The organism is Allomuricauda sp. MMSF_3307, from assembly GCF_030733585.1.
Lineage (GTDB): Bacteria > Bacteroidota > Bacteroidia > Flavobacteriales > Flavobacteriaceae > Flagellimonas.
Genome location: NZ_JASHIQ010000002.1, coordinates 115,344 through 171,737 on the forward strand (window position 1 = coordinate 115,344; position 56,394 = coordinate 171,737).

General features: G+C 43.7%; 61 protein-coding genes (2 of these 61 running past the window's edge). 25 read left to right on the plus strand and 36 right to left on the minus strand.

Annotation, left to right across the window (positions count from 1 at the left end):
- Nucleotides 1–266, plus strand: the 3' end of a protein-coding gene (locus RBB12_RS04885; protein WP_306013371.1) for a fibronectin type III domain-containing protein. The gene continues 2,029 nt to the left of window position 1, outside the view; the window shows 266 of its 2,295 coding nt (coding positions 2,030–2,295); its start codon lies beyond the left edge, outside the window; the stop codon is at nt 264–266.
- Between the two features lie 12 nt (nt 267–278).
- On the opposite strand, the gene RBB12_RS04890 is transcribed toward RBB12_RS04885, so the two are convergent.
- Both RBB12_RS04890 and lysA read right to left on the minus strand, forming a co-directional pair.
- Entirely contained in the window at nt 279–794 is a 516-nt protein-coding gene (locus tag RBB12_RS04890; RefSeq protein WP_306013370.1) for a thioredoxin family protein, read from the minus strand.
- Nucleotides 795–892: 98 nt separating this feature from the next.
- Entirely contained in the window at nt 893–2,131 is a 1,239-nt protein-coding gene (gene lysA, locus RBB12_RS04895; protein ID WP_306013369.1) for a diaminopimelate decarboxylase, read from the minus strand.
- A 171-nt stretch (nt 2,132–2,302) separates the two neighbouring features.
- Between lysA and RBB12_RS04900 the strand changes: the two genes are divergently transcribed.
- The 5 genes from RBB12_RS04900 (at nt 2,303) to RBB12_RS04920 (ending at nt 5,994) form a co-directional block, all read left to right on the plus strand.
- Nucleotides 2,303–2,941, plus strand: coding sequence for an LON peptidase substrate-binding domain-containing protein (locus RBB12_RS04900; protein WP_293289638.1), 639 nt, complete (start codon nt 2,303–2,305; stop codon nt 2,939–2,941).
- A gap of 117 nt (nt 2,942–3,058) precedes the next feature.
- Nucleotides 3,059–4,252 carry an ADP-forming succinate--CoA ligase subunit beta gene (gene sucC, locus RBB12_RS04905; protein WP_127141370.1) on the plus strand — a complete coding sequence of 398 codons (1,194 nt, stop codon included), beginning with the start codon at nt 3,059–3,061 and terminating at the stop codon, nt 4,250–4,252.
- Between the two features lie 347 nt (nt 4,253–4,599).
- Complete coding sequence (locus tag RBB12_RS04910) at nt 4,600–4,935, plus strand: hypothetical protein (protein ID WP_179384228.1); 336 nt, start codon at nt 4,600–4,602, stop codon at nt 4,933–4,935.
- A 116-nt stretch (nt 4,936–5,051) separates the two neighbouring features.
- Entirely contained in the window at nt 5,052–5,453 is a 402-nt protein-coding gene (locus RBB12_RS04915) for a TerB family tellurite resistance protein (RefSeq protein ID WP_293289640.1), read from the plus strand.
- Between the two features lie 115 nt (nt 5,454–5,568).
- The gene (locus tag RBB12_RS04920; protein WP_127141373.1) at nt 5,569–5,994 is read left to right on the plus strand and encodes an Hsp20/alpha crystallin family protein; all 426 of its coding nucleotides are present in this window, start codon (nt 5,569–5,571) and stop codon (nt 5,992–5,994) included.
- Nucleotides 5,995–6,084: 90 nt separating this feature from the next.
- On the opposite strand, the gene uvrB is transcribed toward RBB12_RS04920, so the two are convergent.
- Genes uvrB through RBB12_RS04940 form a run of 4 tightly spaced genes read right to left on the minus strand, consistent with a single transcriptional unit; the run spans nt 6,085 to nt 11,624 of the window.
- Nucleotides 6,085–8,073 carry an excinuclease ABC subunit UvrB gene (gene uvrB / locus RBB12_RS04925; protein WP_179384225.1) on the minus strand — a complete coding sequence of 663 codons (1,989 nt, stop codon included), beginning with the start codon at nt 8,071–8,073 and terminating at the stop codon, nt 6,085–6,087.
- A gap of 49 nt (nt 8,074–8,122) precedes the next feature.
- Nucleotides 8,123–9,853 (minus strand): T9SS type B sorting domain-containing protein, encoded by a 1,731-nt coding sequence (locus tag RBB12_RS04930; protein ID WP_306013368.1) that lies wholly within the window; start codon nt 9,851–9,853, stop codon nt 8,123–8,125.
- Nucleotides 9,854–9,882: 29 nt separating this feature from the next.
- Nucleotides 9,883–10,716 carry an ABC transporter permease gene (locus RBB12_RS04935; protein ID WP_179384223.1) on the minus strand — a complete coding sequence of 278 codons (834 nt, stop codon included), beginning with the start codon at nt 10,714–10,716 and terminating at the stop codon, nt 9,883–9,885.
- Between the two features lie 11 nt (nt 10,717–10,727).
- A complete protein-coding gene (locus RBB12_RS04940) occupies nt 10,728–11,624 on the minus strand; it encodes an ABC transporter ATP-binding protein (RefSeq protein WP_306013367.1) in 897 nt (298 codons plus the stop codon).
- 78 nt (nt 11,625–11,702) lie between these two features.
- Here RBB12_RS04940 and RBB12_RS04945 point away from each other — a divergent pair, with 78 nt between their 5' ends.
- Entirely contained in the window at nt 11,703–12,779 is a 1,077-nt protein-coding gene (locus tag RBB12_RS04945; RefSeq protein WP_306013366.1) for a hypothetical protein, read from the plus strand.
- On the opposite strand, the gene RBB12_RS04950 is transcribed toward RBB12_RS04945, so the two are convergent.
- From RBB12_RS04950 to RBB12_RS04975, 6 genes are read right to left on the minus strand one after another with little or no spacing between them, the layout of a single operon-like run.
- On the minus strand, nt 12,776–13,834 hold the full coding sequence (locus RBB12_RS04950; RefSeq protein WP_306013365.1) for a nucleoid-associated protein: 1,059 nt from the start codon (nt 13,832–13,834) through the stop codon (nt 12,776–12,778). The genes RBB12_RS04945 and RBB12_RS04950 overlap by 4 nt on opposite strands.
- Nucleotides 13,835–13,875: 41 nt before the next feature.
- Nucleotides 13,876–14,379 (minus strand): IS1096 element passenger TnpR family protein, encoded by a 504-nt coding sequence (locus tag RBB12_RS04955; protein WP_306013364.1) that lies wholly within the window; start codon nt 14,377–14,379, stop codon nt 13,876–13,878.
- Between the two features lie 43 nt (nt 14,380–14,422).
- A complete protein-coding gene (locus RBB12_RS04960) occupies nt 14,423–15,436 on the minus strand; it encodes a COX15/CtaA family protein (RefSeq protein ID WP_306013363.1) in 1,014 nt (337 codons plus the stop codon).
- Complete coding sequence (locus RBB12_RS04965; RefSeq protein WP_293289650.1) at nt 15,433–16,863, minus strand: CCA tRNA nucleotidyltransferase; 1,431 nt, start codon at nt 16,861–16,863, stop codon at nt 15,433–15,435. Before RBB12_RS04965 ends, RBB12_RS04960 begins: the two co-directional genes overlap by 4 nt.
- A gap of 2 nt (nt 16,864–16,865) precedes the next feature.
- The gene (locus tag RBB12_RS04970) at nt 16,866–17,426 is read right to left on the minus strand and encodes an L-threonylcarbamoyladenylate synthase (protein ID WP_306013362.1); all 561 of its coding nucleotides are present in this window, start codon (nt 17,424–17,426) and stop codon (nt 16,866–16,868) included.
- Nucleotides 17,419–18,246 carry a zinc-binding alcohol dehydrogenase gene (locus RBB12_RS04975; RefSeq protein WP_306013361.1) on the minus strand — a complete coding sequence of 276 codons (828 nt, stop codon included), beginning with the start codon at nt 18,244–18,246 and terminating at the stop codon, nt 17,419–17,421. Before RBB12_RS04975 ends, RBB12_RS04970 begins: the two co-directional genes overlap by 8 nt.
- A gap of 66 nt (nt 18,247–18,312) precedes the next feature.
- On the opposite strand from RBB12_RS04975, the gene RBB12_RS04980 reads away from it, so the two are divergent.
- Entirely contained in the window at nt 18,313–19,146 is an 834-nt protein-coding gene (locus tag RBB12_RS04980) for a glycosyltransferase family 2 protein (protein WP_293284510.1), read from the plus strand.
- Here RBB12_RS04980 and RBB12_RS04985 read toward each other — a convergent pair.
- Nucleotides 19,128–19,931, minus strand: coding sequence for a glycosyltransferase family 2 protein (locus tag RBB12_RS04985; protein WP_306013360.1), 804 nt, complete (start codon nt 19,929–19,931; stop codon nt 19,128–19,130). The two genes, RBB12_RS04980 and RBB12_RS04985, sit on opposite strands and share 19 nt — an antisense overlap.
- Nucleotides 19,932–20,140: 209 nt before the next feature.
- On the opposite strand from RBB12_RS04985, the gene RBB12_RS04990 reads away from it, so the two are divergent.
- Nucleotides 20,141–20,818, plus strand: coding sequence for a class I SAM-dependent methyltransferase (locus RBB12_RS04990; RefSeq protein WP_306013359.1), 678 nt, complete (start codon nt 20,141–20,143; stop codon nt 20,816–20,818).
- Here RBB12_RS04990 and RBB12_RS04995 read toward each other — a convergent pair.
- Both RBB12_RS04995 and RBB12_RS05000 read right to left on the minus strand, forming a co-directional pair.
- Nucleotides 20,777–21,850 carry a glycosyltransferase family 9 protein gene (locus RBB12_RS04995; protein WP_306013358.1) on the minus strand — a complete coding sequence of 358 codons (1,074 nt, stop codon included), beginning with the start codon at nt 21,848–21,850 and terminating at the stop codon, nt 20,777–20,779. The genes RBB12_RS04990 and RBB12_RS04995 overlap by 42 nt on opposite strands.
- Nucleotides 21,851–21,991: 141 nt before the next feature.
- Nucleotides 21,992–22,807, minus strand: a complete 816-nt coding sequence (locus tag RBB12_RS05000) for a 2,3,4,5-tetrahydropyridine-2,6-dicarboxylate N-succinyltransferase (protein ID WP_306013357.1) — start codon at nt 22,805–22,807, stop codon at nt 21,992–21,994.
- 100 nt (nt 22,808–22,907) lie between these two features.
- Between RBB12_RS05000 and ruvX the strand changes: the two genes are divergently transcribed.
- From ruvX to RBB12_RS05015, 3 genes are read left to right on the plus strand one after another with little or no spacing between them, the layout of a single operon-like run.
- Nucleotides 22,908–23,318, plus strand: coding sequence for a Holliday junction resolvase RuvX (gene ruvX, locus RBB12_RS05005; protein ID WP_306013356.1), 411 nt, complete (start codon nt 22,908–22,910; stop codon nt 23,316–23,318).
- Nucleotides 23,319–23,321: 3 nt separating this feature from the next.
- Entirely contained in the window at nt 23,322–23,912 is a 591-nt protein-coding gene (gene def, locus RBB12_RS05010) for a peptide deformylase (RefSeq protein WP_293290667.1), read from the plus strand.
- Between the two features lie 55 nt (nt 23,913–23,967).
- Nucleotides 23,968–24,411, plus strand: coding sequence for a DUF5606 domain-containing protein (locus RBB12_RS05015; protein WP_179384207.1), 444 nt, complete (start codon nt 23,968–23,970; stop codon nt 24,409–24,411).
- A gap of 3 nt (nt 24,412–24,414) precedes the next feature.
- On the opposite strand, the gene RBB12_RS05020 is transcribed toward RBB12_RS05015, so the two are convergent.
- Nucleotides 24,415–25,992: a beta-N-acetylhexosaminidase gene (locus RBB12_RS05020; protein ID WP_306013355.1), complete on the minus strand. Its 1,578-nt coding sequence runs from the start codon at nt 25,990–25,992 to the stop codon at nt 24,415–24,417.
- 12 nt (nt 25,993–26,004) lie between these two features.
- Nucleotides 26,005–26,649, minus strand: a complete 645-nt coding sequence (locus tag RBB12_RS05025) for a GDSL-type esterase/lipase family protein (RefSeq protein ID WP_306013354.1) — start codon at nt 26,647–26,649, stop codon at nt 26,005–26,007.
- Between the two features lie 155 nt (nt 26,650–26,804).
- Here RBB12_RS05025 and mazG point away from each other — a divergent pair, with 155 nt between their 5' ends.
- The 5 genes from mazG to RBB12_RS05050 all read left to right on the plus strand — a co-directional run bounded on the left by mazG (nt 26,805) and on the right by RBB12_RS05050 (nt 31,613).
- Nucleotides 26,805–27,578, plus strand: a complete 774-nt coding sequence (gene mazG, locus RBB12_RS05030) for a nucleoside triphosphate pyrophosphohydrolase (RefSeq protein WP_306013353.1) — start codon at nt 26,805–26,807, stop codon at nt 27,576–27,578.
- An 80-nt stretch (nt 27,579–27,658) separates the two neighbouring features.
- Nucleotides 27,659–29,026, plus strand: a complete 1,368-nt coding sequence (locus RBB12_RS05035; RefSeq protein WP_179384203.1) for an MATE family efflux transporter — start codon at nt 27,659–27,661, stop codon at nt 29,024–29,026.
- A 135-nt stretch (nt 29,027–29,161) separates the two neighbouring features.
- Nucleotides 29,162–29,389 carry a hypothetical protein gene (locus tag RBB12_RS05040; protein WP_306013352.1) on the plus strand — a complete coding sequence of 76 codons (228 nt, stop codon included), beginning with the start codon at nt 29,162–29,164 and terminating at the stop codon, nt 29,387–29,389.
- Complete coding sequence (locus RBB12_RS05045) at nt 29,389–29,958, plus strand: phosphatase PAP2 family protein (RefSeq protein ID WP_306013351.1); 570 nt, start codon at nt 29,389–29,391, stop codon at nt 29,956–29,958. Before RBB12_RS05040 ends, RBB12_RS05045 begins: the two co-directional genes overlap by 1 nt.
- On the plus strand, nt 29,955–31,613 hold the full coding sequence (locus RBB12_RS05050; RefSeq protein WP_306013350.1) for a glycosyltransferase family 39 protein: 1,659 nt from the start codon (nt 29,955–29,957) through the stop codon (nt 31,611–31,613). Before RBB12_RS05045 ends, RBB12_RS05050 begins: the two co-directional genes overlap by 4 nt.
- Here the strand turns inward: RBB12_RS05050 and RBB12_RS05055 are convergent.
- From RBB12_RS05055 to meaB, 3 genes are read right to left on the minus strand one after another with little or no spacing between them, the layout of a single operon-like run.
- Entirely contained in the window at nt 31,610–32,482 is an 873-nt protein-coding gene (locus tag RBB12_RS05055; RefSeq protein WP_306013349.1) for a lysylphosphatidylglycerol synthase transmembrane domain-containing protein, read from the minus strand. The two genes, RBB12_RS05050 and RBB12_RS05055, sit on opposite strands and share 4 nt — an antisense overlap.
- On the minus strand, nt 32,463–33,425 hold the full coding sequence (locus RBB12_RS05060; protein ID WP_306013348.1) for a glycosyltransferase family 2 protein: 963 nt from the start codon (nt 33,423–33,425) through the stop codon (nt 32,463–32,465). The genes RBB12_RS05055 and RBB12_RS05060 overlap by 20 nt, the downstream gene beginning before the upstream one ends.
- Before the next feature lie 35 nt (nt 33,426–33,460).
- Nucleotides 33,461–34,504, minus strand: coding sequence for a methylmalonyl Co-A mutase-associated GTPase MeaB (gene meaB / locus RBB12_RS05065; RefSeq protein WP_306013347.1), 1,044 nt, complete (start codon nt 34,502–34,504; stop codon nt 33,461–33,463).
- A 206-nt stretch (nt 34,505–34,710) separates the two neighbouring features.
- On the opposite strand from meaB, the gene RBB12_RS05070 reads away from it, so the two are divergent.
- The 4 genes from RBB12_RS05070 (at nt 34,711) to RBB12_RS05085 (ending at nt 37,834) form a co-directional block, all read left to right on the plus strand.
- Nucleotides 34,711–35,136: an Ohr family peroxiredoxin gene (locus RBB12_RS05070; RefSeq protein WP_306013346.1), complete on the plus strand. Its 426-nt coding sequence runs from the start codon at nt 34,711–34,713 to the stop codon at nt 35,134–35,136.
- Nucleotides 35,137–35,276: 140 nt separating this feature from the next.
- Nucleotides 35,277–35,825 (plus strand): RNA polymerase sigma factor, encoded by a 549-nt coding sequence (locus tag RBB12_RS05075; protein ID WP_293288032.1) that lies wholly within the window; start codon nt 35,277–35,279, stop codon nt 35,823–35,825.
- Entirely contained in the window at nt 35,815–36,414 is a 600-nt protein-coding gene (locus tag RBB12_RS05080) for a hypothetical protein (RefSeq protein ID WP_306013345.1), read from the plus strand. Before RBB12_RS05075 ends, RBB12_RS05080 begins: the two co-directional genes overlap by 11 nt.
- Nucleotides 36,386–37,834 (plus strand): hypothetical protein, encoded by a 1,449-nt coding sequence (locus RBB12_RS05085; protein ID WP_306013344.1) that lies wholly within the window; start codon nt 36,386–36,388, stop codon nt 37,832–37,834. The genes RBB12_RS05080 and RBB12_RS05085 overlap by 29 nt, the downstream gene beginning before the upstream one ends.
- A 78-nt stretch (nt 37,835–37,912) precedes the next feature.
- Here RBB12_RS05085 and msrA read toward each other — a convergent pair whose 3' ends face one another.
- Complete coding sequence (gene msrA / locus RBB12_RS05090) at nt 37,913–38,608, minus strand: peptide-methionine (S)-S-oxide reductase MsrA (protein WP_179384192.1); 696 nt, start codon at nt 38,606–38,608, stop codon at nt 37,913–37,915.
- 400 nt (nt 38,609–39,008) lie between these two features.
- On the opposite strand from msrA, the gene RBB12_RS05095 reads away from it, so the two are divergent.
- On the plus strand, nt 39,009–39,245 hold the full coding sequence (locus RBB12_RS05095) for a hypothetical protein (RefSeq protein ID WP_293284548.1): 237 nt from the start codon (nt 39,009–39,011) through the stop codon (nt 39,243–39,245).
- 162 nt (nt 39,246–39,407) lie between these two features.
- Here the strand turns inward: RBB12_RS05095 and RBB12_RS05100 are convergent, their stop codons facing one another.
- The 8 genes from RBB12_RS05100 to RBB12_RS05135 all read right to left on the minus strand — a co-directional run bounded on the left by RBB12_RS05100 (nt 39,408) and on the right by RBB12_RS05135 (nt 49,130).
- Nucleotides 39,408–40,628 (minus strand): sensor histidine kinase, encoded by a 1,221-nt coding sequence (locus RBB12_RS05100; protein ID WP_293284550.1) that lies wholly within the window; start codon nt 40,626–40,628, stop codon nt 39,408–39,410.
- Nucleotides 40,629–40,786: 158 nt separating this feature from the next.
- Entirely contained in the window at nt 40,787–44,149 is a 3,363-nt protein-coding gene (gene secA, locus RBB12_RS05105; protein WP_306013343.1) for a preprotein translocase subunit SecA, read from the minus strand.
- Nucleotides 44,150–44,284: 135 nt separating this feature from the next.
- Entirely contained in the window at nt 44,285–44,509 is a 225-nt protein-coding gene (locus RBB12_RS05110; RefSeq protein WP_013551418.1) for a DUF2795 domain-containing protein, read from the minus strand.
- Nucleotides 44,510–44,634: 125 nt separating this feature from the next.
- Entirely contained in the window at nt 44,635–45,192 is a 558-nt protein-coding gene (locus RBB12_RS05115; RefSeq protein WP_306013342.1) for a cob(I)yrinic acid a,c-diamide adenosyltransferase, read from the minus strand.
- An 88-nt stretch (nt 45,193–45,280) separates the two neighbouring features.
- Nucleotides 45,281–45,442 (minus strand): hypothetical protein, encoded by a 162-nt coding sequence (locus RBB12_RS05120; RefSeq protein WP_306013341.1) that lies wholly within the window; start codon nt 45,440–45,442, stop codon nt 45,281–45,283.
- Between the two features lie 17 nt (nt 45,443–45,459).
- Complete coding sequence (locus tag RBB12_RS05125) at nt 45,460–45,924, minus strand: hypothetical protein (RefSeq protein WP_306013340.1); 465 nt, start codon at nt 45,922–45,924, stop codon at nt 45,460–45,462.
- A gap of 38 nt (nt 45,925–45,962) precedes the next feature.
- Nucleotides 45,963–47,834: an ABC-F family ATP-binding cassette domain-containing protein gene (locus RBB12_RS05130; protein WP_293288008.1), complete on the minus strand. Its 1,872-nt coding sequence runs from the start codon at nt 47,832–47,834 to the stop codon at nt 45,963–45,965.
- A 21-nt stretch (nt 47,835–47,855) separates the two neighbouring features.
- Nucleotides 47,856–49,130: a DUF4105 domain-containing protein gene (locus RBB12_RS05135; RefSeq protein WP_306013339.1), complete on the minus strand. Its 1,275-nt coding sequence runs from the start codon at nt 49,128–49,130 to the stop codon at nt 47,856–47,858.
- Here RBB12_RS05135 and RBB12_RS05140 point away from each other — a divergent pair.
- Both RBB12_RS05140 and RBB12_RS05145 read left to right on the plus strand, forming a co-directional pair.
- A complete protein-coding gene (locus RBB12_RS05140; protein ID WP_306013338.1) occupies nt 49,129–49,860 on the plus strand; it encodes a phosphatidylcholine/phosphatidylserine synthase in 732 nt (243 codons plus the stop codon). The two genes, RBB12_RS05135 and RBB12_RS05140, sit on opposite strands and share 2 nt — an antisense overlap.
- Complete coding sequence (locus tag RBB12_RS05145; RefSeq protein ID WP_306013337.1) at nt 49,838–50,293, plus strand: PH domain-containing protein; 456 nt, start codon at nt 49,838–49,840, stop codon at nt 50,291–50,293. Before RBB12_RS05140 ends, RBB12_RS05145 begins: the two co-directional genes overlap by 23 nt.
- Before the next feature lie 7 nt (nt 50,294–50,300).
- On the opposite strand, the gene lptB is transcribed toward RBB12_RS05145, so the two are convergent.
- The 4 genes from lptB to RBB12_RS05165 are packed head-to-tail and all read right to left on the minus strand — an operon-like array spanning nt 50,301 to nt 53,246.
- Complete coding sequence (lptB, locus tag RBB12_RS05150; RefSeq protein WP_179384181.1) at nt 50,301–51,041, minus strand: LPS export ABC transporter ATP-binding protein; 741 nt, start codon at nt 51,039–51,041, stop codon at nt 50,301–50,303.
- A gap of 57 nt (nt 51,042–51,098) precedes the next feature.
- Nucleotides 51,099–51,449 carry a carboxymuconolactone decarboxylase family protein gene (locus RBB12_RS05155; RefSeq protein WP_179384180.1) on the minus strand — a complete coding sequence of 117 codons (351 nt, stop codon included), beginning with the start codon at nt 51,447–51,449 and terminating at the stop codon, nt 51,099–51,101.
- The gene (tatC, locus tag RBB12_RS05160) at nt 51,439–52,281 is read right to left on the minus strand and encodes a twin-arginine translocase subunit TatC (protein WP_306013336.1); all 843 of its coding nucleotides are present in this window, start codon (nt 52,279–52,281) and stop codon (nt 51,439–51,441) included. Before tatC ends, RBB12_RS05155 begins: the two co-directional genes overlap by 11 nt.
- A complete protein-coding gene (locus tag RBB12_RS05165) occupies nt 52,281–53,246 on the minus strand; it encodes an SIS domain-containing protein (protein WP_306013335.1) in 966 nt (321 codons plus the stop codon). Before RBB12_RS05165 ends, tatC begins: the two co-directional genes overlap by 1 nt.
- Before the next feature lie 197 nt (nt 53,247–53,443).
- Here RBB12_RS05165 and recQ point away from each other — a divergent pair, with 197 nt between their 5' ends.
- Complete coding sequence (recQ, locus tag RBB12_RS05170; RefSeq protein WP_306013334.1) at nt 53,444–55,645, plus strand: DNA helicase RecQ; 2,202 nt, start codon at nt 53,444–53,446, stop codon at nt 55,643–55,645.
- On the opposite strand, the gene RBB12_RS05175 is transcribed toward recQ, so the two are convergent.
- The 3 genes in view from RBB12_RS05175 to RBB12_RS05185 are tightly spaced (at most 11 nt apart) and all read right to left on the minus strand, a layout consistent with a single transcriptional unit that may run on beyond the window.
- On the minus strand, nt 55,642–55,953 hold the full coding sequence (locus RBB12_RS05175; RefSeq protein WP_306013333.1) for a CCC motif membrane protein: 312 nt from the start codon (nt 55,951–55,953) through the stop codon (nt 55,642–55,644). The genes recQ and RBB12_RS05175 overlap by 4 nt on opposite strands.
- 7 nt (nt 55,954–55,960) lie before the next feature.
- The gene (locus RBB12_RS05180) at nt 55,961–56,284 is read right to left on the minus strand and encodes a CCC motif membrane protein (protein ID WP_179384175.1); all 324 of its coding nucleotides are present in this window, start codon (nt 56,282–56,284) and stop codon (nt 55,961–55,963) included.
- 11 nt (nt 56,285–56,295) lie between these two features.
- Nucleotides 56,296–56,394: the 3' end of a DUF2752 domain-containing protein gene (locus RBB12_RS05185; protein WP_313882858.1), read on the minus strand. It continues 213 nt past the right edge of the window; only the last 99 of its 312 coding nucleotides appear in the window; the start codon falls outside the window, past its right edge — the gene reads right to left on this strand; its stop codon occupies nt 56,296–56,298.

Below are 56,394 nucleotides of genomic sequence, written 5' to 3' on the forward strand. Positions count from 1 at the left end.
CTTCATTGTTGGATGGTTTGGCAGGTCTTATTACCGTTGGAGGAAACATCAATATAAAAGAAAACACCAGCTTGCTAAGTGTTGGTTTTTCAAATCTAACAAGTGTATTTGGGGATATTCAAATATCCAATAACGTAAGTCTTACTGATTATTGCGAACTCCAAGCCTTTTTGATTAATGATGGACTTGGAGGTACATTTAGCGCTGTTGGTAATGCATATAATCCCACAGCACAAAATATTATAAACGGAAACTGTACTAACTAATTTGGGAAGGCATTATTTCCCAGCATAGCTTTGCCAATCCTTATCCTTGTAGATATTGTCGCCAAAATACTTGGCAATCTGCATAAAGGGCTCTACTTTTTGATATCCGGGTACGGGAGACAACATATTGAAATCTTCATCCAAAAAAACAACGGTGGGGTAGCTCATCTTGCCTTGCAATAAAGCTGCGGCCAGCTCGTGGTATCCCCTTCTTCCCGAGGGTACAAACTTGAAGGTCTTTCCTTGGTATTGGATGGGGTCTTTGCCCTCTGCATCCATTTTTACCATATAAAAGTTGTCCTGCATGTATTGGGAAACCTGTGGGTTTTGAAACGTATCCTTGTCCATTTTTTTACACCATCCACACCAGTCGGTGTACACATCCACAAAGATTTTTTTGGGTTGGGCATCCGTCTGGGAAAGTTGCACGGCTTCTTCCCAAGATATCCAATTAATGTCTTGGGCCTGTACGTTAAAGCCGATAAGTGCTACAAAAAGTAAACTGATTCGGGTAAAAATTGAGCGCATAGTCTTTGATTTTGACAATAAAGTCGTCCTGTTGATACAAAACTAACGAAAATTGTGCCAAAAAAGTATGGGCTTTAACAGTCCCTAAAGCTTTGCGCTTACTTTACCGCTTGGGTCTTGGGCGATTCAAACAAGTCCTTCACATCCACTTGATTGGCCAAGATGTCGTCGAAGGTTTCCCGTTTTCTGATGAGGTGTCCCTTGCCTTTGTGCCAAAGGACCTCTGCGGGGCGATATCTCGAATTGTAATTGCTAGCCATGGTAAAGCAATAGGCGCCGGCATTTCTGAAGCAGAGAATATCGCCTTCCGTAATTTCATTGATCCTGCGGTTGCTACCGAAGGTATCGGTTTCACAAATATATCCTACCACCGAATAATAACGCTCCCTACCGTTTGGATTGGAGATATTGCTAATTTCGTGGGTAGATCCATAGAGCATGGGGCGTATCAAATGGTTGAAACCTGAATCCACACTGGCAAAAACCGTGGATGTGGTTTGCTTCACCACATTCACTTTGGCCAAAAAGAAGCCGGCTTCGCTCACCAAGAACTTACCGGGCTCAAAAGCAAGGGTGAGCTCCCGCCCGTATTCCTTACAAAACTCGTTGAATCTCTTGGTCAGTTTTTTGCCCAACTCGTCCACGTTGGTCTGTATGTCCCCTTCTTTGTAAGGCACTTTAAAACCGCTACCAAAATCGATGAACTCCAAGTCCTTGAAGTTTTTGGCCGTTTCAAAGAGAATTTCCGAAGCGTACAGGAATACATCAATATCCAAAATATCACTGCCGGTATGCATGTGTATTCCGTTAATGTTCATGTCGGTGAGTTCCACAATGCGCAACAAATGCGGTATTTGGTGAACGCTTATCCCAAATTTGGAATCGATATGTCCAACAGAAATATTGGAATTTCCGCCCGCCATCACATGAGGGTTGATTCGGATACAGACCGGGATATCGGGATGCTTGCTGCCAAATTGCTCTAAAATGGATAGGTTGTCGATGTTGACTTGTACCCCAAGCGCAGCAGCTTCTTCAATTTCTTCCAAAGACACCCCATTGGGAGTGAAAATGATGGACTCTGGTTTAAAGCCTGCCAAAAGCCCCAATTTTACTTCTTGTATGGATACGGTGTCCAAACCACTGCCCAAGCTGTTCAATAATCTGAGAATGCTGATATTGCTCAACGCTTTGGCGGCATAGTTCAACTTTAAATGGGGTACCCCTTTAAATGCGCGGGTCAGTTTTTTGTATTGGGACGTAATCTTATCAGCATCATACACATACAATGGCGCACCAAATTCTTCGGTAAGTTGAAGTAAGTCCTTAGCATTCATAATGAAACAGATTATTTGAAACAAAACTAGGTGTTACGGGTCTTACTTACAAGAAATTTAATTTAATCTATCAAAATATAACAAATTGTTTGTTTTGAAACAATAGTCGATATGGCTACTATTGTGGCTTTGATTTTTGATATGTATTTTTAAGAAATCTCAACATTGAACATGAAGCTTCCATTATTTCCATTACAGTCGGTGTTTTATCCGGGCGAGACCGTGCCCCTTCACATATTCGAGGATCGGTACAAGCAATTGATCCATGATTGTAGGAGGGAGGCACTCACCTTTGGTATTCCCGTGTATATAAATAATTCCATCTCGTATGGTACGGAAGTTCAATTGGTGGAAGTGGTTAATACCTATGAGTCTGGAGAAATGGATGTGGTCTGCGTGGCGCGACAGATTTTTAAGGTATTGAGTTTTGAACAACAATTGGAAGGGAAACTCTATGCTGGTGGTGAAGTGGCCTTTTTGGAAACGGAGAACGATGCCGACGTGGATTTAAGGGCGGAAGTGCTTCAAAAAGTAGAGGAACTTTATGATATTATGGATGTTCCTTTTACCAAGACCTCGCCCAAGCAATTCAACAGTTACTCCCTAGCGCACAAAATGGGGCTTTCGTTTGAGCAGGAGTACGAATTATTGTTAATGACCAAGGAAACCGATCGTTTGAACTTTATCAAAGCGCATTTGGAAGCCACGACCCATGTACTGAACAAAGTCAACCGTACCAAGGAAGTGATCGAAATGAACGGGCACTTCAAAAACTTTGATCCGTTGGACTTCAAAGATTTTAAGTTGTAGCGGTTTCATTGGAAAAACACTCCGTTATTCTGTTTTAAAAGGTAATTATTCATTTAACAACTTCAATTTGTCAGCGGTGTTTTCTATTTTTGTCAGCAAACAAAAGTAAACTCACAGATGAATCTTCACGAATATCAAGGAAAAGAGATTTTAGCCAGTTTTGGCGTTAGGATCCAACGAGGAATAGTTGCGCACAACGCCAAAGAAGCGGTAGACGCCGCAAAACAACTTACAGAGGAAACCGGTACCGGATGGCACGTTATAAAGGCCCAAGTACATGCAGGTGGCCGTGGTAAGGGCGGTGGTGTAAAACTGGCCAAGAACTTGAAGGAAGTGGAAGAATTGGCGGGCAGCATTATCGGGATGAACTTGGTGACCCCCCAAACATCTGCTGAAGGTAAAAAAGTGCACCAAGTGTTGGTGGCTGAAGACGTGTATTATCCCGGCGATAGCGAAACCAGCGAGTTCTATATGTCCGTTCTGCTGAATAGGGGAACAGGAAGAAACATGATCATGTACTCTACCGAAGGAGGTATGGACATTGAAGAAGTGGCCGAAAAAACCCCACATTTGATTTTTACAGAAGAGGTAGACCCAGGATTGGGATTGTTGCCTTTCCAAGCTCGTAGGATTGCCTTTAACCTTGGTTTGTCCGGAACAGCTTTTAAGGAAATGACCAAATTCGTGATGTCCCTTTATAAAGCATACGTAGAAAGTGATGCCAGTCTTTTTGAAATCAACCCTGTGTTGAAGACATCGGACGATAAAATTATGGCTGTTGACGCCAAAGTAACCATAGATGATAACGCACTTTACCGAAGAAAATCCTACGCCGAAATGCGCGACCTTCGTGAGGAGAACCCCATCGAGGTGGAAGCCCGTGAAGTTGGCCTAAACTATGTGGATTTGGATGGTAACGTGGGCTGTATGGTAAACGGTGCCGGTTTGGCCATGGCGACCATGGATTTGATCAAAATGGCGGGTGGAGAACCAGCCAACTTCTTGGATGTGGGTGGAACTGCCGATGCCAAAAGGGTGGAGGAAGCTTTCCGTATCATCCTAAAGGATCCCAACGTAAAGGCCATTCTTATCAATATCTTTGGTGGAATCGTGCGTTGCGACCGTGTGGCACAAGGAGTTGTGGATGCCTATAAAAATATGGGCGATGCCATTCAAGTGCCCATTATTGTAAGATTGCAAGGAACCAACGCTGAGTTGGCCAAGGAAATTATCGATAACTCTGGTTTGGCGGTGCATTCTGCGGTGCAGTTCAAAGAGGCTGCCGATAAAGTAGAAGAAGTATTGAGCTAGTCTCACCTATCATATTTTTCAGAAGGGCAATACCCAAGGGTGTTGCCCTTTTTTTATGAAATTGGTTGGTTTGAATCCATTTTTAGTTGGAAACGGAATATCCATCCCTTAGTCCGTTCGTTTTGAGAGCTTTCCCAAAACACCCAAGAAATTACCAAATGTATACCGGCCCCAATCCACGTATTAGGCCAAGGTTAGGAACATTAAACATTTGTTAAATCCCCAGATACTGTAACATTTTAGATTTTTAATCGTCTTATTTTTGAGATGTCTTTAAAAAGAGCTCTTGAATAGGGTTCTTTTTTAACAAATCATTAATCATCAATAAAAATCAAAAAACAGAAATCATGAGAAAATTTAAGACGATTACAGTGGCGTTGGCTTTGTTCGTAACCATGGGTGCGTTCGCATCAGAAGGTAAAAAGGAAACCAAGGAAAAAAGTCTTTCCGGGCAGATTTACGAAATGTTGAAGGACAACCAATTCAATGTGGACTACAAAGAATTGAGCGCCGAAGTTCGTTTCATTGTTACCGAAAATGGCGAATTGATTGTACTATCCGTAAAAACGGAAGACGAAGTATTGGATGGCTTTGTAAAAAACCGTTTAAACTACAAAAAGGTACAATTGGAGAATGTTGCGCCAGGTAGAGTGTACGAACTTCCAGTAAGAATTACCGCTTAAAAAACGGAAATTGTTTGAGTTAGCTAGTAAAAGCCCTGAATTTCAGGGCTTTTTTGTGTACTAAAATGAAGGTTTTGGAGTTATGTAAGTGGAGCAACAAACCAAAACCTCACCATATGGGAACTTATGAGGAAAAATTAAGCATACTTTCGGAGATGATCGCCTTTGCTAGGGTAGATCATTCCCTAAAGCAATCCGAGTATGACTTTTTGCTTCAAGTTGCCAAGAGTCTAGGTGTGGATGAGGATACCTTCAAAGGGCTCTTAAAGGAAAGACCGCCCAAGGTCCGCTTAAAAACCCAGGCCGATCGAATAGTGCAGTTTCACCGATTGATGCTTCTTATGAACATCGACGATGAGCAGCATAAAAAGGAAATCGACAGACTTTACAATATCGGACTCCGAATGGGCCTGCCTCCTGCGGCCATCAGTCAGGTTTTGGAGGTGATGCACCGCTACCCCGACAAGATTGTCCCGCCCAATGTGCTGATCAATATCTTCAGGGCGCATTACAATTAATGTCACAATGACACCTTATTTCTTTTGAAAAATGTCAAAAAGTCAGTTATTCTGAATTGGTATATGATTTGACTTATACTGTGTGATTACAAAGTTTAACTAAAATTGAATCGCCATGAGTATAGTAAAAAGAAATAACCTGTTTTTTCCATCATTGATGAACGATTTTATGGGACCCGATTGGTTCGGAGGAACCGAAAAATGGAACGCTACCATGCCAGCTGTCAATATTAAGGACAATACCGAAGGGTTTGAATTGGAATTGGCAGTCCCAGGCATGAAAAAGGATGATTTCACCGTGGAAATCGATAACGATGTATTGACTATTTCCAGTGAAATCAAGACTGAAAATGAAGATAAAAATGAGAATTACACACGCAAAGAGTTCTCATATAGTTCATTTAAAAGAGCCTTTACACTTCCTGAAACCGTGGATGGTTCCAAAATCGACGCCAAATACGAGGATGGAATTTTGAAATTGACCTTGCCGAAAAAACAAGAGGCATTGCCAAAACCAAAAAGATTGATTGAAATCGCATAAGACAACAGAACACCAACTATAGGTGTTTCATGATGGTTGGATTAGTTGGTTAGTTTGGGACGCGCTCCTGCTTTGCAGGGGCGCGTTTTTTTATTCCTTCTCCTGTAGCATTTTGATCTCGTCCCGAAGTTTGGCCGCCTCCATGAAATTGAGCTCCTTGGCCGCCTTTTCCATAGCCTTTCGCTTTTCCCTGATCAGTTTCTCCTTTTGGTCCTCAGTAATATATTTTAAATCAGGTTCGGCAGCTCGTAGTTCTTCCTTTTGAAAATGATAGGTAGAGACGGAGTTTTTGGCCAGGGCACTATCGAGGTTTTTCTTCAAGGCTGTGGGGGTAATGTTGTTTTCCTTGTTGTAAGCCATCTGTTTTTCCCTACGATAATTGGTCTCGTCGATGGTCTTTTGCATGCTTTCGGTAATGGTATCGGCGTACATGATGGCCTTGCCGTTCAAATTACGTGCAGCACGGCCCACCGTTTGCGTCAAGGAGCGGTTGCTTCGCAAAAAACCTTCCTTGTCCGCATCCAATATGGCTACAAGCGATACTTCTGGCAGATCTAGTCCCTCCCTCAGCAAGTTCACCCCAATGAGTACATCAAATAACCCCTTTCTTAAATCTTGCATAATTTCTACGCGTTCCAAGGTATCCACATCACTGTGGATGTAGCGGCAGCGAACATCGATACGGGAAAGATACTTGGTAAGCTCCTCGGCCATTCGTTTGGTCAAGGTGGTTACCAAGGTACGTTCATCCAGTTCTACCCGTTGTTGGATTTCCTCCACCAAATCATCAATCTGGTTTTCGCTGGGGCGGACTTCTATCACGGGGTCCAACAAACCTGTAGGGCGGATAATTTGTTCCACATAAACCCCTTCGCTCAATTCCAGTTCGTAATCGGCGGGCGTGGCGCTAACATAGAGCACTTGATTCTGAAGGGCCTCAAATTCTTCAAACTTTAGAGGACGGTTGTCCATGGCAGCAGGTAATCGGAAACCATATTCCACCAAGTTCTCCTTTCGGGAACGGTCGCCGCCGTACATGGCGTGCACTTGGGGTATGGTCACATGGCTTTCATCCACCACCATCAAGTAATCATCAGGGAAATAATCCAGTAGACAGAACGGTCTGGTACCTGGTTTTCTTCCATCCAAATATCTGGAGTAGTTTTCGATTCCAGAGCAGTAGCCCAACTCACGGATCATTTCCAAATCAAAATTGGTTCGCTCCTCCAAACGTTTCGCCTCCAATGGTCGTCCAATTTCCTTAAAGTAATCCACCTGCTTCACCAAATCATCCTGAATTTCGCGAATTGCATTTTGGAGCACATCGGGAGAGGTAACGAACATGTTTGCTGGGTAGATATTCAGGGTATCGTATATCTCAATGACTTTGTTGTTGAAAGGGTCCAGTGCCTCGATTTCCTCAATTTCATCACCAAAAAAATGGATGCGGAACGCGTGGTCGGCGTATCCGGGGAAAACGTCCACCACATCACCTTTTACCCTAAAATTACCGTTCCTGAAATCGGCAGTGGTGCGAGCGTAAAGACTTTGCACCAATTGTTTTAGGAATTTGGTCCTGGAGATCACCTGGTCTCGGTGGATGGTGATGACGTTCTTCTGGAATTCGATAGGGTTACCAATACCGTAAAGACATGAAACGGAGGCGACCACCAATACATCCCGCCTTCCTGACAAGAGGGAAGAAGTGGTGCTCAATCGCAGTTTTTCAATGTCCTCATTGATGGAAAGGTCCTTTTCTATGTATAGTCCACTAGTGGGAATATAGGCCTCCGGCTGATAATAATCGTAATAGGATACAAAGTATTCCACTGCATTCTTTGGAAAAAACTGCTTGAACTCGGAATACAATTGTGCGGCCAAGGTCTTGTTGTGCGCAAGAACCAAGGTAGGTTTTTGCACCGATTCCACCACATTGGCCACGGTAAAGGTTTTTCCGGAACCCGTTACCCCTAGCAGCGTTTGGTGTCGTGTATTTCCCTCAATGCCTTCGACCAATTGGCGTATGGCTTCGGGTTGATCGCCCGTAGGCTTAAATTCGGATACTACCTGGAATTTCATGGGTTAAAAATACTAAAGGCTTGTCCCAAAATGAAGCAAAAAGGAGATATTATCGTTTTAGGGTGAAATGCCCCTTGTATTCGCGATTGGTATCATCAACCGCCAAAAACCAATAGTCGCCCGATGGTAACCGATTCCCACGAACCGTGCCGTCCCATCCCTGCGAATCTTGGGAAATTTGCTTTAAAAAGGTACCAAACCGATCAAAAATCCGAATGCTCTGAAAAGTGACAGGGTCAGAACCTCTAGGCTGGATGAATTGCCAATAATCGTTGATGGTGTCCCCATTCGGCGTAAAAAACTTTGGAAAACCTTCCACGGTCAAATCTTGGGTAAACAATCTTTCGGCAATGCCGCAGCCATTTTTATCCCGTACATAAATAGTGTGATTTCCCAAAGCAACATTGGTAAAAATGTTGCTATCGGAATAAGGCCCATTGCTATTGTCAATGGCATACTCATAATCACCGTTTCCAGAGACGATAACGGTCAATTGCAGGGATTGGCCCGTTCTTCGGGCTAGAATATTATCGATGGTTGGTCGTTGGGACGAGAGCACCTCAAACACTTGGGAGGAGGGGCACTCAATAAAATTCCCGTTCTGGACCACGGTGTTGTAAGCTTCGTAGCGATAGGTGCCGTTTTCGGTAATGGTTACCTCACTGGTAGAAGATATGACATTCTCGTTGCCAAATTGGTCAATTTGGTACCAACGATAACCCTCTGCTACGTCATCGGAAGCGATAACCAGCGGACCTTCATTTTCGCAGGACGAAAAAGTCTCCGGAAAATCAATGACCGGGTTTATGGTAATATATTCACCAGACTGAAAATCCAAATAGGGCCCACAGCCCAAAAGTGTAGAGAAACTGGTTTGGACACAGCCTTCGGCCTGCCCGGCATCGTTAAAGGGAACAATGGTGATAAAAAAGGTTTTGTTAGGCTCAAAATTCACCACAGGGGTGGAATTGGTATTAAAAATGGCACCATCCAAAATATCGGTTGCTGTAGGTGTAGTGCCAATGGTCACAATGTAACCAGTGGCGTCCGGGACGGCACTCCATTCCAATAAAGGGGAAAGCGGTACGTTGGTCTCCCCGTTCTGTGGGTAGATGATTGTGCTACAATCTGGTATGTCCGATGCCTCTCTGGTGGTGAATTGCTGGAACGTACAGCCAACGGCATTGCCCAATGGGTTGTACGGAGTAACCGTGGCATAAAAAGTGGTCTGTTCCTGCAATTCCATGGTGGGATTGTACGAAAGTGTATTGCCCACGTCCAGATTATTGAGCAGTTCCGTTCCCCCTGGCGTAGTGCCCAGGCTTAGGAAATATCCCGTAGCACCATACGCATATTGCCATGAAATATTGGTGTTGGGGTTAATGTCCACGGCCATATCCGGTGGATTGATCACCTGTGTGCAATTGGGTATCGCCGTCAAAGGCTCTGTGGTAAAAGTAGTACTGGGACAGGTAATATTGGGCTGGTTGAAAAAGAACAATGTGATGGTCACATAAATGGTCGTATTTGCTGGTAGGCCCAGTGGAGGGGTGTAGGAGGAGCCTCCCGCAAATTGAGAGCTCAAAATATCATCACCACCTGGTGTCGTGCCCAAGGTGATGTTATAAGAAGGCACTCCATCCACAGATTCCCAGTCAATGGTAGCATCCAAAGGGACATTGGTGGCGCCATTGGCCGGGAATACCATATTGGGGCACTCCTGTGCATAGGTGGATAGGCCCGTTAAAAGGGCCAAAAAAATGTATAATCTGCTCAACATTTACATGATTATGTGCATCTCACAAGATACTACAAATCACGTTTCTTCAATAATGCGTAGGATAAATAGATAAAAATGGCTGTCCAAACGATGACGATCAGAAACTCATACCAATACACATGATAATCGAATTTCATGTCCTCCCCAATCTGTTGACCGATGTTTTGTACTGCAGAGAGTCTTGTAAACGGTTCTTTGATCATGTTGCCCATCGATTCCAATGGAAAAAAGCGTTTGACCGATTTGGCAGCTTCCCAGCTCATCACCTTCCAGCCCAATAGACCAAACACGACTTGTTCCAAAATGGTCCAAAGAATGAGAAACCCTAAGGCAAAGGCCGAACGTTTGACCAAAATCCCCAAAAAGAGACAGAAGGAAAAAAAGGCAACCAGTTTAAAAAAGAATGCAGGCAAAAATTCCATATCGGAGAAGATGATGGAAACCTCGTTGTAATCGGAATATATCAAGCCAAGAATCATCGAAACCACAAACACAAATACCGTGGAAATCAATGCAAAGGAAATTACGGTAAGTACCTTGGAGAGAATAAATTCCTTTTTGGACAAACCATCGATCAGGTTTTGTTTGATGGTCTTGTTACTGTATTCGTTTGACATCATGGATACAATGACAATCGCCAAAAACAGTTTGAACAGTGCTGTAACAAAAGTGTTGAAGTGCCAGATATACGGAAAATTAAAAATTCCTTGATCGGCCAAGTGAAACTGCACCGGGCCAATATCAAACTTTATGGCAGCAATAAGGGCGATGGAGGTAAGGAGCACAAAATAAGAGATGATCAGCACCTTGCTGGCCCTATTGTTCCAAAGTTTTATAAATTCTATTTGTAGGAGACGTAACATTCGTTTTTTGATTATTGGTTCTTGGTCAGGGTTAAAAATTGCTCTTCCAGGCTTTCTTTTCTTTTAACGAGGTGTGACAGCACAATGCCTTTATCGAATAGCATTTTGTTCAAACTTTGTGCATCCATTTCCTCTTTCAGATAAGCCGTAAGCGTTCCGTTGAAGTTTTCGATTTTTCCAAAACTGGCACTTTTTTCAAGAAGTGACTGCAATTGATCCAAATCGTCGCAACGCAGCTCAAAAAAGCCATGGCTTGCCAGCATGCTGTCCACAGGACCAGAATATAGGTTTTCCCCTTTTCGAAGAATGATAACGTGCGAACATACTTTTTCGACCTCGTCCAGCAGGTGCGAAGCCAATAAAATAGTGGTGCCCTGACTGGCAATTTTTTTAATGATTTCCCGAATCTGATGAATTCCTTGCGGGTCCAAACCGTTGGTGGGCTCGTCCAAGATCAGGATTTCAGGGTCGTTGAGCAGGGCAGAGGCGATGGCCATACGCTGCTTCATCCCCAACGAATACGTCTTGAACTTACTGTTTCTACGGTCCCACAAACCTACCAACTCCAATTTTTCTTGGATCTTGGTTTCGGGTACATCCTTGATTTTACAGACCAACCGCAAATTCTGGATGGCATCCATGTAAGGGTAAAAATTGGGACGCTCGATAATGGCGCCTACTTTTTTAAGGGCGTCGTGGGTGGAGGTGGTGCCATCAAACCAACTGAATTCCCCTGAAGTTCGGTTGACTACATTGAGAATAATGCCCAGCGTGGTAGATTTTCCACTGCCATTGGGCCCCAAAATGCCATAAACATTCCCTTTTTCAATAGAAAAGGAAAGGTCCTTCACGGCGGTGAGATACCCAAATTTTTTGGTGAGATGGTTTACGGTAAGTATTGTTTCCAAAAGATGCTATCGTTTTTTGAATGGTTTATACTAACTTGACGATGATTAGTGAAAATTGTTACAAAATAATCGAATACAATGTCCGAAGAAAAGTTGATGTCGAAGAAAAAACCGGCTTATCCCATAAACGAGGAGCTGGATGAATACTTGGAATATTACAATCGAAAGATTGAGATTCCCATCCATTATGATGACCTGCTCCGGTTCTCGGGAAGTGTTTCCGTATATGATGCCAACGATGAGGATACCCTTTGGGTACGGGTTTTTTACCCCGAGTTCGATCGCGATGAAATCGACTTGGCGCTGAAAAGGGTCTATTCCAATTTTGTATCGGATGGTAGTGATAAGATTTTCCAATATCTAAATGTGGATTATGTGGATTATTGCACGTTTGGAAACTCAAAACCTTTCCGAATCAAAGTGCGTAATATTTTGAACGACAACTACACCCTTTTCTATGTGAAGAAGACCGATGCCTCCCGTGTTTATGGTTTGGAACTGGAGCACATGCTATCTCCGTACAACTTGAACTTCGTCATTTATGAAAATACGCTTATCGAGGAACACATCGTAGGCATCCCTGGGGATGTTTTTTTCAAGAAGAACCTACCGGAATGTTCCGAGTTTGATAAGGCGCAAATTGCCAAGGAATTTGTGAAGTTCAATGAGCGTTGCATGATTCGCCTGTTGGGCGATATGCGCTCGTATAACTACGTAATTGTTCCCACCCACGATTTTGATAGCGTAAACTACAAGATCAGGGCCATCGATTTTGACCAGCAATGCTACGAGGGAAAAATAAAGGTGTACCGCCCCCAATTTTTTAAGGAAAACAAGGTGATGGTCGATTTGGTGCAGAGCAAATTAACGGTCGATTCGGTGAACCAATATATCGTGGAGGAACGCTCCATTATCGCCAAACGGATATTGAGTTGGGGCCGAAGGCTCAAAAGGCTATTGGAAGTCTGCAAAGAGGACAACATTGCTCCATCCGAAAACACAGAATTGCTCAAAAGTCAATTGTTGGACCTTACGGGGGATATAAATTTTAGGGATAGCAAAACTATGGGAGAAGTACTTATCCATGCACTTGACTTCGTGAAGCGAAATTACGAAGACGTGAGTATGAAACAGATTATCGACAAAAAGTTCTAGCTTTTCTGTTCCTTGTTGAAGTACACTAAATAGTAGTACATCTGGCGCTCCTCGTCCCATCCCTTTTCCACAAACTTTTCAGCGGATTCTGGGTTGATAAAGTCCAGCTTGATCTGGATGTTGGTATCCAGATTGATGACATTCTTGATTTTTTTACGGGCATCGCTCACCGCCTTGTTGGCAATATCAAAATTGGAAACGTCCTCAATGCTATATTTGGGACCTTTTTCCACTTTGTAGTGCTTAAACTCGGGAATAAGGTCCGGGTTTTCCATCACCTCGTTCAAAAATGAGGTTTCCTCAAAATTGTCGTTTTTCGCGAAGTGGTTCACCGCACGGTTCATGAACATCACCTCCTGTTGTTTGTCCTCCGCCGGAAGCACCACATCCTTGGCAAAGTTTTGACAGAACTTTAGGTAGTTTTTGGTGTAAAAGTTCTCATCGGTCAACGGTGCTACGCCTAAAAAGTTTTCCAACCAATATTTGGCGTCGTAGCGATTGCTATCCACCGAAAGTACTTTGTACCCTTCTTCCTTTTGCACATTAAAAACAATGCAGCCCTTATCCAGTTTGTTGATATTGATGCCTTGACGAATCAAGATTTCCAAGTTATGTTCCTTTTCCTCAAACTGCAGGAAATCGTGTTTCAATTCACTTTTAAAGATTCCGACAGCATCCGTTTTTTGGTTATCGATTACCATATCCGAAAAATGCACCACGTACACCTCCCCACTTTTAATATGGGGGTGGTTCGATTGTTCAAAAAGGTGGGTGGTAATCTTTTTGGAAAGCCTATGATTATCCGAAGGGCTCTCAAAAATGCCCGTTACCGCAGCGCAAACCTCATTGAATTCCAAATCCACTTCGTGACTGAACTTGTAGTAGTTCTCCTCCTTTTCCCGAAAAGGCTTAAAAAAGTATTCCTTGAGCAATCCGGCCATTTCATCGTTCAGTGAAAAGGGTTCGGCAGATAGGAATGCGGATTCGTTTTTGCTTTTATTGCCCACGCGGTGCAGCGATATGCTCTCGATTTGGGCCGAATATAGGTTTAGCATTTTTTGGGTAGGGTGTTAAAGGTTAAAACGTAGTTTGGGGTTTAGTTCCAGTTTTCGTCAAAGTCCATATCATCGTAGCGGTCCAAGAGGTCGTCAAAGTCACCTTCGTCCTCACTGGGCTTGGCTTCAAACTGCTTTTCTGGTGGGGCATCTGGCAGTTCGCCAAAAGAGAACAGCAGGTTGGGATATACCCGTCCATCTTCCTTTTCCACGATGTCCGCAAGTTCCACAAAAAAGGTCCACATGCTAAAAAAGTCGTACACGTAGATCATTTTGGGGTTGTCCTCCGTTAAAACGTCATCAAGGGATGTTTCGTTCATCAATCGGATATCGGAACCGCTCTCGCTCATATCGAACAGGGCAATTTCCTCCTCTTGGTTCCATTCTTCGTCACAGGTGTAAAAGGAGGCCATTTCACTTCCCTCAAAACCAAAAGCTTGGGTTATGGCATTGTGGAAATCCTCCAGATTACTCTGGTCCTCAATTTCAATATCCCGAAAGATATCTTCCTCAGCATCAAGTATTATCCTGATTTTATAAATCATCCATTAAATTTTAAAGTGGGTTCAAAGGTACAATAATTAGACCTTATTTGCTGAACCGGTGCAAGGTAAAAGTCATGGCCGCCAATAGGAAAAATGCCCCGATTTGATGCACTACCCCCAACCAAATGGGAACGGCATAAATCAAGGTGAGCACACCTAGTAAAAACTGCACAAACACCATGACCAAAAGTGCTTTTAGTCCATTTTCCTGAATAGGTGTGGTCGCTATTTTCCGTGTCCTGAACCATATCAAAAGAATGAAGCCCACCACAACATAGGCCAAATAACGGTGTACAAATTGTACCCCACTTCTTCCTTCGATAAAATTCTTGATGACAGGTTGTTGTTCAATGTAAACGGTTTCATGCATCAGTTTTCCTTCGTTCATCATGGGCCAATGGTTATGGATAAAACCTGCATCCAATCCCGCAACAAAGGCTCCCCAGATAATCTGTAACAGTAGCACCACCAATCCTGCTCTGATGAGGTTTCGAATGCCTTTGTGGATTTCCTTTTTTTGGGGATAGATAAGGTCCAAGGCCACCCATAAACTATAGGCGAAGGTGAGGAAGGCCGTGGTGAGGTGGGCCGCCAACCTGTAGTGCGATACATCCGGGCGGTCCACAAGACCACTCTTTACCATGTACCAACCCAAAAAACCTTGGAATCCGCCCATGAAGAGCAAAATCAAACATTTTTTGATGGTCGACTTGTCCAGTTTTTTGGTGAACAAAAAGTAAAGGAAGGGCAGAATGAACACAATGCCGATAAATCTACCGATGACCCGATGCAGCCATTCCCAAAAATAGATATCCTTAAATTCCTCAATACCAAAATGATAATTAAGCTTTTGGTACTCCGGATATTGCTTGTACAGCTCAAAGGCTTCCTCCCATTCCTGCTCGTTCATGGGTGGGATGGTACCCTGGATAAGCTTATAATCGGAGATGGAGAGACCAGAGTGGGTGAGGCGCGTGATACCGCCCACCAAAACCATGACAAAGATGAGAAAACATCCTGTCAGCAACCAATACACAACAGCTTTGTTCGTTTTCATTCGGAGTGGACTTTAAGGTTCATTTTCTTGCCTTTTTCCAACATAAAGTCGTAGGCAGCTTCATATTCGTTGGGAATTTCACCTTCCAATATGGCCTCTTTTATGGCCTCTTTAATGATCCCAATTTCTTTTGAGGGTTTCAGGTTGAAGGTTTTCATGATTTCCTCTCCCGAAACCGGTGGCTGGAAGTTTCGGATATGGTCCCTTTCCTCAACTTCCACTATTTTTTGTCGAACTATCTTAAAATTGTTCTTGTACTTTCTTTGTTTCTTCGGGTTTTTGGTCGTAATGTCGGCTTCGCATAAGGTCATTAGGTCCTCCACATGTTCTCCTGCATCGAACACCAAGCGTCGAACCGCGGAATCGGTTACGTGGTCTTCGGATAGGATGATGGGTCTGGAACTCATCAACACCATTTTTTGAACGAATTTCATCTTTTCGTTCAAGGGCATCCGTAACCTTTTGAAGAGTTTGTACACCATTTTTGCCCCCACAAATTCGTGGGCATGGAAGGTCCATCCGATTTTTTTGTGGAACTTTTTGGTAGGTGCCTTACCAATATCGTGCAGCAGGGCGGCCCAGCGCAACCAAAGGTTGTCTGTGGTTTCCGCAATATTGTCCACCACTTCAAGGGTATGCCAGAAATTGTCTTTATGGCGTTGCCCTTCCTTTTCCTCGATGCCTTGCAGTGCTGTTAGCTCTGGTAAAATGAGCGGCAACAATTCGGTTTGGTGCATCAGCTTAAAGCCAAGGGAGGGCTGGGAGCTCATCAAAACCTTATGGAGTTCGTCTACAATGCGCTCCTTGGATACAATTTTAATACGCTCCTTGTTTTCGGCAATGGCCTGTAAGGAGGGCAGTTCAATCGTAAAATGGAGTTGGGTCGCAAAGCGAATGGCGCGCATCATCCGCAAAGGGTCATCGGAATAGGTAATGCCGGGCTCCAATGGTGTGCGAATCAGTTGTCTGTCCAAATCGGCCAAACCATCGAAGGGATCTAAAAGCTCTCCAAAATTGGATGAGTTCAGCGCCAAGGCCATGGCATTGATGGTAAAGTCCCTACGATTTTGGTCATCTTCCAAGGTGCCATCTTCCACAATGGGTTTTCGGCTATCCCGATTATAGCTTTCCTTGCGAGCGCCCACGAATTCCAGTTCAAGGTCTTTGTATTTGATCATGGCGGTCCCAAAATTTTTGAAAACCGATATCTCGGGCTTGCCCTGTAGTTTGGAGGCTACTTTGTTTGCCAGCTCGATACCACTTCCGATGGCCACGATGTCGATGTCCTTTGGGGTGCCACGTTTTAAAAAGTAATCACGGACAAATCCCCCGATAACATAGGCATCCATGCCCAGCTCGTCCGAAGCTTCGCCAATGAGTTTAAAAATAGGGTGTTGTATTGCCTTTGTATGGAATTCCTTCGCCATTGTTATTCCCGTATCACCTTCACCTGTCCGTCGTTGCTCAACTTAATGATAGAGGAGGGGGAAGGGTTGAAATTTTCATTTTGCAAATTTACCACATAGTCCACTCCTTTTAAAATTTCTGCTTGAATATCGTTGAATTGTTTTGGGTGGGGTTGGCCTGAAATATTGGCCGAAGTGGAGACGATGGGTTTCCTGAATTTATTGATTAGGTATTGGCAAAATTTATCGGAAGCGACCCGTATGCCCAAAGTGTTGTCTTCGGCCACCAGGTTCTTCGCAACGCCCAAAGGTTGGTCAAAAATAATGGTGGTGGGCTTGGTGGCGAAGTCCATAATATCATAAGCTACATCGGGAACTTCCTTTACATGGCGCTCCAGCATCGCTTGGTTGGCCACTAAGCAAATTAATGGTTTGGAGCTTTCCCGTTTTTTGAGCGCATATACTTTTTGCACCGCTTCGGGGTTGGTAGCGTCGCAGCCAATGCCCCAAACGGTATCGGTGGGGTAGACAATGAGTCCGCCCTCTTGCAGGACCTTAACACAGTTGTTGATTTCTTCAATCAATGTTTTCGAATTTTAGTTGAAAATGGTCGGTCAATGCCTGCCATTGTGTTCTGTTTTTGTCCATACCAATATTGCCTTTCTTCAGTGAAACTTTCTGCGACCCCCAAATCGGGATAGGTTCCTTTCCGCTGTTCTGGGCCTGAATGGATTTGGTGCCTTTTAAGAGTCCCATCGCCTTAAACCAAAGATCATCAGCTTTTGGGGTGAGTTGTAGGAACAATTCTTGGTTAAAAACTGTTTTATGCATGGAATCGGGCGGGTATAAGGTGCCTCCGGCACCAATGGGGAGTGTCAATAATGGGTTTTGGCATCCCGATTCGTTCGGTTTCCATGCCTTGTAAGAAAGGAGTTCCCCATCGCTACCGTAAGTAATGCAACGCGTTTGGTTGGCTATAATATGATCGGGATGGTTTTCGTGGGCCTGATAGAGTTTGGACAACCAGTTTTTTCGGTACATCATATCGTCATCACAGGTGACGATTATTTTATTGGGATACAGTTTTAGGGGTTCTACCAATTTTCTGTGTGAGCTGAAATAGTCTGCATATTTGATGGAAAAAAGGTCGCCTACCAAAACGTTAAGTGATTTGGGTATGCTGTCCTTCAAATCTTCATGAAGCCAAAGGACGATTTTCTCTGGTAGCACATCCTGATTGAGTATGCTGCGGATGGTAAGATGTACGATGTTCAACCTAGAAGGAATCGAAGCCAAGGAAACGATGACCGGGACCTGCTTTTTGTTCGCGACGAGCTTTCGCTGCGATTGCCAGGATAACTTGGCTTGATGAAAAAGTGAAACTGGAATTTCCTTGACCTTCATTCTGGAAGTTTAGAATCACAAAATTAAGGATATGAGATAACATTTAATATTTCTATTTTTGTCCAGATGAGCCCAGAGGAAACAGAATCACCAAAAATATCGGTCATTATCAGCACTTATAACGCCGAGGAGTGGCTAAAGAAAGTGTTGTGGGGCTTCAATTGCCAAATCTTTAAGGATTTTGAGGTGGTGGTTGCCGATGATGGCTCAGGTCCCAAGACCAAACAATTGTTGGAGGAGCTGTCCGAAAAGGTCTTTTACAAAATTGTGCATGTGTGGCAGGAGGACGATGGTTTTCAAAAATCACGTATACTGAACAAGGCGGTGGAAGCCTGCAGCGCGGACTATATTATTATGACAGATGGTGACTGTATTCCCCGTGAAGATTTTGTCGAGGTGCATTACATCAATAAAGAACCGGGTTACTTTATTTCTGGGGGGTATTATATGTTGCCCATGAACATTTCCAAAATGATCACTTTGGAAGATATTGAAGAACAGAATTGCTTCGATATTAATTGGCTAAAGGCAAAAGGAATACCCAAAACCTTTAAAAACAATAAGCTCACCGCTAGTGGTATGATTTCCAAACTGCTGAATACGATTACTCCGACCAATGCCAGTTGGAACGGCCATAATTCATCGGGCTGGAAAAAGGATATTTTGAATGTGAACGGTTTTGATGAGCGAATGCAGTATGGTGGGCAAGATCGTGAATTGGGCGAGCGTCTGTTCAATTTTGGGATTAAATCCAAACAGCTACGTTATAGCGCGGTTTGTGTGCACTTAGACCACAAAAGGGGTTATAAAACACCGGAATCCATTGCTAAAAATCAGGCTATCCGAAAAGAGACAAGGTCTCAAAAATTGGTGTGGACACACTACGGCATCACCAAGTAGTAGGCTAGTTCATTCTTCTTTTCCAAGCGTTTCAGCTCCCTGAACCGTTCCAGAACACCAAGGGCGTTCAAGTAACAGATGGTCCATCCTTTTTTGCCATCAAGGATTCCTAATCGGAGAATGTAGTGGTTGAAGAATTTCCAGATGGGTTTCACCGTCATCAAAATGTAATTGAAGTGCCGTTCCTTATAAAAATCCTCTTTGGCCTTTAAACGACCATATTTGAGCATTTTGCCCTTGTAATCCTCGTAGTTTTTGTAGCAAAAGTGAATCAACTTTTCCTGTAGGATACCGGATTCGCCATCCACTACCAATGTTTCGTGTACAATCTTTCGGTCCGTGAAATGGGCTTTGCTCTTGCGAAAGAGCCTATAGTTTTTATCGGTTTGCCAGCCGCTAAAGTTAAGGGGTTCATCCTGGAACATAAACTTTCGGTAAAACCAATAGGCTTCTTTGGCGTCGGGCTGGTTGATGGTATGCAAAATTTCTTTTTCAAGACTTTCGGTAACTACTTCGTCTGCATCCAAAAACAAAACCCAATCATTTGAGGCCTGTTTTAAGGTGAATGATTTTTGCGCGGTGAAATTATCAAAAGGATTTTGGATTACGGTCACTTTTGGGTGGTCCAAAAGGTACTCGTAGGTACCATCGGTGCTATAAGAATCTACTACGATGATTTCATCAGCAAAGGAAACGGAGTCGATACACTTTTCAATGTAACCCATTTCGTTGTAGGTTATGATCAGTGCTGATAATTTTTGCTTTGGGGTGCACAATCCAGCCATATTTATTGGTGTAGTGTTTTGGTATTTTACAAAGCTATAACAAAAAAACAGGTTAAAAATTGTTTATGCGTGACTTTTTCTTACAAACAATCAACTGGACAATTTCCCTACCCGTTTTATGTTAAAATCCTCTTTTTGATATTCTAGGTTTACTATGAAGACGAGAAAATGTATCTTGGGTTGCTTTAAAATTTGTGAAATTCTTTTAGATGGATATACTTCTTTACGTAGTTGCTTTGGGTGTTGTTGCCTTTTTTACGGGTAAATTTATCAAGCATAAATCGTTGTACCCCTTTATGCCCTTTAAATACGATTTCCGAAAAAGGCGGAATACTTTCCTGAAGACCATGGAGTTGATGGAGCAAATCAACGCTAAAGTGATTATTGAGACCGGCACCTCGCGTGAGGGTTTAAAAGGAGCCAAGAGCAATGGTGCGGCCACCATCGTATTTGGAAAATGGGCAAAGGAGCACGGTGCAGTGCTTCATTCGGTGGACATCAATTCGGAATCCATTGCCAACTCTAGGGCAGAAGTGGAGCGACAGGGCCTGCAGGATACGGTGACCCTTCACCATTCCGATTCGTTGGATTTTCTAAAGGATTTTGCTCAACCAGTCGATATGCTCTATTTGGACAGTTACGATTATAGTTCACATGACGTTGAAATTCAGAGGAAAAGCCAAGAACACCATTTGGAGGAATTTAAACGAATAGCAGATCAGTTGCACGAAAACACCATTGTTTTGATCGATGATTGTGACTTGCCCAATGGAGGGAAGGGCAAATTAGTGATAGCCTACATGTTGGAGCATGGCTGGAAAATTGTCATGGAATCCTATCAAGTGCTATTGGTCCGAAACAACTTCGCTTTGGATAAAGCTGTCTAATTGCTCCAAAAACAACTCAGGTTTAAATTGTTGATACAATGCTTCGGCATTGGCTTTCCGTTCCTTTTTGGGCATTTCCAAAACCTCTGGGGCAAAATCCGCTAAGTGTACCGCTTGGTTTTTCTGATTTTGGTTAAAAGTAAGCCAAGCAGTCTTGGAAATCCATGGGGAAAATATGGAAAAATTGGGAATACCAATGGCTTTGGCCATGTTGGTGCTACCACCCTCATTTCCGATATATGCGTCACATTGGTCCAAAAGTGCGATAAACGATCGCAAGGAAGGACAAAATACTTCTTCCTTGATGTTATTTCGCGTTTTGGGAGAACAATGATCCAGAAATTCGTCCAAACTTGCACTTTGGTGCGGCAAATAGTTGAGCAAAAAGGTCACCCGATACCGCTCCGAAATAAAATCCAAAGTCTTTGCCAAATACGCTAGCGGATAGGTTTTACTGGGTTGACTGCCCAACAAGCCTACCATAATTAAGGGTTTGGAAGTGTCAATTTGATGATTGGCCAGTAGTTCTTTGGCCTGCTCCTTTTCAGCTACTGACAGATATATTTTTGGTGCCAGATTGGGCTGTTTCAATTCTGGAATCAGTGGAGCAAGCAAAATAAGCCTGTTTTCAATCGCATGCCCCAAAGTAGTGTTCGGGTTGTTGGTGTAGGAAAACAAATGGGTGTAAATAAACTTGGAGTACCATTTTTTATAGGAAATCTTAATATCGGCATTAGAATAATAACTGATTAGATTGCTTTCCAGTTTGCAGTATACATCTATGGTGGCGTTGTACTTTTCCCTTTTCAACGATTTTAAAAATTTGAAGAATGCTAGCTTGCTTTCCCTATATTCGTTTTTAAAGAAAATGATTTTATCAATAAAAGGATTCTCCTCCACCACCGCCAAAGTAGATTCGTTGATGACGTAGTGGACTTCGCAATCCGGGAAATGGATTTTTAGGTGTTCACACAGAATTGTGCTCGCCAGCACATCCCCGACCATTTTTTGCTGAATAATCAAAAACCGCATTTGAGCTGTGTTTTGCAAATAGCTTTCTTTTAAGGGAGGTTGACTTCATGCTTTTCCAAATGTATAAAATAGAAAAGGACAGACAAGGTAAACAAAATTGTTCAACATTGACTGTCCCAATAAACTATAAAGCTTTGAATTCTATACCGCTACATCGTGCTCGCGCAGGGCATTGTTCAAGGAGGTCTTCTTATCGGTGCTTTCCTTGCGCTTGCCTATGATCAGGGCACAGGGCACTTGATATTCTCCTGCAGGAAATTTTTTGGTATAGCTTCCAGGAATCACAACTGATCTTGCAGGAACCCGACCTTTAAGTTCAACGGGTTCATCTCCAGTAACATCGATAATCTTGGTAGATGCCGTTAGTACCACATTGGCTCCCAAAACAGCCTCTTTCTCTACGCGAACACCTTCTACCACAATACAGCGGGAACCGATAAAGGCATTATCCTCAATGATCACTGGGGCGGCTTGCAAAGGTTCCAAAACCCCACCAATGCCAACACCACCACTCAAGTGAACGTTTTTGCCAATTTGTGCACAACTTCCCACCGTGGCCCAAGTATCCACCATGGTTCCTTCATCTACATAGGCACCAATATTTACGTAACTCGGCATCAAAATAGTGCCTTTGGAAATATAGGCTCCGTGCCTGGCCACTGCATGGGGAACCACACGGACCCCTTTTTCCTTGTAACCCTTTTTCAAAGGTATTTTATCATGATATTCAAAGATGCCAGCCTCCAAAACTTCCATTTTTTGGATGGGGAAGTACAGCACCACCGCCTTTTTCACCCATTCGTTGATCTGCCATCCATCAGTGGTTGGCTCGGCACAGCGAAGCTCGCCAAGGTCGATCAGGTTGATGACTTCTCGTATGGCCTCTTGCGTCTTTTCCTCTTCCAATAAGGCCCTATTGTCCCACGCTTGCTCGATAAGCGTTCTTAATTCTGTCATTTTTCTTAAAGTTTTGACAAAGATACGCCCCATGGCAGAATTATGGTTCCCATTTTTAAGTGCATAACATTTTTAGGGTTATTTTTGCCAAAAAATTGTTTTGGCTAGAATTTTGGCTTTGGATTTTGGAAAGGTACGGACAGGAATTGCGGTTACTGATGAACTTCAGTTGATCGCTTCTGGGTTAACGACCGTTGAGACCAAAGACCTGCTGGACTTTTTGGAGGAATACACCCAACAGGAATCCGTTGAACGATTTGTGGTGGGTTTGCCCAAACAAATGGACAATACGGCCTCGGAGTCCGAAGTGCTCATCCAAAACTTTTTGAAGAAGCTGACGGCCAAGTTTCCTTCAATCCCCGTGGAACGCCAAGATGAGCGATTTACCTCCAAAATGGCATTTCAATCCATGTTGGACAGCGGAATGAAAAAGAAGAAACGAAAGGATAAGGCCCTTGTGGACGAAATTAGTGCCACGCTCATATTGCAGGCCTACTTAAACAGATTTTGATTTATGATTTTACCAATAGTAGCTTACGGAGACCCCGTTTTGCGAAAAAAAGCAAAGGATATTGCGGAAGATTATCCCAAACTTGACGAATTGATCACCAATATGTGGGAGACCATGTACAACGCTCATGGTGTTGGATTGGCCGCTCCCCAAGTAGGGCTCCCCATTCGGGTTTTTCTGGTGGACACCACGCCTTTTGCAGATGATGAAGACCTGACCGAAGCTGAACAAAAACAGTTGGACGGATTCAAAAAAGTGTTCATCAATGCCAAGATTGAGGACGAAAATGGTAAGGAATGGGACTTTAACGAAGGTTGTTTGAGCATTCCCGACATTCGGGAAGATGTAAAGCGCAAGCCCGAAATCACCATTAGTTATTTGGATGAGGATTTTAAATCCCACACCGAAACCTTTGATGGGCTATTGGCCCGTGTGATTCAGCACGAATACGACCATATCGAGGGGATTTTGTTCACCGATAAGCTATCTTCCCTTAAAAAACGATTGTTGAAAAGCCGTTTGGAAAAGATTTCCAAAGGAAAGATCAGCGTGGACTACCGGATGCGGTTTCCCAATATCAAAAAAGGACGTTAAAAAAATCGCGGTTTGCGATAAAAACATATTTTTGCGCCCATAAATTACTATTTGAATGGCATTAGACAAGATTTTATCTATTGGAGGTAAACCAGGACTTTACAAATTATTGACCCAAACCCGAGGTGGCTTTGTTGGCGAATCCCTATTGGATGGCAAGCGTGTGACCGTTGGTTTAAGAAGCAATGTGAGCGTGCTGTCCGAAATAGCCATTTATACCTTGGAGGAAGAGATTCCCTTAAAGGAAGTGTTCCAAAAAATCAAGGAGAAAGAAGATGGGAAAAAGACCTCCATCAGCCACAAGGCGGACAAAATCGAGTTGGAGGAATATTTCTTCGAGGTACTTCCCAATTATGATGAGGACCGTGTGTATGCTAGTGACATCAAAAAAATCATACAGTGGTACAACATCCTTCTCGACAACAACATTACTGAATTTGTTGAAGCGGAAAAGGATGCTGAAGAACCTACTGTGTCTGCCTCCGAAGAGGAAGAATAAACACTATTCTTTGTTCCAGTCCACCAACTCTGTTGGATAATAATTGATATCCATGGCTTCCAAATAGGGAACCTGTGCAGCAAGGCGTTCTTTGTAGTTCTCCCAATTAAGATGTTCGCTGGGTGACCATCCCAATTCGGCGTAGCCGATCACTCTGGGAAAGGCCAAATACTCCAATTCGGCACTGTTGCTAATGGTTTCGGACCATAACGGGGCTTCAATCCCCAAAATGCGCTCTAAGGGAAGTCCTTCCACATAGCTTTCTGGATCCCATTGGTAACCCACATCAACAGGGATGTAGCCCGCCCATTTTAAACCGTATTCGGAAATGGAATCATATTTCATGTCCAAATAGGTCTTTTTAGCTGGCGAAATAATGATTTTGGAGCCGTTTTCAGCAGCTTTAAGTGCATTCTCAGGCTCGTTCCAAAATTGGGCAATGGAACTGGCGTCAATATCGGCTTGGGCGATTTCATCCCATCCAATCATTCTTTTGTTGTGTTTTTGAACAATCTTTTCCACTTTTTCCACAAAAAGGATATAATCACTTTTTTTGGTCACATGGCTTTCATCACCTCCAATATGAAAGTAGGGCCCAGGGCTCATGGCAGCTATTTCGCCGATTACATCATCCAAGAAGCTGTACACCGTATCTTTTTGGGCATCAAACGAACTGTAACCCACCTTCATGTCGGTTCGTACTCGTGGAGTCTCGGCACCGGCATAGTGTAAAAAGGGATAGCTCAAGGAAGCAGCATTGGTGTGCCCGGGCATATCGATTTCGGGAACGATGGTCATATGTCTATCCGCAGCATAGGCAACAATGTCCTTGTATTCTTCTTGGGTGTAAAAGCCACCTTCGCCTCCACCTACTTCGCTGGCACCACCTACCTCAGTGAGTTTGGGCCATGATTTGATTTCAATACGCCAGCCTTGATCATCTGATAGGTGCAGGTGTAGCGTATTAATCTTGTAGTAAGCGAGGGCATCAATATATTTTTTGACCTCTTCCACGGTGAAAAAGTGTCGCGCTACGTCCAGCATGGAACCGCGATACACAAATTTTGGGGCATCCATGATTTTTCCTGAGGGAATTACCCACATCGGACCGTCCGTAAGGGTATCGTTGCTTTTTTCGGGAATGAGCTGTCGAAGTGTTTGTACCCCTCTAAAAGCACCCGCAGCGGTCTTGGCATTCAATAGAATGGAATCCTTTTTAATGTAAAGTTGATAAGCCTCTGGATTGTCCAATTCCACACTATCCGATTGGTTAATGTAGATCAAACGTTCCAAGGTGGCTTCGGATGGCGTGTTTACCCCAAGGGCAAGTCCTGTTTTAGACTTGATTTGATCGGATAAAAACTGGCCTACTTTTTCAAATTCGGGGTCCGTGGTGGTCGTGTAAATCGCAGTACCTGCATCCAAGCCAAACGCACTTCCCGTGGAAATGGTTTTAATGGGCTTTGGAATCAGCGGAGCACTGGCTAGGTCTGTTTTAGGAAAGTTGATTTCCTTTTTTTCGGTTTGGCAAGCTGCTATGCAGAGTACTGCAACGAACAGCAAAATAGATCTGTAAATCACGTTTGTTTAGTTTTAGTCCATGTAATTTTTGATGACATCGTACCAGATGTCATATCCTTTTTCGTTCATGTGCAGGCCATCCTCCACAAAAATGTCTTGCTTTACCTTTCTGTTGTCCAACATAGGGTACCAAACATCCACAAAAACGATTCCTTCAGTTTTGGATGCCAATCGGTCCAGTTTTCTGTTCAATCTTCGATACCTGCCACGGTATTTCCAGCGGGAAATGCTGGGTTTGGCGGAAATCAGCACAATTTCCATGTTTGGGTTCCTTTCTTGTAAGGTATTTAGGATGGCTTCGGCCTTTTTCAGGATTTTTCGAGGTCTTTTTTTGGCGAAAATATCATTGTCCCCTTCATAAATAAAGACCTTTACAGGTTTGTAATTCAATATCAGTTCATCCAAATAAAGCTCCAAATCCGAGAATTGGGAACCTCCAAAGCCTGTATTGAGCACTTGGTGCTGGGGAAACCGTTGTTGGACATCGTTCCAAAAACGGATACTGGAACTACCGGTAAAAACAATGGTTGGGCGAGAGGCATCCCAAAGGGAATCATTTTTTTGCTGTATGGATTTTACCTCGTCCTTGAACGGATTATCGGTTTGCCCAAAAACCAAAAAGGGGGCCAAGAGCAACGCAATAAAAAGATGTTTCATGTTACCGGGGTTTGCCTTAAAACGACGTTGAAGATAATGATATTTTTTGGTAACTCTGGTTTGTTGAAAAGTTGGTAGGGCTCTTTTCATAAGTAAGTCTTTTGAAAGGAATCTCAACCCTTGAGACTTCGTACTTTTGAACAAAATTCAAAGCCATGAACACGAGATCGGAACAGTTGGCCGCTTTTGACCGTCTTTTGACCATTATGGACGAGTTGCGGGAGCAGTGCCCTTGGGACAGGAAACAGACCATGCAAAGCCTGCGTCACCTGACCATTGAGGAGACCTACGAATTGGGCGATGCCATTCTCGATAATGATTTGGAAGAGGTAAAGAAGGAACTGGGCGATATTTTACTGCACATCGTTTTTTATGCAAAAATCGGTTCGGAAACGCAGGATTTTGATATTGCCGACGTAGCCAATGGCATCTGTGAGAAACTCATCAACCGCCATCCGCATATTTATGGTGATGTTAAAGTAGAAAATGAAGAGGAGGTCAAGCAAAACTGGGAGAACATCAAGCTAAAAGAGGGGAAGAAAAGTGTGTTGGAAGGTGTTCCCAATGGGTTGCCATCCTTGGTCAAGGCCAACCGAATCCAAGACAAGGTGGCAGGAGTGGGATTTGATTGGGAAAAACCAGAACAGGTCTTTGAAAAACTGCAAGAGGAATTGGCCGAGCTTCAGGAAGAGGTGCGGACACAAGATGCCGACAAAATGGAATCCGAATTTGGCGATGTGCTTTTTTCCATGGTGAATTATGCCCGTTTTTTAAAAATCAACCCGGAAAATGCTTTGGAACGGACCAATAAAAAGTTCATCAAGCGCTTTCAATATCTGGAACAGAAAGCCAAGGAAAATGGAAAATCCATGAAGGATATGACCTTGGCAGAAATGGATGTGTACTGGGAAGAAGCGAAGAAACTTTAATTTGTGGTGCCTCCCATGTAAGAAGTCACCCAAATTGCCGTCAATCTAGCTATATTTGCCATCCTTTTTAAGTAATCGCCGTGTTTCAAAACTACACCAAGGAATTTGCCTATAATCTAAAACTGTCGTATCCCGTGATTTTGGGAATGTTGGGGCACACTTTTGTGGCCTTTGCAGACAATATCATGGTAGGGCAATTGGGAACGGCCGAACTGGCTGCCGTTTCTTTGGGAAACAGTTTTGTTTTTATTGCGATGTCACTCGGAATCGGTTTTTCCACAGCCATCACCCCTTTGGTGGCCGAAGCGGATGGCGCCAAGGACCAAGCTGCCGGGAAAAGTGCCCTAAAACATGGTTTGGTGCTCTGTACCTTATTGGGATTGTCCCTTTTTGGGCTCATTTTGCTGGCCAAACCGTTGATGCATCACATGAAGCAACCTCCAGAAGTGGTGGAATTGGCCTTGCCCTATTTGGATTTGGTCGCTTTTTCGCTGGTGCCCCTGATTATTTTTCAAGCATTTAAGCAGTTTTCGGAGGGACTTTCCCAGACCAAATACCCCATGTATGCGACCATATTGGCCAATGTGGTGAACATCACCTTAAATTATTTGTTTATTTTTGGTTCCTTCGGATTCCCCAAACTAGGTATTGTGGGTGCTGCGATAGGCACCTTGGCTTCGCGTGTGATTATGGTGGCCTTTATTTGGTATCTGTTGAAGCGAAAGAAGAAATTTGAATCCTATGTGACCCATTTCAATTTTAAGGAAATTGAGAATCGGGTGATGAAAAAAATCATAAGTCTTGGTTTTCCCTCGGCCCTGCAAATGTTTTTTGAGGTGGCCATCTTTACTGCGGCCATCTGGTTGAGTGGGGTGTTGGGTAAAAATGCCCAAGCGGCCAACCAAATTGCCTTGAACCTGAGCAGTATGACCTTTATGGTGGGCATGGGCCTCAGCGTGGCGGCCATGGTTCGTGTGGGCAATCAAAAAGGACTGCGTAACCACAAGGAATTAAAGCGTATTGCGGAATCCATTTTTTTCCTGACCCTGATTTTGGAAGTGGCCTTTGCGGCTATTTTCTTGTTGGGAAGGCATTGGTTCCCTACCATTTATTTGGACGTGGACGATATTGTCAACCAAGCCGATAACGCAGAAGTGATCATTGTCGCAGCCGAGCTACTTTTGGTAGCGGCCTTTTTTCAGATTTCCGATGGCCTACAGGTCGTGGTTTTGGGTGCATTACGGGGTTTGCAAGATGTGAAGATACCTACTTTCATCACCTTTGTGGCCTACTGGTTGATTGGTTTCCCTATCAGTTACTATTTGGGCTTGCATACCCGTTTTGAAAGTACGGGCATTTGGATTGGATTGTTGTCGGGGCTAACCGCATCGGCCGTAATGTTGTATCTTCGATTTAACTTCTTGACCAAGAAATTGATTGAAGAATAGTTTCGGCACCCTGAGCTTGTCTCAGGGTCTCATCATACATTGAAAAATCTATATGAGATGTTGAAACAAGTTCAACATGACGCATTGAAAAATATAAAATATTAGATTTCATATTGGGAATCAAAATACGAGCACATGGAACTACCTAAATTTTTATTGGCCGACAATACAGATCATCCCGAGGCCATTTTTATCGTTCATACCGAATACCCACGTTTTATCATCAATTTGGAAAATGATGAGGTGGAATGGATGGAAGAGTTCTCCAAGGAGGACGAGGCCGATTTGATGGAAGAAGCGGAAAGCTTGATCGAGGCCGCTACCGCGTTTTATGATCGGGAAGTCTCCAGATACGATTCTTGATGCTGGAGCAACTACTGCAATACGATAAGGAACTGTTTTTGTTTCTCAACGGATTGGGAACCGAAACTTGGGACGGCTTTTGGATGTTCATGACCACCACCCGAAATTCCGCGCCACTTTATTTGTTACTGCTCTATTTGTCATATCGAAACTTTGGCTGGAAAGGAACCGGAATTGTTCTGCTTTCCATTGCCCTGCTGATTACCTGTACGGACCAACTATCCAACTTTTTTAAATATGGCGTAGGTCGATTGCGGCCTTGCCACGACCCAGAAGTAAGTCCAGTCATGCGCTTGGTGAAAAGCTATTGTGGCGGGCAATTTGGATATTTTTCCGCCCATGCAGCCAATTCGTTTGGTCCCGCTATTTACTTTACGGTGATGTTCAGGAACAAGGTAAAGTACATTTCTTGGGTGTTGTTGCTTTGGGCCGGTGTGGTGGCCTATAGCCGAATTTACATCGGCGTACACTATCCGTTGGATGTGCTTACCGGCGCTTTGGTAGGTTCCCTGTTCGGGTGGTTATGGGCCAAGTTGGCTATATTTGCTTTCCAAAAAACAGGGGTATGATATCCACCACGCGATACTGGTTTTACTTGGCACTGATTGTATTGGTGTACATCATTGGGATGTTCGTCACCTTAATGGAAAACGATTCGGCCCAATTTGCCGTAATGGCGATGCGCATGGTGCAGGAAAATGATTTTTTAAGCCTGTTCAAGGGGCCCGAAGAGTATCTGGATAAGCCCCACATGCATTATTGGTTGGCCGCACTTTCGTACAAATTGTTCGGTATCCACGATTGGGCATACCGTATTCCCGGTATTTTGTCGACCTTATTGGGGGCCTACAGCTGCTACGGCCTGGGAAAATTATTGTATAACAAGGAGGTGGGACGATTGGCCTCTTTGATTTTTATGACGGCCCAAACCATCGTATTGGCCAATATCGATGTACGTACCGATGCTGTTTTGACTGGATTTGCCATTTTCTCCATTTGGCAACTGGTTACCTATGTAGAGAAAAATACCCTAAAAAGCATCGCTCTAGGTGCCTTTGGGGCAGGCATTGCCTTTTCCACCAAAGGGCAGATAGCCTTGGTGGTCATCGGGATATCGCTGCTCTGTCATTTGGCCTATACCCGAAAGTGGCAATCATTGCTACATTGGAAGGTTGTTGTGGCGATTTTGGTATTCGCGTTGACCATTTCGCCCATGCTGTACGCCTATTACCATCAATTTGATTTGCACCCCGAGAAAGTGATTCGCGGAAAGGACAACCGCAGTGGTATTTTTTTTATTTTTTGGGAGCAGAGCTTCGAACGGATGAGCGGAGAGGGGATAGGGAAGAACAGTAGCGACTTTTTCTTTTTCTTCCATACGTTTTTGTGGGTGTTCCTCCCGTGGACCGTACTCGCCTTATTGGGGTATTGGATGAAGGTCAAGGCCTTTTGGAAGGTCAAGTTCGCCTACCGTCCGAATTTGGAATTTTTGACCGTGGGCGGAATTTCGATTTTGTTCCTCCTCATCAGTTTTGCCCAGTTCAAACTGCCCCACTACATGAACATCCTCATGCCACTGTACGCAATCTTGTCGGCAGGATTTTTATATATGCTGCATCAAAAGGAACAAAAGAAAATGGCAAAGGTGATTCTGGGCATCCAATATTTTATATTGGGGTTGGTGGTCATCTTTATGGTATTAATCAGTTTTTTAGTGTTCCAATTGGAACATTGGTACGGTTATGCGCTGTTGCTTCTGGCCATTGGTACGGTTGGTTACATCATCCTACAAAAAGATACTCCATATCCAAAAATTGCTACGGTTGCTTTATGGAGCTCGGTACTGTTGAATGGATTTATGAATGCCCATTTTTACCCCAAACTGCTCGAATACCAAGGTGGCTCCAATATGGCTGCCATAGTTGAAGAGAAACAGATTCCAGTGGACAGGATCTACAAGATTTCGGAACGCTATTCATGGTCGTTGGATTTTTATAACAAAAAACCGGTTAAAATCACCTCGCTGGACGACATTGCCAATAAAAGTGATGTTTGGGTCTATGCCACGGATGATGAATTGCAGAAGCTGAAGCAAAAAGGTGTGGCTTGGGATGATCAGATTACGGTGGATCAATTCCGAATTACCCGATTGCAGATCAAATTTTTGAATCCGAACACGAGGGAAGAAAAATTGAACCAAATGCATTTGGTGCACTTGGACTAAGCTACTGATTCCAGTTTTGGCTTTTTAAAATGATAGATGACTCCAAAAAGAGAAATCAGGGCGGTAATCGAAAAGAAAGCAAAACTGACCCCAATGGACGTGCTTTCATCCAACCCCAACCATTTGGCACCATATAAAAAAGTGACTTCCCGACTTCCAATACCTCCAATGGTCAAAGGAATGACCGATACAATGGAAGAAATCAGAAATACAAACAAGTACTCGACGGTGTCCAAACTAACGGACAAGGCCTTCAGAATAAACAAAACACTGATGAGCTGAGCCATTTGTACCATGGCCGAAAACCCCAAGGATTTCCAAAAAACGGGTAGAACCGATGTGAAAAAGGTCTTATTCACGAACCAGAACACCACAATGCTCAGGGGAATCGCAGCTATAAATAGGCCGTAAAACTTTTGAAAAAAAGCGTTTTTGGATAGTATGGCCAGCAAGCAGGCATACACAAAAAGCAGGAGCATACCGCTCAACCGATCTAAGAGTATGCTCGACACCACTTTTTTGGTTCCCGGTTGATATTCTCTTTGGACGACGTAGCCTTTGTACGCATCACCGCCAATTCCACCTGGCAAAAACAGGTTATAGAACATCCCCAACAGGGATAATTTTAGATTGCTCCATTGCGTAAGGGGCGCTCCAATTTGATGAAAATATAAGTTGGTCCGAATGGCCGAAATTACCTTCGACAACACAAAAAACAGCACGGCCAAGGATAAGTAGAGTGGGTCGCTTTTTTTTAGTGTTTGGAGTACATCTTTCAGCTCTATTTTGGTGAAAATAAAGTAGATCAGCACTGCACTTATTGCAATTTTTAGGGCAGTGATTCCTTTTTTACGCAGCTTTTCCGTCACCTATGCTGATTTTTTTGATGCGATACGGACGTTTTTGCTGGGATTCGTAGTAGGTACGGATCAAGAGTTCCATTACAATGCCGATGGTAAACAATTGGATTCCCCCCACAATAAACATCATCCCGAAAATTAGCAATGGCCGGGTACCGATATCCTGTCCAAAGCCGAGTTTGACAATCAATAGGTACACATTGATCAAAATTCCAAGGATTACCAGCAACACTCCAAAAATTCCGAACAAGTGAATGGGCCGTTGGAAATATTTTCGAATAAAGAGCAACAGCATCATATCGGCCACTACCTTAAAAACACGCTCCAACCCATATTTGGAAACTCCTGCGTGCCTGGCATGGTGCCTTACGGGGACTTGTTTGATCTGTGCGCCTTCCAAATGGGCCAAAAGCGTAATAAAACGGTGCATTTCCCCATAAAGGTTTAGGCTTTTGGCAATATCCTTGGTAAATACCTTGAGGGCGCAACCATTGTCCTTAATGTCCAATTTGGTTACCCTGCGCACCAAAAAGTTGGCGATTTTGGAGGGTATTTTTTTAACAAGCGAGTCTTTCCGTTTTTGACGTATTCCGGTGACCAGATCATATTCTTCACCAATTGCATATTCCAGCATGCCCGGAATATCGGAGGGATCGTTTTGCAAATCACCGTCCATAGTGATGATGTATTCACCTTCGGCATAGTCAATTCCGGCAGCGAGGGCCAAACTTTGGCCATAATTTTTTTTGAGTTCGATCAAGTGGACTCTCTTATCGTCCATTTCCTTGACCTTGATGCGCGTTTTGTCCGTGGAAAAGTCATCCACATATACAATTTGGTAGTTGTACCCTTCCAGACTTTCGTTGATCTTCTGGGTCAAAAGAACCACATTGTCCTCCTCGTTGTACAAAGGAACCACTATGGATAACAGGGAATCGGTAACGGTGCTCATTCGGTATAAAATCTGTGCAAATTTATCGCTTTTATTTAAAGTTCCTTGGTAATCTTGTCCAACAGGAGTTTTGCGGCATAAAAGGGGGAGATTTTGTGTGATTCGATATCCGTCAATAGTTTGGCCTGTTCCTTTTTAAAGGTTTCTTTTTGATGGAAAAATTGCTTTATATATTCATCCACGGTCTGAAGGAACCAATTCTTGTTCTGTTGCTGCCTGTTCTTTTCAAAAAAACCGTTTTCCTTGGTGTGCGACACAAAACGTTGTACCATTTCCCAAATTTCTATGATTCCGGTGTTCTCTACCGCAGAGCATTTCTTCACTTTAGGTATCCAACCATTGGCTTTGGGAGGATACAGGTGCAAGGCCCTTGAAAATTCAGTTACGGCCAATTGCGCGTGCTCCTTGTTGCTGCCATCCGCTTTGTTGATGGCAATGGCGTCGGCCATCTCCATAATGCCCCTTTTGATGCCCTGCAGTTCGTCTCCCGCTCCCGATAATTTCAGCAGCAGAAAAAAATCGACCATGCTATGGACGGCAATTTCGCTTTGGCCCACACCGACCGTTTCCACTAAAATCACATTATACCCTGCAGCCTCGCAAAGCATGATGCTTTCTCGGGTTTTTTGTGCCACCCCGCCCAAAGAGCTACCGGAAGGGGACGGACGGATAAAGGCATTCGGGTCCTTTGCCAAGGTCTCCATTCGGGTTTTGTCGCCCAAAATGCTTCCCTTGCTCAACGAGCTGGTCGGGTCCACGGCCAAAACGGCCACTTTGTTGCCTTGTTCGGTCAAGGTTTTGCCCAAGGTTTCGATGAACGAACTTTTGCCGACTCCGGGAACGCCTGTGATACCCAAACGAATGCTTTGACTGGGCTTGGACAGACATTTTTCGATAACCGCGTTGGCTTTTTCTGTATGTTCCGGTTTGGTGCTCTCCAAAAGCGTGATGGCCTTGGCCAGCATGGCTTTGTTTCCATCAAATATTCCTTGAGCCAACGCATCTGCCGAAAGTTCCTGTTTTCGGAGTGCCTTGATCTTGGAAATGGTGTTTTCGGGTGTTTTGTTATCGTCTGCCAAAGGGATTCATCGGTTTATACGAATTTATAAAGATTTTACGGGTTTGATTCTATGGGGCGACAAATCCATACTTTTTCCATATTTCCATTTCACAAAAATTTAATATCCATTTCTCCACACTTCCGCTTACAAATTGGTACCTTATTCGGTCAGCAATCGGTCGTATTGAACGAACCGATTTTTATGAACCTATAAACAGTTAAAAGATGAAGACTATTTTTGAGGCTCAGGCCACCAATACGGGCGGAAGGTCAGGACATGTAAAGAGTGAGGACGGTGTTTTGGATTTTCCGATAAGTATGCCCAATTCCAAAGGAAAACCGGACCCAAAATCCACCAATCCCGAAGAACTCTTTGCGGCAGCCTATTCCACCTGCTATGCCGGTGCCGTGCAGGCCGTGGCCAAAAATCACAATATTGACGACCTTGGGGATTTTAATGTAACTGCCATTGTGGCCTTCAATAAGGAAGAGGATGGTTTTTTCTTGGAAGTGACCTTGGATACTTATTTGCCTACGGTAGATCAGGAAATGGGGGAGACCATTATCAAGGAAGCCCACGAAATGTGCCCATATAGCAAGGCTACCCGCGATAATATCACCGTTCACTTAAACTTAATGTTGGACGAATAAATAGCATAACCTATTAAAAATGAGCCCCGTTGTGATGTACAGCGGGGCTTTTTTTGTTAAAAATACGCCAAAAACTACCTAATTTGCAACGTTGTGTTTTTTGCATCGTCCTTAGTACAGAACCACTAAAAAAACCGAACATAGAACCAAGTGCGCTCCATATTGAGCTTGTAGAGCAGTGCAAGGCAAACGACCGTCATGCACAAATGAAACTGTACCGTCAGTATTGCGATGGGATGTTCTGTGTGGCCATGCGGTTCCTTAAAAATTCTGATGATGCCGAAGATGTGTTGCAGGATTCGTTCATAAAGGCGTTTCAGCGGATTGAGCAGTTTAAGGGGGATGTCACGTTCGGGGCTTGGTTGAAACGTATAGTGGTGAATGGGAGTATCGACTTTTTAAAGTCGAAACACCAACGAACGGTAGAGTTAAACGAAAATTATATGCAAGTTGCCGCCGATGATGACTGGTCTGTGGAAGAAGGCATCTCCATGGATCAGGTCAAGGAAGCCATCGACGAACTGGCACCAAAATATAAATATGTAGTGCAATTGTTTCTGGTGGAAGGATACGACCACAGTGAGATTTCCGAAATTCTGGACATAACGGAAACAACATCCAGAACGAGGCTCTTAAGAGGAAAGGCACAACTGAAAGAAAAATTAAAGGATTTGGCTTATGGCACGTGATCTTAGAAAATTGTTTGAAAAGGAAAGGAAGGAGCAAGGTTTTACCATGAAAGAGGGACATGAGGACCGGTTCTTTGCCAAGTTGGAGCAGGAACTCCCTAAAAACCCTCCAAAACAAAAGGTGTTTTCCCTTTGGATGCAGATAGCAGCCTCGGTTGTTGTAGTGCTTGGACTGTCCATCTACTATTTCTCTAGTTCGGATACTCCTTTGCCCGATGAAAAAGTAACGGTAGTGGACAGGAACAATCCTAGTGGGGAGTCACAGGGTATTTCCTTGGGTGATTTGTCCCCAGACCTTAAAAAAATAGAAACCTATTATACGACCAACATCAACCTACAATTGTCCGATTTGGCCGACGACCCTGGGAACAAGGAATTGGTGGACAGTTATATGGAACGTTTGGCCGAACTGAATCAAGAATACCAACGATTGAACCAAGAACTGAACGAATTGGGTCCCAACGACCAGACCATCAGTGCCTTGGTGAACAACCTACAGCTACGGTTGCAGTTGTTGCAAAAATTAAAATCAAAGTTAAATCAATTAAAATCATCAAAAAATGAACAGGAATCATCAAATATGGTGTAGTGGATTGCTGCTTGTGCTCGTCGGTTTTACCGGTATGGCACAACAAAAGTCCAAAACCTACAAAGAAACTTTCAATGTCAACAAGGACACGGAGTTGAACATCACGACCAGTTATGCTGACATTGAGTTCCAAACATGGAACAAGGACGAAGTGGAAATCACCGCCATCATCGAGTTGGATGGGGTGGGTCAAAAGGAGGCCGATTCCTATTTTGATAGGGATTTGGTAAAGATTATGGGAAATAGCAAGGAAATCGAGGTCAGTACCAAAGGGGCATCACCTTATTCCTTTGACTTCAACACGGTAAATATTGGTGTTCCCGATATGCCATCGGTAGCGGAAATTATGGCCAGTGTGGAAATCCCTGAGATTGTGCTGCCAGAAATTGCCGTAATGCCTTCCATGCCACCTTTGCCGCCCCTGCCGCCCATTGAGTTTGATTATGATGCGTATAAAAAGGACGGTGAGAAATATATGAAGGAGTGGCAAAAGGAGTTTGAGAAAACCTTTGATAAGGAATATAAGGAGCGCTTTGAAAAATGGGGCAAAGAAATGGAGAAGATGGCCGAAGAGCGCGAAGCCCGAAGGGAAGAGATGAAAGGAGAACGTGACAAACTCCGTGAAGAGCGTGAAAAGGTGCGCGAGGAAATGCACGAACAATTGAGGGAGCAGCGCGAAGAACTTCGTGCCCAAAGGGAAGAGCTCAGAAGCGAACAGGCGGAACTCAGAAAACAACTACGGGAAGAGGCCAGGACCATACACGGAAGCCCCAATGTGTTCTATTTTTCTTCTGATGGAAAACATAAGGAATACAAGGTCAAAAAGCGAATCATCATTAAAATGCCCAAGTACATTAAATTGAACATGAACGTGAGGCACGGTGAGGTGAAACTTGCCGAAAACACCAAAAACATCAATGCAAGCTTGTCCTACGCAAGCTTGCTTGCTTCTACCATCGAAGGTGCCAACACCGATATCCGGGTCTCTTACTCCCCGGTAGTGGTGCAGAACTGGAACTATGGTAGACTCAGTGCCGATTATTCGGATAAAGTCAGTTTAAAGGAGGTGAAGGAGCTGCGGTTGAATTCGGTATCGTCCAATGTGGTCATTGGAAAAGTAGTGGGCAAGGCCTTGGTGATGAATAATTTTGGTGCCTTGAGCATAGACCAGGTTTCCGATGGGTTCCAAACCATCGATATTTCGGTGGAAAATGGGGAGTTGGATTGTGTTCTTCCAGAAACACCCTATGCCATTTCGGTGAACGAGACAACTTCTGGTTTTCAATATCCAAAATCCCTAAAGTTGACATCCACCAAAAAGAATGGAGGCAACGCCTATACGGGTTACCATTTGAACAAGACAGATGGGAAAACCATCAAGATCAACTCCAAATACAGCGAGGTGGTTCTTAAGAACTAGCTTGTACAGCCAGTCCCAAAAACCACCTCGAACCTCATAGGCATTCTCTCCTACAAGCAACAACCTACCTCCACTTCATTAATGTGCATCTTCCTTTAGGTAGGATTGAAAGTTTTCTTTGAAACGGTTCAATCTGGGAATTGAAACATTTCGGATGTAACTATTGTTTGGATTACGTTTTTCATAGTCTTGATGATACTCTTCGGCCATGTAGAAGGTATCAAAAGCTTTCACCTCCGTTACGATAGGACGGTCGCCATACACATTTTCGGTTTCCAGCTTGTTCATGTAATCCTGGATGATCTTTTTTTCCTTATCATTTTTATAAAAGGCAATGGAACGGTACTGTGGACCGCGATCAGGGCCTTGTCTGTTGAGGGTGGTGGGATCGTGGGAACCAAAGAATACCTGAACCAATTGTGTAAAAGAAATGACCTCTGGGTCATAAAACACCTTTACGGCTTCTGCATGGGTGGTCCTTCCATAGGAAACCTCCTCATAGGTCGGATTTTTTTCGGTGCCTCCGGCATATCCGGAATAGACTTCTTTTACGCCCTTGACACTTTCAAAAATGGCCTCCACGCACCAAAAGCATCCACTGGCAAAATAGGCGGTCTCGTAATCCTGCAATTGCTCGGCCGTTAATTTGGTTTCCAATTGGGCTTCCGCCGGTTCACTTTTGGCAACATCTTCTTTGTTTGATTTGTTTTTGGGTTGGCAACTAATGGATGCCAATAACAGTAGAATTAAAAATGGAGTTTTCACGGTATTCATTTTAGTTTCTTGTTTAGTTGTATCAAGATACCAACTATTACACGGATGGCCGTTAAAATTTGTTAAGCTTCTATTTGATCGAGACAATGTCGTTCTCCAATCTTATTCAACAGACGAGGATTGTTGTTGTTATTTCCTACATAAACCTTACAAAGTATAATCCTTTTCTTACAAATAATCTATTGAACTTCAATAGGTTACATATCCTTCAAAAGTGATATGATCGATGAAATGCACATGCCTTCGGTGTGCTGTTTTTGGGGTCGAAAACGTTCGTCGAGGATAAAAAACACTTCACCCGAAAAAAATGTATTCACCGAAAGAAAGGCGTCATTGAGCGAAGGAAATCGGGCTGGGGCTGTCGCTGAAATTAATTTTACATCGTAAAACAATCAGAACAATGAAGACAATTTTCACCATTATCGCAATCACTTTTTTCGGAACCATGGCTTCTGCTCAGGATCTATCCAAAGAGGCTAAAGTGGAAACGATTGCCATGGGTGTTGAGTTGAAGGTTGAAATTAACAATGAAGTAAGAAAGGATAGAAAGACCGCAAGATTGTACAAATTCAAGAACTCACGAATCAAAAAAGAGCTTTCTTTCAAAACGAAGAAGGACCGAGCTAAACTAGCTTAATATGATGTTGGAAATGTTGATACCTTCCGTGTTGTTTTTAAGTACTGCCTTTGTTTTGGCAAGTATTGCTTTCTCTTTTCGGGAAAGAAAGTTTTAGAAGTTTAAGTTTATAGTGGAATAGGTATTGATAAAGGTCGGTGTTTTGCACCGACTTTTTTTGTCTTAATTATCCACAGAATTAAATTGTTCGATTACCTCCTCAAATTCGATGGTGTAGTGGGTCCCCTTTTTGGAGTAGTCACGGGTAATGGAGCCTCTCAACTGCCTGGCTAGATTATAAATAAGTTTTAAACCTAAAGAATTGGACGTTTTAGGGTTAATTTCCTCGGAATACCCGATACCATTGTCGCCCAAATACATTTTGTAGCGGTTTTCATTGATTTTCTCAACGGAAACATGGATTTCCCCGTTCGGTACTTCGGCAATACCGTATTTTAAAGCGTTGGTAATGGTTTCGTTGATGATGAGCCCCAATGGAATCACCGTATCGATGCTCAACTTGTAGTTTTTGATGTCCAAGTTCACTTTAACGTCCCTACCGCTTCCTTCTACGGATCGCACCAAATAATCGCACAATTCCTTTACATAAGGTTCCAGTTCAATTTTGGAAAGGTAGTCGTCCCGCTTGTAGAGCATTTCGTGTACCATGGCCATGGATACCACCCGGTTTTGGCTACTTTTTATGATATTACTGATCTTACTGTCGTCAATGGAACGCGATTGAAGGCTCAGCAGACTGGAAACGGTCTGTAGGTTGTTTTTGACCCTATGGTGTACTTCCTTTAACAGGGTTTCCTTTTCATCGATACGGAGTTGGATCTCGTTGCGGGATTTGTACAATTTATGATGGGCCCTTAACAAGTTCTTCCCAAAAACGCCTCCCAAAAGGTACACGGCAAATACTGCACTCAAATAGGCAAACCAGGTTTGGGATGCTTCTGGTACGGTGTTCTGCGATATTTTAAAGTCCCCGATTTCATAAAGGAACAATAAGGTGAGTACCGCAAGGTTCAAAATGAGGTACAATTGGCCAAAAACTTTGGTGGTGACATATCCGGCAAAAACAATAATGGCCAAAACAAAAATGAACGGACTTTTGATACCTCCACTGTACATGGTAATCACCACGGCCCCTAACATGGATAGGATAGAGGTTAAATTATAGGTAAGCACCAATTTTTGATGTTGCTTGTACAAAAGTGTGTTCACTATATTGATAAAGGCATACGCCAGAAAAGTGTAGGGAATCACTCCTTCAATATGCAAAAAGAAATAGCACACCAATCCGAAAATGGCAGCAAAGAATGATGAATTGTAGTTTACCTTGAGTATCAAATCAATCTTATCTTGTAATCGATATGTATCCTTTCTAGGAACTTTCATATGCTGCGCGTGAATGTGCCCTGACCACAAAATAGGTTGAATGGTGTGTGGTAGAGCTGCTTGTTGGGGTGTTTCAAGCTGTAAATCTAATTATGTTTTTGATATAAAAAAAGTGGCAGCTATAATAACTGCCACTTTGTGTGTTTTGAAGGCTTTCACTAGTCGTTGACCAGTACCCATTCCCCTTTGTCTATTAAGGGTTCGGCCTGTTTATATTTCACGGTCTTGCTTTCGCCCGACATTACATTTTTAATGGTTACCCTCTCGTTTCTACCAATTTTCGGTTTTTCCCGAACAATGGTTTCCGTAACCTGTGGACGTTGTCCTTGGGTTTGACCGGCAGCTCTATTCTGGGCCGCTAATTCGTCGCTATTGGGAATTTCTTCCTTGGTGGTCTGAAGATTTTCCTTTGGACGGCGTGCCGCACGTGCTTCTTGGATTTGATTGGTGTTCTCGGAAGGCAATTCCCCTTTGAAAAGGAAAGAGATGACCTCGCGGTTCACCTTGTCCATCATTTCCTTGAACAGCTCAAAAGCCTCAAACTTATAGATGAGCAAAGGATCTTTTTGCTCATGGACGGCCAATTGCACGGATTGTTTCAGCTCGTCCATCTTGCGCAAGTGTGTTTTCCAAGAATCATCAATAATCGCCAGTGTGATGTTTTTCTCGAAATCGGTAATCAACTGCTTGCCATTGGTATTGTATGCCTTTTCCAAATTGGTCACCACATTCAGTGATTTGATACCATCGGTGAAAGGCACCACAATGCGTTCGAATTTATTGGATTCGTCCTCGTATACCTTTTTAATGACCTGGAATGCCACACTGGCGCTACGCTCCATCTTTTGCTTGTAGAAAGCATAGGCCTCGTCATTGATTTTCATGGCAATCTGCTGGAAACTCATTCTTTTGAACTCTTCCTCACTTATCGGTGATGTAATGGAGAAGTATTTAATGAGCTCAAACTCGAAGTTCTTGAAGTCATCTGCCATTTTGTTGGTCTCGGCTATGGCCTCACAGGTATCGTAGATCATGTTTGCGATGTCCACTTTGAGGCGTTCCCCTTCCAAAGCATGGCGTCTTCGTTTGTAAATGACCTCACGCTGCGCGTTCATCACATCATCATATTCCAACAAACGCTTACGGATACCAAAGTTGTTTTCCTCTACTTTTTTCTGTGCACGCTCTATGGATTTGGTCATCATGGAGTGTTGGATTACTTCACCTTCTTCCAAGCCCATGCGGTCCATCATTTTGGCCACACGGTCCGATCCAAACAAACGCATCAAATTATCTTCCAGCGAGACATAGAATTGGGAACTACCGGGGTCTCCTTGACGTCCAGAACGACCTCTGAGCTGCCTGTCCACACGTCTGGAATCGTGGCGTTCCGTACCAATAATGGCCAAACCACCGGCTTCTTTCACCTCTGGGGACAATTTAATATCGGTACCCCTACCGGCCATGTTGGTGGCGATGGTCACCACTCCAGCCTTACCAGCTTCGGCAACGATATCCGCCTCTTTTTTGTGGAGCTTTGCGTTCAATACGTTGTGCGGCACTTTGCGTACGCTCAACAATTTGGACAGCAACTCTGAAATTTCAACAGAAGTAGTACCAATCAAAACGGGCCTACCGGCCTGCGATAGTTTGGTAACCTCGTCTATGATGGCATTGTATTTTTCGCGTTTGGTCTTGTAGATCAAATCGTGCCTGTCGTCACGGGCGATGGGTCGGTTGGTCGGGATTTCCATTACGTCCAACTCATAGATTTCCCAAAATTCACCTGCTTCTGTCACCGCTGTACCCGTCATACCGGACAGCTTGTTGTACATTCTAAAATAGTTCTGAAGGGTGATGGTGGCAAAGGTCTGGGTCATCGCCTCGATTTTTACGTTCTCCTTGGCCTCAATGGCTTGGTGGAGACCATCGGAGTATCGACGCCCGTCCATGATACGACCGGTTTGTTCATCCACGATCATTACCTTGTTGTTCATCACCACATACTCCACGTCTTTTTCAAAGAGGGTGTAGGCTTTCAACAATTGGGTCATGGTGTGGATGCGTTCGCTCTTAACGGCAAAATCCTTGAATAGTTCTTCTTTGAGCTCCGCTTCTTTTTCGATTTCCAGACCTTGGTTCTCGATTTTTGCGATCTCACTTCCAATATCGGGCATCACAAAGAATTCCTTGTCCTGATCATCGGAGATGTATTCCACCCCTTTGTCAGTCAACTCTATTTGGTTGTTCTTTTCATCGATAACGAACAATAGGTCTTCGTCCACTTTCGGCATTTCCCTATTGTTGTCCTGCATGTAAAAGTTTTCGGTCTTTTGAAGCAGTTGCTTCACGCCCTCTTCGCTCAAAAACTTGATAAGTGCCTTGTTTTTGGGAAGTCCGCGATGCACGCGAAGTAAAAGAAAGCCTCCTTCTTTGGTGTTGCCTTCCTTGATTAATTTTTTGGCCTCGGCCAATACGCCTGTCAAGTGCTGGCGTTGCTTTTGTACAATGTCGGCAACTTGGGGCTTTAGCTCGTTGAACTCATGTCGGTCACCTTCTGGAACCGGACCCGAAATGATCAAAGGGGTACGAGCATCATCGATCAAAACCGAATCCACCTCATCCACGATGGCGTAATGGTGTGGACGTTGCACTAGATCATCTGGAGTGTGGGCCATGTTGTCCCTCAGATAATCAAAACCAAACTCGTTGTTGGTACCGTAGGTAATATCGGCATTGTAGGCGGCCCTTCTTCCATCGGAATTGGGTCGGTGCTTATCGATGCAGTCCACCGAAAGTCCATGGAACTCAAAAATAGGGGCCATCCAAGCGCTATCCCTTTTGGCGAGGTAATCGTTTACCGTTACCAAGTGGGCACCTTTTCCTGCCAATGCGTTCAAATAGAGTGGGAGGGTGGCTACCAATGTTTTACCTTCACCCGTTTGCATTTCGGCAATTTTTCCTTGGTGCAGGGCTATACCACCGATCAGCTGAACATCGTAATGCACCATATCCCAGGTCACTTCCTTGCCTGCGGCATCCCATGAGTTTTGCCAAACTGCTTTGTCGCCTTCCAAGGTCACATAATCCTTATCACCGGATAGCATACGATCAAATTCGCTTGCAGTGACCGTTAGGGTTTCGTTGGCCGCAAATCGTTTTGCGGTTTCCTTGACCACGGCAAAGGCTTCTGGAAGTATATCGTTCAGGGTTTTTTCCGAAATTTTGTAGGCTTCCTCGTTGAGTTTGTCGATTTCGGAATAAATTTCTTCGTTCCGGTCAATGTCGTTGGAGTTTTCGACCTCTGCCTGTAACTCGGCTATTTTGTCATTGATTTCTTTGCAGTCTTCGGCTATTCGGGCCTTGAATTCGGCTGTTTTCTGTCTCAGTTCGTCATGTGACAATCCTTCCAGCTGCTGCTCAAAGGATTTGATTTCTTTCACCAAAGGCTGCAGGGATTTCACATCCTTCTCCGATTTGTCTCCTACAAATACCTTTAGTACGGAATTAATAAAACTCATGAAATATGTTTTCTATTGATTGTCAAAAGTTGTTCCATCGATGGGATTGCGATGAAAATCTTTCGCTAGGCTGTCAAAATTACATAAAAAAAAGCCTCAAAAGAGACTTTTTAACGTGGTTTATGTGTTTCAATTCTAATATTCATCCTCGTTCCAGAGGTAATCTTCCTCGGTAGGATAGTCGGGCCAGATTTCTTCAATCGACTCGTATATTTCGCCACCCTCTTCTTCCATAGATTGTAAATTCTCTACAACTTCCAACGGTGCTCCTGTACGAATGGCGTAATCTATCAGCTCGTCTTTGGTTGCTGGCCAAGGCGCATCACTTAAATATGAAGCTAATTCTAAAGTCCAGTACATAGTAACGGTTTGATTTTAAATTTTTTGCAAAAATAATTTTTAAACCCAATTTGCCAAGTAAAAACAGTATTATTTAAAAATTATTTTATTGTTGACAAAACATTTGGGTCAAAAAAGTGATTTTATCAGTCCAACTTCTCTGGAATCCATTTGACCTCTTGGGCTTTCAAATCCTTTGACAACTTGCGTGCCAGTACGAACAAATAATCCGAAAGTCGGTTGATGTACGACAAAACGCTATCTGGAACCGGTTCATTTTCATGTAGATAGGAAATCATTCGCTCGCCTCGACGGCAAACGGTCCTGGCGATATGACAGTATGACACGGTGGTGTGACCACCGGGAAGGATAAAATGTGTCATTTCTGGTAGTTCTTCGTTCATGCTATCCATTTCTTGCTCCAAAAACTCAATATCTTCTGAACTGATGCGAGGAATCTTTAATCTATTGTCCTTTTTGGGCTCCGTGGCCAATATGGAACCGACGGTAAATAGCTTTTCTTGGATCAGGGTGAGTGTTTTTTTGGAATGCTCGTCGATATTCTGATCGCGAAGCAAACCTAAATGAGAGTTGAGCTCATCCATGGTACCGTAACTTTCTATACGGGCGTGGTGCTTGGGTACTCGGGTTCCGGTAAATAATGCTGTGGTGCCCTTATCGCCAGTCTTGGTGTATATCTTCATAGTATCAGTTATCAATGTTCACTTCTCAATAATCAATAAAAGTTGAAGTTGTTCAAATGATTCTTGCTTATTGGTCATTGTCAATTGTTCATTGTCCATTGTTTTTCTTATGTTGGCGTTTGCCTTCCATGAACTTTCGGGACCTTCTGCGTTTGGTCGCTTTCTTGTTACGGAACAAAATAATCAAATAAATAAGGCCCAAAACGCCCAATACGTACCAAATGGTGTTATCTGATGCTACATTTTCCATACCCTAAAATTACCGTTTTATATCCGAATCCTGAAATGTTCTTTTACCTGTTCCCGTCGGATGGACAACAGGCCGCAATGAAACATATCGATGCTCACCGTTATTTCTGGGAGGGCTATCAAACGGTTCCAATGTTCCAGATCTTCCGCTGTTCGGTGAATGGAATCCACTAAAATAATACTGTCGTTATGCAATTTTCCTTCGGAAAGTACCTGCTGAAAGGTTCCACTGCCCAATTTATCTACAAAAAGCAGGTCGCAGGGATACCCATCAAATTGAATTTTAGGAAAGGTTTGTTGGACGAGCTCTTTTACTTGCGTTCTATTTTTGATACTGACTTTTTCAAAACCGAAGTACGCAATGGTTTTGAGCAATACATTGATGCTCCTGTTTTTGTGCATCTTCTTTTTGGAATAGAGACACTGCGTTACATAACGGAACACAAAAGGGGAGTGCACACCGTGTTGGTTGGTGGAAACCATTAAAAATTTCAGATATGAAACGAATCGGAACCACATGGCTATCCTTCTAAAATGGAAGAAAGCTCGAACCAGCGTTCCGTTTTTTCCTCTATGGCATCGGTAACTTCCTTGAGCTCGATGGAGAGTTTGGCAATGGCATCGCCGTCCAAATCGGGGTCGGTGAACTTGTGTTGTAGAGCCTCTTTCTTTTCCTCTAATTTTTGAATGTCCTTTTCCAACTGTTTGTACTCTTTTTGCTCGGAATAGGAAAGTTTTCCACCGCTGGTGTCCCGCCAATTATTTTCGGTCTTTTCGGAGGTAGTGGTCTTGTTTTCCCGTTCCTCGATGACCTTGCTACTCTCGTACACCCTGTAATCCGAATAATTTCCTGGGAAATCCTCGATAATGCCCTCTCCCCGAAATACAAACAGGTGGTCCACGATTTTGTCCATAAAATAGCGGTCGTGGGAAACCACGATCAAGCAGCCCGGAAAATCCAACAAAAAGCTTTCGAGCACATTCAGGGTAACAATGTCCAAATCGTTGGTAGGTTCATCTAGAATCAAAAAGTTGGGATTTTGAATGAGCACGGTACACAAGTAAAGCCGCTTGCGTTCCCCGCCACTCAGTTTTTCCACAAAATCGTATTGTTTTTTCCTATCGAACAGAAAACGCTCCAACAATTGCTGCGCGGAGATTTGCCTGCCCTTTTTCAAAGGGATGTAATCGCCGAACTCACGGATGACATCGATTACTTTTTGACCTTCTTTATCAGGGATTCCCTTTTGGGTATAGTAACCAAATTTTACGGTGTCCCCGACCACCACTTTACCACCTTCTACACTTTCCTGTTGGGTAATGATATTCAAAAAGGTGGATTTCCCTGTTCCATTTTTTCCGATAATGCCCACACGTTCACCTTTGGTGAAATTGTAATCGAATTTGTTCAGAATGGTTTTGTCCCCGTAGGATTTGGAGATATTGTGAAGCTCCAAAATCTTGCTTCCCAAACGTTCCATGTTCAGTTCTAACTGCACTTCGTGGTCCTTGCGACGTTGATGGGCCCGTTGTTTGATTTCGGCAAAGTCATCAATACGCGATTTGGACTTGGTGGTACGTGCTTTGGGTTGCCTGCGCATCCATTCCAACTCTTTTTTGTACAGCATTTTGGTTTTTTGCTGCTCCACGGCCTCACGCTCCATACGGGCCTCTTTTTCGTTCAAATAGTAGGAATAGTTGCCTTTGTAGGTGTAGAGTTGGTTGTTGTCCAGTTCCAATATTTCGTTGCACACCCGATCCAAAAAATAGCGGTCGTGGGTTACCATAAAAAGGGTAATGCTTTCCTTGGCAAAATAGGCTTCCAACCATTCGATCATTTCAAGGTCCAGATGGTTGGTCGGCTCGTCCAGAATCAATAGGTCGGGTTTGTTGAGCAGCGCATTGGCCAGTGCCAATCGCTTTTTTTGCCCTCCGGAAAGGGTGCTTACCTTCGCATTAAGGTCAGAAAGCTGCAACTGGAAAAGAATTTGTTTGTACTGTGTTTCAAAATCCCAGGCATTAAGTCGCTCCATGGCCTCAAAGGCCTTTTGGTATTGGGTGGTGTTGTCCGGGTTCTCCACCGCCTTTTCATAAGCGGCGATCACCTTCAGGATCTCGTTGTCGGTGGTAAAAATGGTCTGTTCAATGGTCAAATTCGGGTTCAGGTCGGGTTCCTGTTCCAAAAAAGAGATTTTGATGCCCTTTCGAGTGGTGACCTGTCCGGTTTCGGAGGTGTCCTTCCCCGACATGATATTGAGAATGGATGTTTTTCCGCTACCATTTTTGGCGATAAGGGCTATTTTTTGGTCTTTGTTGATTCCAAAGGAAATATCTGAGAAGAGCACCAGCTCTCCATAGGATTTTGATATGTTTTCGACCGTGAGTAGATTCATGAGTATGGTTTGTGGACCTTCTTACAATTTGGAATACATGATGAGGTAAACGTATCGTATGGCCAGGGTCAAAAGTAACGGAATGAGTACGGGAGAAAAAATCTGCACCTTTAGTATCCAAAGGAGGAGCATAATAGCCATCAACCCAAGAGTGAACATAAAATATTTTGGGCTCCATTGCGGAACCTTATCTTGAAACAGTAGGGTGAAAGAGACTATTAGGTTGATAGGAAATGCCCATAAAATATTGTAATTATAGGGGGTGGAGGTATGGTCCGCAGCCACCCAAAGCAGAAACAAAAAGGTGCCTGCCAAACCGGTAATGAACAAGAGTGAAAAGTCCAGCCACCGACTGCGCGCCTTGTGTTTAAAATCAAAATAGGTGATGATGCCCGTGAATGCCAGCAATAAGATAAACCAAAACAAGGGAGACAAGGGAAAAAACCCCCTTTGTAAATGTTCATTATAATCCAAAATGGTGCGTTCCCTTTGCACAATGGGCTTGCCATTAAAAGTGGTTTGCCGCAATTGCTCCATGGTATAGTAGGGCAAAAACATATGCTCCTGAACGGTGGCCTTTCGGTCTACGGGTGACCCAAAAGCCAAATCGATTCCGAACATGGACCAAGAATTCATGTCCAAAAACTGGCGTACCAGCTGCCTAAAGGTGTATTGTTTTTCCAGATAGGAGCCATCAAATACAATGGCGTCCCCAAACTGTTCCTTCAAAATATCGCCCGTGATGCTGGAGCAATTGTTCAGCAGGGGGTCGTAGAGATAATCCCGGTTTTCGGGCAGGTAGTTTTCCTCAAAAAACAGGAGAAGCTGATTGCGCTGCGCTACGGTCAAATCCAAAATCTGTTCCTTCACCCATCTTTTTTCCAGTTCATATTCATAGAGGAACGCCTCAAAACTCCTGCGGGAAAGGGAATAGATCATTTTTCCTTTGGTAAAGTTGAGGTAAAAATTGGGCTGTTCAAAATCAAACGTACCGTAGTTGTATACCACATCGATGCCCAAGGCCGTGTCCTGCACCCGAAATGCGGTGTGCCCAAAAGCGGAGTACAGTGCGTCCCCCGAAGCGCAAGTGATCACGCTTACTTTTGCATTTTCCGTAAGTGTAGGTGTTTGGGAAAAAAGGAAATTCCCTAGTGCGAAGAAAAATACTAGAAGTTGGAGCTTTCGATTCATTTTGATTTTTATCAGGGCAAATATCTGAATAAAAACGGCACCTTCCGTAGTAAGTGGCCCACAGTTCAATTTTTCCTTTATTTTTACGAAAATCTTAAGATACATGAAGTCCTATATTCCCAATTTCCTGACCTTGCTCAACGTGATGAGCGGTTGTATTGCCACGGTATTTGCAGTGCTCAATCATTTGGAGTGGGCCGCATTGTTCGTGTTTATCGGGATTTTCTTTGATTTTTTTGATGGATTGGCTGCACGGGTCTTGAAGGTACAGAGCGAGATCGGTGTACAACTCGATTCCTTGGCGGATGTGATTACCAGCGGTTTGGTGCCGGGCGTGGTCATGTTTCAATTATTGAGCATGGCGGAACGGGGCGGATGGAACCTTGGGTTTATTGGTCATGATGCCGATATTACCCTATTACCCTTCGTGGGCTTTGCCATAACCCTGGCTTCGGCCTACCGTTTGGCCAAATTTAATGTGGACGAAAATCAGGTTTCGTCTTTTGTGGGACTGCCGACACCTGCCAATGCGCTTTTGATCCTGTCTTTGCCCATGATACTCTTGTACCACAACAATGAGACGTTGAACAACATCATACTCAATCCATGGTTTTTGGTGATTTTGACAGTACTGAGTTCGTATCTGCTCAATTCGCCCATTAAACTGTTCGCCCTCAAGTTCAAAAATTGGAGCTTTAAGGAGAATGGAATTCGTTATTTGTTCATCATCGGGAGCTTGGTGTTACTACTGACCCTTCGTTTTTTGGCGATTCCGGTGATTGTTTTCGTGTATATTTTGATGTCATTGATTGATGGAGGAGGGAAAACTGTATAGCAATCAGGAAGGGAATAAAGTTGTTTATCCATCCAAAGTGGGTTGGGAGCTTTTATTGCCCATCATCATAATTTACGGTTTTTTGATAGCCAATTCTATTGATAAAGCCAGTCTATTGGGGTTCACCATACTAATAGGAAGCTTAATTTTATTGGTAGTACTTTTTTATTCCATTTCCTATGAGGTGACCAGTGAAGTCCTAACGGTAATTTCGTTTTTCTTTATCAAAAAAAATATTCTGATTAAAGATGTCACTAGGATAGTGGAGTCGAACAACCCCATAAGTTCACCGGCAGCCTCTTTGGACCGATTGGAGGTGTACTACGGCAAATACAGCAGTGTCATTATCTCCCCGAAAGATAAAATGGGATTCATTGCGCATCTGAAGCGCCTTTCTCCATCCATTCAAGTGGAGCTAAAAAAGAAGAAATAGTGAAAATCTAAAAATCGAGCTTCTTTTTGCGCAGCTCAAAGTTTTGGCCCAAATACACTTTACGTACCATCTCATCCACGGCGAGTTCTTCGGGTACACCTGCCTTTAGGATACCACCTTCGAACATCAAATAGGAGCGTTCGGTAATGGCCAAGGTTTCCTGTACGTTGTGATCCGTAATCAAAATACCGATGTTCTTGTTCTTTAATTGCGCCACAATACGCTGAATGTCCTCTACGGCAACAGGGTCTACCCCGGCAAAAGGTTCATCCAACAAAATAAATTTTGGGTCCGTGGCCAGGGCTCTCGCGATTTCGGTACGACGGCGTTCCCCGCCGGAAAGCAAATCCCCGCGGTTTTTGCGGATGTGTCCCAGACCAAACTCATCGATAAGGGACTCCATTTTCATGTGCTGCTCTTTTTTGCTCAATTTGGTGAGCTGCAACACGCTAAGAATATTTTTTTCGATGCTCAGTTTTCGGAAAACCGATGCTTCCTGCGCCAAATAGCCTATGCCATGCTGTGCCCTTTTGTACATGGGAAAACTGGTAATGTCCATGCCATCAAGGTAAATATGGCCGCCATTGGGTTTGATCAATCCCACGATCATATAGAAAGAGGTGGTCTTTCCTGCCCCATTGGGACCCAAAAGTCCAACAATTTCACCTTGATTGACCTCTAGGGAAATGCCCTTGACAACTTTTCGGCCGCGGTAGGCCTTCATGATATTTTCTGCGCGTAGCTTCATAGAAGTTTGCCAAAACTAAACATATTCTTTGTCTGGCGAATGCTCTTTTGGATTTTTTTAGGCTTCGTTTTCTTCCAGGGCTTCCCAATATTCGTAGGCGCGGCGCAAGTGGGGCACTACAATGGTTCCTCCCACTAAAGTGGCGATGCCTAGGGTTTCCATAACCTCTTCTTTGTTGGCGCCTGCATTTTTGGAACTTTCCAAGTGATATTTCACACAATCATCGCAACGGAGAACCGCAGAGGCCACCAGTCCCAATAGTTCCTTGGTCTTCACATCCAAAGCGCCTGCCATATAGGCATTGGTGTCTAGATTAAAAATACGTTTGATGAGCTTGTTGTTCTCAGCAAGCAGCTTATCGTTCATCTTGGCACGATAGGCATTGAACTCTTCTACTTTATTTGGCATTTTGTCTAGCTTTCTCTTTTCTGGCTTCTCTTTTAACGACCATTCGGGATATAAAAATACTCACTTGATACAGAACCAGTACTGGAATACAAACGATAATTTGACTGGTGATATCGGGAGGTGTAATGATGGCCGAAAGTATCAAAATGATAACCAGGGCGATTTTTCTATATTTCTTTAGGATTTCGGGGGTCACCAATCCAACCTTTGTCAGAAAGAAGATGACAATGGGCAATTCAAACATGATTCCACAGGCAATCACGGAGGCCCGAACCGTACCCACGTAGGAAGCCAAGTCGATTTCGTTCAATACTTCCTTGCTGACTTGGTATGAGCCCAAGAAATTGATGGATAGGGGGGCTACGATATAGTACCCGAACAGCACCCCAAGAAAAAACAACCCTGAGGCGGTTATGATGAAGCCTTTGGAATGCTTTCGCTCGTTTTCGTAAAGTCCCGGGCTGATAAATTTCCAAAGCTCCCACAAAATGTAGGGGAAACCTAGGATCACACCTGCCCAAATCGAGGTCCAGATATGGGCGGAAAACTGTCCGGCCATCAAACGGCTCTGAATGGTAAAGGGCAACGATTCCCCACAAAACTCGGAATCTACCCCAAAGAACTTCCCGATGTTGCAAAAGAACTGATAAGTAGGGAAGTCCATGTTTTTGGGACCGAACAATATCGTATCAAAAATAAAGCCTTTGAAGGCAAAGGCTGCACAGGCAATGATGACCACCGCCAGGGTGGAGCGCACCAAATGCCAACGTAATTCTTCCAAATGGTCCAAAAAGGACATTTCATCTGGATTTTTTCTCTGTTTTTTAGCCATTATAGGATTCCCTCGTTTATCAGGTTATGGATGTGGACTACTCCCGCGTAGCTGTCACCATCAAAAGCCAATAGTTGGGAGATGCTCTTTTCTTGGAGCAGTTTTAAGGCCTTTACGGCCAAAGTGTCCACGTCTACGGTCTTTGGATTGGAGGTCATAATATCCTTTGCGGTCAGTCCACTTATGTTATCGTATTTGCTCAACATTCTTCGTACGTCGCCATCGGTTACAATACCTACCACTTTGCCTTCATCCATCACAGCGGTAACACCGAGCATTTTCTCGGAAATTTCAACGATCACCTCCTTAATGTCGGCATTGATGTCCACTTGTGGTTTTTGGTTGTTCACCACAATATCGGCGACGCGCAAATATAGTTTCTTTCCCAATGCGCCACCAGGGTGGTATTTGGCAAAATCCGCACTGCTGAATCCTTTGAGCTCCAGCAGGCAAATGGCGAGGGCATCGCCCATGGACATTTGGGCAGAGGTACTCGTGGTAGGGGCCAAGTTGTTGGGACAGGCTTCTTTTTCCACGTAGGTGTTCAGCACAAAATCGGCCTGTTTGGACAATACGGATTCCATGTTTCCAGTGATACCGATAAGCTTGTGGTTTCCCACTTTAATGAGGGGAAGCAACGCCTTGATTTCGGGAGTGTTTCCGCTCTGTGACAAACAGATGACCACATCGTTTTCCTGAATGGTGCCCAAATCGCCGTGAATGGCATCTGCGGCATGCATAAAGATGGCAGGGGTGCCGGTAGAGTTTAAAGTGGCTACGATCTTAGAGGCCACAATGGCACTTTTGCCCACTCCGGTAACAATGACCCTTCCGTCGGATTCCATGATGTACTGTACGGCTTTCGCAAACTGTTCGTCCAAAAGACCGATCAGGTTGGCCACGGCCTTGCTTTCAATCTCAAGCGTCCGTTTTGCTATGGATAAAATGGATTTGGTGTCGTTCAAAGTATTAAAAAGTAATAAACCGATTTACTGATTGTATTCCTAAAAGAATGTCTTATCTTTAAGATTACAAAACTAATCAAACTATCTTTTACAGACTATTGTGAAAGTGAGAATAGATGCTTCTGTAAACGAGTGGTTAAATTGTAAAGCTTCAACTACCTATTAGGTTTGCTTGTTATTAATTGAAAAATGCGGAAATGAGCCTAACAAATACTGATTTGCACTCCTCGCTCAAAAAATATTTTGGTTTCTCGAAGTTTAAAGGGTTACAGGAAGGTGTAATCCAAAATGTACTAAGTGATAATGACACTTTTGTCATCATGCCCACGGGAGGAGGTAAATCCCTGTGCTACCAATTACCGGCCCTGATGAAAGAAGGGACCGCTATTGTAGTTTCCCCGTTGATCGCCCTTATGAAAAACCAAGTGGATGCCATACGTGGCATATCTGAACAGAATGGGATTGCACATGTCCTCAACTCTTCTTTGACCAAAACAGAGGTAAAACAGGTAAAGGAGGATATTGTAAACGGAGTGACCAAGTTGCTATACGTAGCACCGGAATCCTTGACCAAGGAGGAAAACGTTGATTTTTTACGGAAGGTGAAACTGTCGTTCGTGGCCGTGGATGAAGCCCATTGTATTTCAGAATGGGGTCACGATTTTAGACCGGAGTACAGGAACCTACGTGGCATCATCAATCGGTTGGGGGACAATATCCCGATTATTGGCCTCACCGCAACGGCGACTCCCAAGGTACAGGAAGATATTATCAAAAATTTAGGGATGACGGACGCCAAGGTGTTCAAGGCATCTTTTAACAGGCCCAATCTGTTCTACGAAGTGCGTCCCAAAACCAAGGATGTGGATGCGGACATCATCCGTTTTGTAAAACAGAACCAAGGAAAGTCGGGAATCATCTATTGCTTGAGCCGAAAAAGGGTCGAGGAACTCGCCCAAGTACTCCAAGTGAATGGAGTGAGCGCTGTCCCGTATCATGCCGGGTTCGATGCCAAAACACGTTCCAAGTATCAGGATATGTTCTTGATGGAAGAGGTAGATGTGGTCGTGGCCACCATTGCTTTTGGTATGGGCATCGATAAGCCCGATGTGCGCTTCGTCATCCACCATGATATCCCAAAGAGTATTGAAAGCTACTATCAGGAAACCGGTCGTGCCGGACGGGATGGTGGCGAAGGACATTGCTTGGCGTATTACGCGTACAAGGATGTGGAAAAGTTAGAAAAGTTCATGTCGGGAAAGCCTGTGGCCGAACAAGAAATTGGGAATGCACTGCTTCAGGAAATCGTGGCCTATGCCGAAACATCCATTTCCCGAAGAAAATTTATACTCCACTATTTTGGGGAAGAGTTCGATGAGGTCAATGGGGAAGGAGCCGATATGGACGACAATGCGAGGAATCCCAAACCAAAAGAAGAGGCCAAAGATGATGTCGTGAAATTACTGAGCGTAGTTCTCGATACCAACGAAAAGTTCAAGACCAAGGAAATTGTAAGGGTTTTGGTGGGCAAAACCAACGCCATGATCTCATCGCACAAAACGGATGAGAAAAGTTTCTTTGGAATCGGAAAGGATAAGGACAAGGAGTTTTGGATGGCCTTAACGCGGCAAGCCCTTGTTGCGGGTCTGTTAAAAAAGGAAATCGAACGCTATGGGATTCTCCATGTAACCGAGGAGGGAAAACAATTTTTGGAGAAGCCCACTTCGTTTATGATGACGAAGGATCATGTGTACTCCAAGGACGAAACGGGCAATATTGTCACCGCCGAAAAATCGAACGGAGCCGTTGCCGATGAACAATTATTGAAACTACTTCGTGATCTTCGCAAAAAGGAGGCCCAGAAATTAGGTGTTCCACCTTTTGTGGTATTCCAAGACCCGTCGTTGGAAGATATGTCCTTAAAGTACCCCGTCACCATGCAGGAACTGATCAACATTCAGGGAGTAGGTGAGGGAAAGGCAAAAAAATATGGAAAGGCCTTTGTTGATTTGATCTCGAAGTATGTAGAGGAAAATGATGTGGTAAGGCCGGACGACCTTGTCGTAAAAAGTACGGGAGCCAACTCGGGATTAAAGCTTTATGTGATCCAAAGTGTAGATAGAAAATTGCCTTTGGATGACATTGCTTCGGCCAAGGGACTGGAATTGCCGGAACTCATCAAGGAAATGGAGCAGATTGTGTTCAGTGGAACCAAGTTGAACATTGGGTATTGGATCGATGAAATATTGGATGAGGACCAACAAGAAGAAATCCATGATTACTTCCTGGAAGCCGATACCGATTCCATCTCGGCGGCCATAGAAGAATTTGACGGCGATTACGAAGATGAGGAACTTCGCTTGTACCGCCTTAAATTTATAAGTGAAGTGGCGAATTAAAATTCGCCACTCAATTCTCCTGTAGTGATCGCCGCTACTATAAATCCAAAGTAAAGAATCGTAAGAACGAGGGACACTACTGCTAATGCCAATCCGATATAGGATAGGATTTTGCCCGTTTTTACGTTGCTATAATCGGTATAATTTTCGGGGTTTGCTTGGTACAACTGGTCCGCACTTTTAGCTTTTACCAATCCGATAATGCTAAAGATGGCACCAAAAGGACCACAACAGAACAAAGTGAGGACAATGGAGAGTATCCCCATCGTCAACACCGTGCTTGCCCCAGGTAAGGGTTGTTGGTTCATATCTTTTTTATTGATATTGTTCCGTCATTTCCTGTACTTTTTCCATGTAGCCTTCCCAGCCTCCCATTTGGTTAATGGTCCACAGGGTATACAATAGGTACAACAGACCGAGTACCATACCAATGATAGCCAGTGTGCGAACGGTTTTTAAAGTTTTGTAGTTTTTGTAAAGCTCTGGGTTCTCGGCATAGGTTTTTTCATCTTTTCTAACGAGTAAAAAAGCTATTCCGCCCAAGACAAGCCCAGGTGCTCCTCCAAAACAGCAGCATAAAAATGATAAAATTGCCAAAACTAAGGCGATGGTTACATTTGGAAGGTTCTTTTGTTCCATGGTTTAAATGTTTAGTGTAAGAATTTTAGAATATAATTTATTAAAATCAAAGCTACCGTAACCACTCCTAATCCAGATATCCATCGGTGGTCCACCGATAAATTGAATAT

Coding starts and splice junctions, on each gene's coding strand:
- RBB12_RS04890 (WP_306013370.1), bottom strand. CDS start 794: ATGCGCTCAATTTTTACCCGAATCAGTTTACTTTTTGTAGCACTTATC.
- lysA (WP_306013369.1), bottom strand. CDS start 2,131: ATGAATGCTAAGGACTTACTTCAACTTACCGAAGAATTTGGTGCGCCA.
- RBB12_RS04900 (WP_293289638.1), top strand. CDS start 2,303: ATGAAGCTTCCATTATTTCCATTACAGTCGGTGTTTTATCCGGGCGAG.
- sucC (WP_127141370.1), top strand. CDS start 3,059: ATGAATCTTCACGAATATCAAGGAAAAGAGATTTTAGCCAGTTTTGGC.
- RBB12_RS04910 (WP_179384228.1), top strand. CDS start 4,600: ATGAGAAAATTTAAGACGATTACAGTGGCGTTGGCTTTGTTCGTAACC.
- RBB12_RS04915 (WP_293289640.1), top strand. CDS start 5,052: ATGGGAACTTATGAGGAAAAATTAAGCATACTTTCGGAGATGATCGCC.
- RBB12_RS04920 (WP_127141373.1), top strand. CDS start 5,569: ATGAGTATAGTAAAAAGAAATAACCTGTTTTTTCCATCATTGATGAAC.
- uvrB (WP_179384225.1), bottom strand. CDS start 8,073: ATGAAATTCCAGGTAGTATCCGAATTTAAGCCTACGGGCGATCAACCC.
- RBB12_RS04930 (WP_306013368.1), bottom strand. CDS start 9,853: ATGTTGAGCAGATTATACATTTTTTTGGCCCTTTTAACGGGCCTATCC.
- RBB12_RS04935 (WP_179384223.1), bottom strand. CDS start 10,716: ATGTTACGTCTCCTACAAATAGAATTTATAAAACTTTGGAACAATAGG.
- RBB12_RS04945 (WP_306013366.1), top strand. CDS start 11,703: ATGTCCGAAGAAAAGTTGATGTCGAAGAAAAAACCGGCTTATCCCATA.
- RBB12_RS04950 (WP_306013365.1), bottom strand. CDS start 13,834: ATGCTAAACCTATATTCGGCCCAAATCGAGAGCATATCGCTGCACCGC.
- RBB12_RS04955 (WP_306013364.1), bottom strand. CDS start 14,379: ATGATTTATAAAATCAGGATAATACTTGATGCTGAGGAAGATATCTTT.
- RBB12_RS04960 (WP_306013363.1), bottom strand. CDS start 15,436: ATGAAAACGAACAAAGCTGTTGTGTATTGGTTGCTGACAGGATGTTTT.
- RBB12_RS04965 (WP_293289650.1), bottom strand. CDS start 16,863: ATGGCGAAGGAATTCCATACAAAGGCAATACAACACCCTATTTTTAAA.
- RBB12_RS04975 (WP_306013361.1), bottom strand. CDS start 18,246: ATGAAGGTCAAGGAAATTCCAGTTTCACTTTTTCATCAAGCCAAGTTA.
- RBB12_RS04980 (WP_293284510.1), top strand. CDS start 18,313: ATGAGCCCAGAGGAAACAGAATCACCAAAAATATCGGTCATTATCAGC.
- RBB12_RS04985 (WP_306013360.1), bottom strand. CDS start 19,931: ATGGCTGGATTGTGCACCCCAAAGCAAAAATTATCAGCACTGATCATA.
- RBB12_RS04990 (WP_306013359.1), top strand. CDS start 20,141: ATGGATATACTTCTTTACGTAGTTGCTTTGGGTGTTGTTGCCTTTTTT.
- RBB12_RS04995 (WP_306013358.1), bottom strand. CDS start 21,850: ATGCGGTTTTTGATTATTCAGCAAAAAATGGTCGGGGATGTGCTGGCG.
- RBB12_RS05000 (WP_306013357.1), bottom strand. CDS start 22,807: ATGACAGAATTAAGAACGCTTATCGAGCAAGCGTGGGACAATAGGGCC.
- def (WP_293290667.1), top strand. CDS start 23,322: ATGATTTTACCAATAGTAGCTTACGGAGACCCCGTTTTGCGAAAAAAA.
- RBB12_RS05015 (WP_179384207.1), top strand. CDS start 23,968: ATGGCATTAGACAAGATTTTATCTATTGGAGGTAAACCAGGACTTTAC.
- RBB12_RS05025 (WP_306013354.1), bottom strand. CDS start 26,649: ATGAAACATCTTTTTATTGCGTTGCTCTTGGCCCCCTTTTTGGTTTTT.
- mazG (WP_306013353.1), top strand. CDS start 26,805: ATGAACACGAGATCGGAACAGTTGGCCGCTTTTGACCGTCTTTTGACC.
- RBB12_RS05040 (WP_306013352.1), top strand. CDS start 29,162: ATGGAACTACCTAAATTTTTATTGGCCGACAATACAGATCATCCCGAG.
- RBB12_RS05045 (WP_306013351.1), top strand. CDS start 29,389: ATGCTGGAGCAACTACTGCAATACGATAAGGAACTGTTTTTGTTTCTC.
- RBB12_RS05050 (WP_306013350.1), top strand. CDS start 29,955: ATGATATCCACCACGCGATACTGGTTTTACTTGGCACTGATTGTATTG.
- RBB12_RS05060 (WP_306013348.1), bottom strand. CDS start 33,425: ATGAGCACCGTTACCGATTCCCTGTTATCCATAGTGGTTCCTTTGTAC.
- RBB12_RS05070 (WP_306013346.1), top strand. CDS start 34,711: ATGAAGACTATTTTTGAGGCTCAGGCCACCAATACGGGCGGAAGGTCA.
- RBB12_RS05080 (WP_306013345.1), top strand. CDS start 35,815: ATGGCACGTGATCTTAGAAAATTGTTTGAAAAGGAAAGGAAGGAGCAA.
- RBB12_RS05085 (WP_306013344.1), top strand. CDS start 36,386: ATGAACAGGAATCATCAAATATGGTGTAGTGGATTGCTGCTTGTGCTC.
- msrA (WP_179384192.1), bottom strand. CDS start 38,608: ATGAATACCGTGAAAACTCCATTTTTAATTCTACTGTTATTGGCATCC.
- RBB12_RS05095 (WP_293284548.1), top strand. CDS start 39,009: ATGAAGACAATTTTCACCATTATCGCAATCACTTTTTTCGGAACCATG.
- RBB12_RS05100 (WP_293284550.1), bottom strand. CDS start 40,628: ATGAAAGTTCCTAGAAAGGATACATATCGATTACAAGATAAGATTGAT.
- secA (WP_306013343.1), bottom strand. CDS start 44,149: ATGAGTTTTATTAATTCCGTACTAAAGGTATTTGTAGGAGACAAATCG.
- RBB12_RS05110 (WP_013551418.1), bottom strand. CDS start 44,509: ATGTACTGGACTTTAGAATTAGCTTCATATTTAAGTGATGCGCCTTGG.
- RBB12_RS05115 (WP_306013342.1), bottom strand. CDS start 45,192: ATGAAGATATACACCAAGACTGGCGATAAGGGCACCACAGCATTATTT.
- RBB12_RS05120 (WP_306013341.1), bottom strand. CDS start 45,442: ATGGAAAATGTAGCATCAGATAACACCATTTGGTACGTATTGGGCGTT.
- RBB12_RS05125 (WP_306013340.1), bottom strand. CDS start 45,924: ATGGTTTCCACCAACCAACACGGTGTGCACTCCCCTTTTGTGTTCCGT.
- RBB12_RS05130 (WP_293288008.1), bottom strand. CDS start 47,834: ATGAATCTACTCACGGTCGAAAACATATCAAAATCCTATGGAGAGCTG.
- RBB12_RS05140 (WP_306013338.1), top strand. CDS start 49,129: ATGAAGTCCTATATTCCCAATTTCCTGACCTTGCTCAACGTGATGAGC.
- RBB12_RS05135 (WP_306013339.1), bottom strand. CDS start 49,130: ATGTATCTTAAGATTTTCGTAAAAATAAAGGAAAAATTGAACTGTGGG.
- RBB12_RS05145 (WP_306013337.1), top strand. CDS start 49,838: ATGGAGGAGGGAAAACTGTATAGCAATCAGGAAGGGAATAAAGTTGTT.
- lptB (WP_179384181.1), bottom strand. CDS start 51,041: ATGAAGCTACGCGCAGAAAATATCATGAAGGCCTACCGCGGCCGAAAA.
- RBB12_RS05155 (WP_179384180.1), bottom strand. CDS start 51,449: ATGCCAAATAAAGTAGAAGAGTTCAATGCCTATCGTGCCAAGATGAAC.
- tatC (WP_306013336.1), bottom strand. CDS start 52,281: ATGGCTAAAAAACAGAGAAAAAATCCAGATGAAATGTCCTTTTTGGAC.
- recQ (WP_306013334.1), top strand. CDS start 53,444: ATGAGCCTAACAAATACTGATTTGCACTCCTCGCTCAAAAAATATTTT.
- RBB12_RS05175 (WP_306013333.1), bottom strand. CDS start 55,953: ATGAACCAACAACCCTTACCTGGGGCAAGCACGGTGTTGACGATGGGG.
- RBB12_RS05180 (WP_179384175.1), bottom strand. CDS start 56,284: ATGGAACAAAAGAACCTTCCAAATGTAACCATCGCCTTAGTTTTGGCA.